Source organism: Aeromonas sp. 2HA2 (assembly GCF_029237345.1).
In the GTDB taxonomy this organism is placed as follows: domain Bacteria; phylum Pseudomonadota; class Gammaproteobacteria; order Enterobacterales; family Aeromonadaceae; genus Aeromonas; species Aeromonas salmonicida.
The window spans coordinates 173,015-230,312 of sequence record NZ_JAACGB010000006.1 but is presented as its reverse complement, the minus strand read 5'-3'; the positions used below and the strand labels follow the sequence as shown (position 1 = coordinate 230,312).

51 protein-coding genes and 3 tRNA genes (2 of these 54 cut by a window edge) are annotated in these 57,298 nt (G+C 59.2%); 14 read left to right on the top strand and 40 right to left on the bottom strand.

Annotation, left to right across the window (positions count from 1 at the left end):
* The 12 genes from rpoC to GWQ29_RS10805 all read right to left on the bottom strand — a co-directional run.
* A protein-coding gene (gene rpoC, locus GWQ29_RS10860; protein WP_005318570.1) for a DNA-directed RNA polymerase subunit beta' crosses the window boundary here: on the bottom strand, window positions 1-2,681 show its 5' portion. It extends 1,624 nt beyond the left edge of the window; 2,681 of the gene's 4,305 nt are visible here — the first part of the coding sequence; the start codon lies at window positions 2,679-2,681; its stop codon lies off the left edge, out of view.
* A gap of 91 nt (window positions 2,682-2,772) precedes the next feature.
* A complete protein-coding gene (gene rpoB / locus GWQ29_RS10855) occupies window positions 2,773-6,801 on the bottom strand; it encodes a DNA-directed RNA polymerase subunit beta (RefSeq protein ID WP_005318568.1) in 4,029 nt (1,342 codons plus the stop codon).
* A 222-nt stretch (window positions 6,802-7,023) separates the two neighbouring features.
* A complete protein-coding gene (rplL, locus tag GWQ29_RS10850) occupies window positions 7,024-7,386 on the bottom strand; it encodes a 50S ribosomal protein L7/L12 (protein WP_005318565.1) in 363 nt (120 codons plus the stop codon).
* Between the two features lie 51 nt (window positions 7,387-7,437).
* Entirely contained in the window at window positions 7,438-7,938 is a 501-nt protein-coding gene (gene rplJ / locus GWQ29_RS10845) for a 50S ribosomal protein L10 (protein ID WP_005318563.1), read from the bottom strand.
* A gap of 256 nt (window positions 7,939-8,194) precedes the next feature.
* Window positions 8,195-8,896 (bottom strand): 50S ribosomal protein L1, encoded by a 702-nt coding sequence (gene rplA / locus GWQ29_RS10840; protein ID WP_005318560.1) that lies wholly within the window; start codon window positions 8,894-8,896, stop codon window positions 8,195-8,197.
* A 4-nt stretch (window positions 8,897-8,900) separates the two neighbouring features.
* Window positions 8,901-9,329, bottom strand: a complete 429-nt coding sequence (rplK, locus tag GWQ29_RS10835) for a 50S ribosomal protein L11 (protein WP_005318556.1) — start codon at window positions 9,327-9,329, stop codon at window positions 8,901-8,903.
* A gap of 133 nt (window positions 9,330-9,462) precedes the next feature.
* A complete protein-coding gene (gene nusG, locus GWQ29_RS10830) occupies window positions 9,463-10,014 on the bottom strand; it encodes a transcription termination/antitermination protein NusG (RefSeq protein ID WP_005318554.1) in 552 nt (183 codons plus the stop codon).
* Between the two features lie 9 nt (window positions 10,015-10,023).
* Window positions 10,024-10,395, bottom strand: coding sequence for a preprotein translocase subunit SecE (gene secE, locus GWQ29_RS10825; RefSeq protein ID WP_005318552.1), 372 nt, complete (start codon window positions 10,393-10,395; stop codon window positions 10,024-10,026).
* Window positions 10,396-10,455: 60 nt separating this feature from the next.
* A tRNA-Trp gene (locus tag GWQ29_RS10820) sits at window positions 10,456-10,532 on the bottom strand.
* Between the two features lie 53 nt (window positions 10,533-10,585).
* The gene (gene tuf, locus GWQ29_RS10815; RefSeq protein ID WP_033135315.1) at window positions 10,586-11,770 is read right to left on the bottom strand and encodes an elongation factor Tu; all 1,185 of its coding nucleotides are present in this window, start codon (window positions 11,768-11,770) and stop codon (window positions 10,586-10,588) included.
* Window positions 11,771-11,942: 172 nt separating this feature from the next.
* Window positions 11,943-12,017: transfer RNA gene (locus tag GWQ29_RS10810), tRNA-Gly, on the bottom strand.
* A 38-nt stretch (window positions 12,018-12,055) separates the two neighbouring features.
* Window positions 12,056-12,140: transfer RNA gene (locus GWQ29_RS10805), tRNA-Tyr, on the bottom strand.
* 261 nt (window positions 12,141-12,401) lie between these two features.
* Between GWQ29_RS10805 and coaA the strand changes: the two genes are divergently transcribed.
* Window positions 12,402-13,340, top strand: coding sequence for a type I pantothenate kinase (gene coaA, locus GWQ29_RS10800; RefSeq protein WP_011898271.1), 939 nt, complete (start codon window positions 12,402-12,404; stop codon window positions 13,338-13,340).
* Between the two features lie 80 nt (window positions 13,341-13,420).
* Here coaA and birA read toward each other — a convergent pair whose 3' ends face one another.
* Together birA and murB are read right to left on the bottom strand one after the other, a co-directional pair.
* Complete coding sequence (birA, locus tag GWQ29_RS10795; RefSeq protein WP_021139866.1) at window positions 13,421-14,386, bottom strand: bifunctional biotin--[acetyl-CoA-carboxylase] ligase/biotin operon repressor BirA; 966 nt, start codon at window positions 14,384-14,386, stop codon at window positions 13,421-13,423.
* On the bottom strand, window positions 14,383-15,420 hold the full coding sequence (gene murB / locus GWQ29_RS10790) for a UDP-N-acetylmuramate dehydrogenase (protein ID WP_275919406.1): 1,038 nt from the start codon (window positions 15,418-15,420) through the stop codon (window positions 14,383-14,385). The genes birA and murB overlap by 4 nt, the downstream gene beginning before the upstream one ends.
* Before the next feature lie 127 nt (window positions 15,421-15,547).
* On the opposite strand from murB, the gene GWQ29_RS10785 reads away from it, so the two are divergent.
* Together GWQ29_RS10785 and GWQ29_RS10780 are read left to right on the top strand one after the other, a co-directional pair.
* Window positions 15,548-16,201, top strand: a complete 654-nt coding sequence (locus tag GWQ29_RS10785) for a TrkA family potassium uptake protein (protein ID WP_021139864.1) — start codon at window positions 15,548-15,550, stop codon at window positions 16,199-16,201.
* The gene (locus GWQ29_RS10780) at window positions 16,198-17,553 is read left to right on the top strand and encodes a TrkH family potassium uptake protein (protein WP_275909174.1); all 1,356 of its coding nucleotides are present in this window, start codon (window positions 16,198-16,200) and stop codon (window positions 17,551-17,553) included. The genes GWQ29_RS10785 and GWQ29_RS10780 overlap by 4 nt, the downstream gene beginning before the upstream one ends.
* An 80-nt stretch (window positions 17,554-17,633) precedes the next feature.
* Here the strand turns inward: GWQ29_RS10780 and GWQ29_RS10775 are convergent, their stop codons facing one another.
* On the bottom strand, window positions 17,634-19,604 hold the full coding sequence (locus GWQ29_RS10775) for a DNA topoisomerase III (RefSeq protein WP_275919405.1): 1,971 nt from the start codon (window positions 19,602-19,604) through the stop codon (window positions 17,634-17,636).
* A 366-nt stretch (window positions 19,605-19,970) separates the two neighbouring features.
* Between GWQ29_RS10775 and GWQ29_RS10770 the strand changes: the two genes are divergently transcribed.
* Together GWQ29_RS10770 and torA are read left to right on the top strand one after the other, a co-directional pair.
* Window positions 19,971-21,101, top strand: coding sequence for a NapC/NirT family cytochrome c (locus GWQ29_RS10770; protein WP_275919404.1), 1,131 nt, complete (start codon window positions 19,971-19,973; stop codon window positions 21,099-21,101).
* Between the two features lie 22 nt (window positions 21,102-21,123).
* Window positions 21,124-23,604, top strand: a complete 2,481-nt coding sequence (torA, locus tag GWQ29_RS10765; protein ID WP_275919403.1) for a trimethylamine-N-oxide reductase TorA — start codon at window positions 21,124-21,126, stop codon at window positions 23,602-23,604.
* 151 nt (window positions 23,605-23,755) lie between these two features.
* Here the strand turns inward: torA and GWQ29_RS10760 are convergent, their stop codons facing one another.
* The 4 genes from GWQ29_RS10760 to GWQ29_RS10745 form a co-directional block, all read right to left on the bottom strand.
* The gene (locus GWQ29_RS10760; RefSeq protein WP_219597991.1) at window positions 23,756-24,217 is read right to left on the bottom strand and encodes a hypothetical protein; all 462 of its coding nucleotides are present in this window, start codon (window positions 24,215-24,217) and stop codon (window positions 23,756-23,758) included.
* 124 nt (window positions 24,218-24,341) lie between these two features.
* Window positions 24,342-25,691 carry a sensor histidine kinase gene (locus GWQ29_RS10755; RefSeq protein ID WP_021139858.1) on the bottom strand — a complete coding sequence of 450 codons (1,350 nt, stop codon included), beginning with the start codon at window positions 25,689-25,691 and terminating at the stop codon, window positions 24,342-24,344.
* Window positions 25,692-25,728: 37 nt separating this feature from the next.
* A complete protein-coding gene (locus GWQ29_RS10750) occupies window positions 25,729-26,385 on the bottom strand; it encodes a response regulator transcription factor (RefSeq protein ID WP_005318517.1) in 657 nt (218 codons plus the stop codon).
* 106 nt (window positions 26,386-26,491) lie between these two features.
* Complete coding sequence (locus GWQ29_RS10745; protein WP_275919402.1) at window positions 26,492-26,824, bottom strand: hypothetical protein; 333 nt, start codon at window positions 26,822-26,824, stop codon at window positions 26,492-26,494.
* A gap of 63 nt (window positions 26,825-26,887) precedes the next feature.
* On the opposite strand from GWQ29_RS10745, the gene GWQ29_RS10740 reads away from it, so the two are divergent.
* On the top strand, window positions 26,888-27,136 hold the full coding sequence (locus tag GWQ29_RS10740; protein WP_275919401.1) for a PepSY domain-containing protein: 249 nt from the start codon (window positions 26,888-26,890) through the stop codon (window positions 27,134-27,136).
* A gap of 47 nt (window positions 27,137-27,183) precedes the next feature.
* On the opposite strand, the gene GWQ29_RS10735 is transcribed toward GWQ29_RS10740, so the two are convergent.
* The gene (locus GWQ29_RS10735; RefSeq protein WP_058395094.1) at window positions 27,184-27,816 is read right to left on the bottom strand and encodes a protein-methionine-sulfoxide reductase heme-binding subunit MsrQ; all 633 of its coding nucleotides are present in this window, start codon (window positions 27,814-27,816) and stop codon (window positions 27,184-27,186) included.
* A gap of 73 nt (window positions 27,817-27,889) precedes the next feature.
* Entirely contained in the window at window positions 27,890-28,894 is a 1,005-nt protein-coding gene (msrP, locus tag GWQ29_RS10730) for a protein-methionine-sulfoxide reductase catalytic subunit MsrP (protein ID WP_275919400.1), read from the bottom strand.
* Window positions 28,895-29,266: 372 nt separating this feature from the next.
* Here msrP and GWQ29_RS10725 point away from each other — a divergent pair, with 372 nt between their 5' ends.
* Window positions 29,267-29,749, top strand: coding sequence for a DUF1097 domain-containing protein (locus GWQ29_RS10725; protein WP_021139854.1), 483 nt, complete (start codon window positions 29,267-29,269; stop codon window positions 29,747-29,749).
* A 55-nt stretch (window positions 29,750-29,804) separates the two neighbouring features.
* On the opposite strand, the gene GWQ29_RS10720 is transcribed toward GWQ29_RS10725, so the two are convergent.
* The 4 genes from GWQ29_RS10720 to GWQ29_RS10705 all read right to left on the bottom strand — a co-directional run bounded on the left by GWQ29_RS10720 (window position 29,805) and on the right by GWQ29_RS10705 (window position 33,203).
* Complete coding sequence (locus GWQ29_RS10720) at window positions 29,805-31,085, bottom strand: sigma 54-interacting transcriptional regulator (RefSeq protein ID WP_275919399.1); 1,281 nt, start codon at window positions 31,083-31,085, stop codon at window positions 29,805-29,807.
* On the bottom strand, window positions 31,082-31,597 hold the full coding sequence (locus GWQ29_RS10715) for a hypothetical protein (RefSeq protein WP_058395097.1): 516 nt from the start codon (window positions 31,595-31,597) through the stop codon (window positions 31,082-31,084). Before GWQ29_RS10715 ends, GWQ29_RS10720 begins: the two co-directional genes overlap by 4 nt.
* Before the next feature lie 8 nt (window positions 31,598-31,605).
* Window positions 31,606-33,006, bottom strand: a complete 1,401-nt coding sequence (locus GWQ29_RS10710; RefSeq protein ID WP_169046978.1) for an ATP-binding protein — start codon at window positions 33,004-33,006, stop codon at window positions 31,606-31,608.
* Window positions 33,007-33,110: 104 nt separating this feature from the next.
* On the bottom strand, window positions 33,111-33,203 hold the full coding sequence (locus tag GWQ29_RS10705; protein WP_096071838.1) for a YnhF family membrane protein: 93 nt from the start codon (window positions 33,201-33,203) through the stop codon (window positions 33,111-33,113).
* A gap of 126 nt (window positions 33,204-33,329) precedes the next feature.
* On the opposite strand from GWQ29_RS10705, the gene GWQ29_RS10700 reads away from it, so the two are divergent.
* A complete protein-coding gene (locus GWQ29_RS10700; protein ID WP_059113720.1) occupies window positions 33,330-33,890 on the top strand; it encodes a 2-amino-4-hydroxy-6-hydroxymethyldihydropteridine diphosphokinase in 561 nt (186 codons plus the stop codon).
* Here the strand turns inward: GWQ29_RS10700 and GWQ29_RS10695 are convergent.
* Window positions 33,816-34,520 carry an SDR family oxidoreductase gene (locus GWQ29_RS10695; protein ID WP_111588569.1) on the bottom strand — a complete coding sequence of 235 codons (705 nt, stop codon included), beginning with the start codon at window positions 34,518-34,520 and terminating at the stop codon, window positions 33,816-33,818. The genes GWQ29_RS10700 and GWQ29_RS10695 overlap by 75 nt on opposite strands.
* Window positions 34,521-34,661: 141 nt before the next feature.
* On the opposite strand from GWQ29_RS10695, the gene GWQ29_RS10690 reads away from it, so the two are divergent.
* On the top strand, window positions 34,662-35,066 hold the full coding sequence (locus GWQ29_RS10690) for a CBS domain-containing protein (protein WP_059113722.1): 405 nt from the start codon (window positions 34,662-34,664) through the stop codon (window positions 35,064-35,066).
* Here GWQ29_RS10690 and GWQ29_RS10685 read toward each other — a convergent pair.
* Window positions 35,063-35,599 carry a DUF2301 domain-containing membrane protein gene (locus tag GWQ29_RS10685; RefSeq protein ID WP_265422535.1) on the bottom strand — a complete coding sequence of 179 codons (537 nt, stop codon included), beginning with the start codon at window positions 35,597-35,599 and terminating at the stop codon, window positions 35,063-35,065. The two genes, GWQ29_RS10690 and GWQ29_RS10685, sit on opposite strands and share 4 nt — an antisense overlap.
* An 85-nt stretch (window positions 35,600-35,684) precedes the next feature.
* Here GWQ29_RS10685 and GWQ29_RS10680 point away from each other — a divergent pair, with 85 nt between their 5' ends.
* Entirely contained in the window at window positions 35,685-36,449 is a 765-nt protein-coding gene (locus GWQ29_RS10680) for a transporter substrate-binding domain-containing protein (RefSeq protein ID WP_275909165.1), read from the top strand.
* A gap of 21 nt (window positions 36,450-36,470) precedes the next feature.
* On the opposite strand, the gene asnC is transcribed toward GWQ29_RS10680, so the two are convergent.
* Entirely contained in the window at window positions 36,471-36,932 is a 462-nt protein-coding gene (gene asnC, locus GWQ29_RS10675; RefSeq protein WP_005318482.1) for a transcriptional regulator AsnC, read from the bottom strand.
* A 153-nt stretch (window positions 36,933-37,085) separates the two neighbouring features.
* Between asnC and asnA the strand changes: the two genes are divergently transcribed.
* On the top strand, window positions 37,086-38,078 hold the full coding sequence (asnA, locus tag GWQ29_RS10670) for an aspartate--ammonia ligase (protein WP_275919398.1): 993 nt from the start codon (window positions 37,086-37,088) through the stop codon (window positions 38,076-38,078).
* A gap of 297 nt (window positions 38,079-38,375) precedes the next feature.
* On the opposite strand, the gene clpB is transcribed toward asnA, so the two are convergent.
* The 3 genes from clpB to rluD form a co-directional block, all read right to left on the bottom strand.
* Window positions 38,376-40,949 carry an ATP-dependent chaperone ClpB gene (gene clpB / locus GWQ29_RS10665; protein WP_219598000.1) on the bottom strand — a complete coding sequence of 858 codons (2,574 nt, stop codon included), beginning with the start codon at window positions 40,947-40,949 and terminating at the stop codon, window positions 38,376-38,378.
* Between the two features lie 171 nt (window positions 40,950-41,120).
* Window positions 41,121-41,870, bottom strand: a complete 750-nt coding sequence (gene pgeF, locus GWQ29_RS10660) for a peptidoglycan editing factor PgeF (protein WP_275919397.1) — start codon at window positions 41,868-41,870, stop codon at window positions 41,121-41,123.
* A 135-nt stretch (window positions 41,871-42,005) separates the two neighbouring features.
* Entirely contained in the window at window positions 42,006-42,986 is a 981-nt protein-coding gene (gene rluD / locus GWQ29_RS10655; RefSeq protein ID WP_275919396.1) for a 23S rRNA pseudouridine(1911/1915/1917) synthase RluD, read from the bottom strand.
* A 117-nt stretch (window positions 42,987-43,103) separates the two neighbouring features.
* Between rluD and GWQ29_RS10650 the strand changes: the two genes are divergently transcribed.
* A complete protein-coding gene (locus tag GWQ29_RS10650; protein ID WP_169046982.1) occupies window positions 43,104-43,859 on the top strand; it encodes an outer membrane protein assembly factor BamD in 756 nt (251 codons plus the stop codon).
* A gap of 218 nt (window positions 43,860-44,077) precedes the next feature.
* Here the strand turns inward: GWQ29_RS10650 and GWQ29_RS10645 are convergent, their stop codons facing one another.
* The 8 genes from GWQ29_RS10645 to yqhD form a co-directional block, all read right to left on the bottom strand.
* Complete coding sequence (locus GWQ29_RS10645; RefSeq protein WP_275919395.1) at window positions 44,078-45,406, bottom strand: CoA-disulfide reductase; 1,329 nt, start codon at window positions 45,404-45,406, stop codon at window positions 44,078-44,080.
* An 86-nt stretch (window positions 45,407-45,492) separates the two neighbouring features.
* A complete protein-coding gene (locus tag GWQ29_RS10640; RefSeq protein WP_096118909.1) occupies window positions 45,493-46,893 on the bottom strand; it encodes an L-cystine transporter in 1,401 nt (466 codons plus the stop codon).
* 239 nt (window positions 46,894-47,132) lie between these two features.
* Window positions 47,133-48,440: an L-serine ammonia-lyase, iron-sulfur-dependent, subunit alpha gene (locus GWQ29_RS10635; RefSeq protein WP_275919394.1), complete on the bottom strand. Its 1,308-nt coding sequence runs from the start codon at window positions 48,438-48,440 to the stop codon at window positions 47,133-47,135.
* Window positions 48,441-48,464: 24 nt separating this feature from the next.
* Window positions 48,465-49,133: a PAS domain-containing protein gene (locus GWQ29_RS10630; protein ID WP_021139839.1), complete on the bottom strand. Its 669-nt coding sequence runs from the start codon at window positions 49,131-49,133 to the stop codon at window positions 48,465-48,467.
* Window positions 49,134-49,315: 182 nt separating this feature from the next.
* Complete coding sequence (locus GWQ29_RS10625) at window positions 49,316-50,068, bottom strand: transporter substrate-binding domain-containing protein (RefSeq protein ID WP_275919393.1); 753 nt, start codon at window positions 50,066-50,068, stop codon at window positions 49,316-49,318.
* A gap of 96 nt (window positions 50,069-50,164) precedes the next feature.
* A complete protein-coding gene (gene pntB, locus GWQ29_RS10620) occupies window positions 50,165-51,649 on the bottom strand; it encodes a Re/Si-specific NAD(P)(+) transhydrogenase subunit beta (protein ID WP_059111821.1) in 1,485 nt (494 codons plus the stop codon).
* Between the two features lie 11 nt (window positions 51,650-51,660).
* Window positions 51,661-53,184, bottom strand: coding sequence for a Re/Si-specific NAD(P)(+) transhydrogenase subunit alpha (locus GWQ29_RS10615; protein WP_275919392.1), 1,524 nt, complete (start codon window positions 53,182-53,184; stop codon window positions 51,661-51,663).
* 507 nt (window positions 53,185-53,691) lie between these two features.
* On the bottom strand, window positions 53,692-54,855 hold the full coding sequence (gene yqhD / locus GWQ29_RS10610) for an alcohol dehydrogenase (protein WP_275919391.1): 1,164 nt from the start codon (window positions 54,853-54,855) through the stop codon (window positions 53,692-53,694).
* 145 nt (window positions 54,856-55,000) lie between these two features.
* Here yqhD and GWQ29_RS10605 point away from each other — a divergent pair, with 145 nt between their 5' ends.
* The gene (locus GWQ29_RS10605; protein WP_275919390.1) at window positions 55,001-55,903 is read left to right on the top strand and encodes an AraC family transcriptional regulator; all 903 of its coding nucleotides are present in this window, start codon (window positions 55,001-55,003) and stop codon (window positions 55,901-55,903) included.
* A gap of 14 nt (window positions 55,904-55,917) precedes the next feature.
* Entirely contained in the window at window positions 55,918-56,430 is a 513-nt protein-coding gene (locus GWQ29_RS10600) for a lipocalin family protein (protein WP_275919389.1), read from the top strand.
* Window positions 56,431-56,499: 69 nt separating this feature from the next.
* On the opposite strand, the gene GWQ29_RS10595 is transcribed toward GWQ29_RS10600, so the two are convergent.
* On the bottom strand, window positions 56,500-57,298 hold the end of the coding sequence (locus tag GWQ29_RS10595; protein ID WP_275919388.1) for a methyl-accepting chemotaxis protein. The gene runs 1,091 nt beyond the window's last position; only the last 799 of its 1,890 coding nucleotides appear in the window; the start codon falls outside the window, past its right edge; it ends in the stop codon at window positions 56,500-56,502.

Genomic DNA, 57,298 nt, shown 5'->3' with positions numbered 1-57,298 from the left:
TGCTCGTCGAGCAGGGTGTTGCGCGCTACCAGAATTTCGTCTTCAGTACCCGGCTTGATCACGTCATCGGCAACCACACGGCCCAGCACGCGCTCACGCAGCGGCTCGACCACGTCACCACCTTCGATCAGCGGAGTCATCCACAGACCTTCAACAGTGCCGCAATCGTCCTCGGTGATCACCATGTCTTGTGCCACGTCAACCAGACGACGAGTCAGGTAACCGGAGTTAGCCGTCTTCAGTGCGGTATCCGCCAGACCCTTACGGGCACCGTGAGTGGAGATAAAGTACTGCAGTACGTTCAGACCTTCGCGGAAGTTAGCCACGATAGGGGTCTCGATGATGGAGCCATCCGGCTTGGCCATCAGGCCACGCATACCAGCCAGCTGACGGATCTGGGCTGCGGAACCCCGCGCACCAGAGTCGGCCATCATAAAGATGCTGTTGAACGACGCTTGCTCTTCTTCTTCACCCAGAGAGTTGACATCACGCTCTTTGGACAAGTTCTCCATCATGGCCTTGGAGACGCGCTCGTTGGCGCTGGCCCAGATATCGATAACCTTGTTGTAGCGTTCGCCCGCGGTCACCAGACCGGACAGGAACTGGTCCTGGATCTCGGCAACTTCGGCTTCGGCAGCGGCGATGATGTCTTTCTTGGCATCCGGGATGACCATGTCATCGATACCAACGGACGCACCGGACAGGGCCGCATAATGGAAACCGGTATACATCAGCTGGTCAGCGAAGATAACGGTGTCCTTCAGACCCTGCTTGCGGTAGCAGGTGTTCAGCAGACGGGAGATGAGCTTTTTACCCAACGCCTTGTTGGAAACACTCTTGATCCAGTTCTGCGGATTGGCATCCAGATCGGCCTGCTCTGCAGCAGTCAGCACCTTGGGCTCATCGATCAGGGCATATTCCATGCCTTTCGGCAGGATCAGGCTCAGGATCGCACGACCAACAGTGGTGTTCTTCAGCTCGGTACGCTCTACCAGCGAATCATCTGCCTGACGGAGATATTCGGTGATACGTACTTTGACGCGAGCATGCAGATCAGCCAGACCGGCGCGATATACCTTCTCGGCCTCTTTCGGGCCGGCCAGCACCATACCTTCGCCCTTGGCGTTGATACGGGCACGGGTCATGTAGTACAGACCCAAGACCACGTCCTGGGAAGGAACAATGATCGGCTCACCGGAGGCAGGCGACAGGATGTTGTTGGTAGACATCATCAGCGCACGCGCTTCCAGCTGGGCTTCCAGGGTCAGCGGTACGTGGACCGCCATCTGGTCACCATCGAAGTCCGCGTTATAGGCGGCACAAACGAGTGGGTGCAGCTGGATAGCCTTGCCTTCGATCAGGGTCGGTTCAAACGCCTGGATACCCAGACGGTGCAGGGTCGGTGCACGGTTCAGCAGAACCGGGTGTTCGCGGATCACTTCGTCCAGGATATCCCAAACGACAGCTTCTTCACGCTCCACCATCTTCTTGGCGGCCTTGATGGTAGTCGCCAGACCGCGGGATTCCAGCTTGCCATAGATGAACGGCTTGAACAGTTCCAGCGCCATCTTCTTCGGCAGACCGCACTGATGCAGACGCAGGGTCGGACCTACGGTGATAACGGAACGACCGGAGTAGTCGACGCGCTTGCCCAGCAGGTTTTGACGGAAACGACCTTGCTTACCCTTGATCATATCGGCCAAGGATTTCAGCGGACGCTTGTTGGAACCTGTGATGGCACGACCACGACGGCCGTTGTCCAGCAGGGCATCCACGGACTCTTGCAGCATGCGCTTTTCGTTGCGCACTATGATGTCCGGTGCAGCCAGGTCCAGCAGACGCTTCAAGCGGTTGTTACGGTTGATCACGCGACGATACAGATCGTTCAGATCGGAAGTCGCGAAACGGCCGCCGTCCAGCGGTACCAGCGGACGCAGGTCCGGCGGCAACACAGGCAGCACTGTCATGATCATCCACTCCGGCTTGTTGCCGGACTGCAGGAAGGCTTCCATCAGCTTCAGACGCTTGGTGGTCTTCTTGCGCTTGGTTTCGGAGTTGGTCTGATCCAGCTCCTCACGCATGGTCTTGACTTCACCTTCCAGATCGATGGCACGCAGCAATGCCAGGATTGCTTCGGCACCCATCTTGGCGTCAAATTCGTCGCCCCACTCTTCCAGTGCGTCCAGATAGTTCTCTTCGGAGAGCATCTGGCTGCGCTCGAGGTTGGTCATGCCGGGTTCGATCACTACATAGGATTCGAAATAGAGCACGCGCTCGATGTCACGCAGGGTCATGTCCAGCAGCAGACCGATACGGGACGGCAGGGACTTCAGGAACCAGATGTGGGCAGTCGGGCTGGCCAGCTCGATATGGCCCATACGCTCGCGACGGACCTTGGTCTGGGTCACTTCTACGCCACACTTCTCGCAGATCACACCACGGTGTTTCAGGCGCTTGTACTTGCCGCACAGACACTCGTAGTCCTTCACCGGTCCGAAGATACGGGCACAGAACAGACCATCACGTTCCGGCTTGAAAGTCCGGTAGTTGATGGTCTCAGGCTTTTTGACCTCACCGAATGACCAGGAGCGGATCATGTCAGGAGAGGCCAGACCGATCTTAATACTGTCAAACTCTTCGGTCTTGGTCTGAGCCTTCAAAAACTTGAGTAAGTCTTTCACGTGTTTCCCCTGTCAGGAGTCTAACCTCGGCGCCCCTACTGCCAAAGCAGCGGGGCGCCCACGTCAATTCTCGAACAATAAGAGCGAGCTCTTACTCTTCGTCCAGCTCGATGTTGATACCCAGAGAGCGGATTTCCTTCAACAGTACGTTGAAGGATTCGGGCATGCCCGGCTCCATACGGTGGTCGCCATCCACGATGTTTTTGTACATCTTGGTACGGCCATTCACATCGTCAGACTTGACGGTCAGCATTTCCTGCAGGGTATATGCCGCACCGTAAGCCTCCAGGGCCCACACTTCCATCTCACCGAAACGCTGACCACCGAACTGCGCCTTACCACCCAGCGGTTGCTGGGTAACCAGGCTGTAAGAACCGGTAGAACGCGCATGCATCTTGTCATCGACCAAGTGGTTCAGCTTCAGCATGTACATGTAACCCACGGTGACCTTACGCTCGAAGACGTTGCCGGTACGACCGTCGAACAGGGAGATCTGACCGGATTCCGGCAGATCGGCCAGCTTCAGCAAGGCTTTGATTTCGTGCTCTTTGGCACCATCAAAGACAGGTGTAGCGACCGGCAGACCCTTGCGCAGGTTACCCACCAGGGTACGTACGTCGTCGTCAGACAGCTCGGCGATGTCCACTTGCTTGGTGTCCTTCTCGCCCAGGTCATAGACCTGTTGCAGGAAGTCACGCATCTCGTGCAACGCGCGCTGCTCCTTGATCATGCGGTCGATCTTCTCGCCGATACCCTTGGCAGCAAGGCCCAGGTGTACTTCGAGGATCTGACCGATGTTCATACGGGACGGTACGCCCAAGGGGTTCAGTACGATGTCGACCGGACGGCCGTATTCGTCATGAGGCATATCCTCGACCGGGCAGATCTTGGAGATAACACCCTTGTTACCGTGACGGCCCGCCATCTTGTCACCCGGTTGGATGCGACGCTTGACTGCCAGGTAAACCTTGACGATTTTCAGTACGCCCGGCGCCAGATCATCACCCTGGATAATCTTGCGACGCTTGTTCTCGAACTTCTTGTCGAAGTCGGCTTTCAGCTCGATGTGCTGTTCGGCGATCTGTTCCAGCTCGATCTGCTTGGCTTCATCTTCGATGGCCAATTCAAACCACTTGGTACGATCCAGCTTGTTCAGACGATCTTCGCTGTAACCGGCGGCCAGCAGCAGGTTGCGGGAGCGGCCGAAAATGCCGTCTTCCAGGATCTTGAACTCTTCGGTCAAGTCCTTCTTCGCTTCCTTCAGCTGCATCTCTTCGATTTCTTTGGCGCGCTTGTCTTTTTCCACGCCATCGCGGGTAAAGACTTGCACGTCAACCACGGTACCGTACACGCCATTCGGCACACGCAGGGAGGAGTCCTTCACATCGGAGGCCTTCTCACCGAAGATGGCGCGCAGCAGCTTCTCTTCCGGCGTCAGCTGGGTTTCACCTTTCGGTGTTACCTTGCCAACCAGAATGTCGCCGCCCTTCACTTCGGCACCCACGTAGACGATACCGGACTCGTCCAGCTTGGACAGTGCGGCTTCACCCACGTTCGGGATGTCGGCAGTGATCTCTTCCGGACCCAGCTTGGTGTCACGGGAGATACAGGCCAGTTCCTGGATATGGATGGTGGTCAGGCGATCTTCCTGAACAACACGCTCATTCACCAGAATCGAGTCTTCAAAGTTGTAACCATTCCATGGCATGAACGCGACGCGCAGGTTTTGGCCCAGCGCCAGTTCGCCCAGATCGGTAGACGGGCCGTCAGCAACCACGTCACCGGCCATGACCGGCTCACCCAACATCACGCAAGGACGCTGGTTGATACAGGTGTTCTGGTTGGAACGGGTGTACTTGGTCAGGCTGTAGATGTCGATGCCGGCTTCGCCTGGCAGCAACTCATCTTCGTTGACCTTGATAACGATACGGGAGGCATCGACATAGTCGATCATGCCGCCACGCTTGGCCACTACGGTTACACCGGAGTCAACGGCCACGGCGCGTTCCATACCGGTACCTACCAGCGGCTTGTCAGCACGCAGAGTCGGTACGGCCTGACGTTGCATGTTCGAACCCATCAGGGCTCGGTTAGCATCATCGTGTTCCAGGAAGGGGATCAGAGCGGCTGCCACAGATACGATCTGCTGCGGGCTCACATCCATATACTGGATCTGGTCGGCGTTCATAAAGGTGGATTCACCTTTGTGGCGGCACGGGATCAATTCATCTTTCAGACGGCCATCTTCGGTGGTCGCGGCGTTAGCCTGTGCGATCACGTACTTGCCTTCTTCAATAGCAGACAGATAGTCCACTTCGTCGGTGATCACACCGTCAATGACTTTACGGTACGGTGTCTCGAGGAAACCATACTCGTTGGTACGAGAGTACACGGACAGAGAGTTGATCAGACCGATGTTCGGACCTTCAGGAGTCTCGATAGGGCACAGACGACCGTAGTGAGTCGGGTGCACATCTCGAACTTCAAAACCGGCACGCTCACGGGTCAAACCGCCCGGGCCCAGCGCAGAGATACGGCGCTTGTGGGTGACTTCGGACAGCGGGTTGTTTTGGTCCATGAACTGAGACAGCTGGCTGGAACCAAAGAACTCTTTGACTGCGGCGGAGATCGGCTTGGCGTTGATCAGATCCTGCGGCATCAGAGTGTCCAGGTCGCCCAGGGAGAGACGCTCCTTGACCGCACGCTCGACACGCACCAGACCGACACGGAACTGGTTTTCAGCCATTTCACCGACAGAACGGATACGACGGTTACCCAAGTGGTCGATATCGTCCACTTCGTCATTGCCGTTACGGATGTCGATCAGGCGCTTCATGACTTCGACGATGTCGTCTTTGGTCAGAGTGCCAGCGCCGGTCTCATCTTCACGGGACAGACGACGGTTGAACTTCATCCGACCTACGGTAGACAGGTCGTAACGCTCGGAAGAGAAGAACAGGTTCTCGAACAGCTGTTCTGCTGCTTCACGGGTGGGCGGCTCGCCCGGACGCATCATGCGATAAATTTCGACCAGGGCTTCCAAACGGCTGGAGCTGGAGTCGATACGCAGGGTCTCGGACATGTAGGCACCGTGATCCAGTTCGTTGGTGAACAGAACCTCGAAGTGCTTGAAGCCGGCTTGGGACAGGTTGGCAACCGCTTCCAGGCTCAATGCCTGGTTGGCAGTCACAACCATTTCGCCAGTTTGCGGATGCGTGTAGTTCTTGGCAGCAACTTTGCCAACAACATACTCAACCGGTACCTCAATCTGGGTAACGGCATCTTTCTCCAACTGACGGATGTGACGCGCAGTCACACGACGACCGGTCTCAACCACCACGGCGCCATTGGCCACGATGTCAAAGGTCGCAGTTTCACCACGCAGGCGCTCCGGCACCAGATCCATCATCAACTTGCCATCTTTTACTTCAAAACCTATGGTCTCGAAGAAGTTGGCCAGGATTTCTTCGGAACTGAAGTCCAGGGCGCGCAGAATAATGGAAGCCGGCAATTTACGACGACGGTCGATACGGACAAACAGGTTGTCTTTTGCATCGAACTCGAAGTCCAGCCAGGAACCACGGTAGGGGATAACGCGGGCGTTATACAGCACCTTACCGGATGAATGAGTTTTGCCTTTATCGTGGTCGAAGAAGACGCCCGGGCTACGATGCAGCTGGGAGACGATTACCCGCTCGGTACCATTGATAACAAAGGTGCCGTTCTCGGTCATGAGCGGAATTTCGCCCATGTATACTTCTTGTTCCTTGATGTCTTTGACGGTGCCGGCAGCTGCTTCACGATCGTATAGAACCATACGAAGCTTGACACGCAGCGGCGCGGAGTAGGTCACTCCACGGATCTGGCATTCTTTTACGTCAAATACCGGCTCACCCAGGCGATAGCTGACATACTGAAGCTCAGCACTACCGGAGTAACTGGTGATCGGGAAAACGCTACGGAAAGCGGCCTCTAGGCCATATTCACCTTCCGGGTCAGCCTCGATGAACTGCTTGAAGGAGTCCAGCTGAATGGACAACAGATAAGGCGTGTCCAGTACCTGGTCTCGCTTACCGAAGTCCTTACGAATGCGTTTTTTTTCGGTATAAGAGTAAACCATAGGGTTCCTCAGCTCGCTGATAAGTGACCCACTCTGTCCCGCGGGACAGCTCTGTCTCAACACCGTTTTGTGTTGGCCCGGACGATGATACGGTCCGGATTGCTGGTGCACCGAGAGTCGTAAACGGTGTGAAATGCTCTCAGTCTACAGCGCAAAAAGGCTGGTGAACAAATATTCACCAGCCCTAGCCTGTTTTATCAGGCTAATCTACATAAATGCAGATTATTTGATCTCAACAGAAGCACCAGCTTCTTCAAGCTGCTTCTTCAGAGTTTCAGCTTCATCTTTGGAGATGGCTTCTTTCAGGTTGGCAGGAGCGGCTTCTACCAGGTCCTTGGCTTCTTTCAGGCCCAGACCGGTAGCGGCACGAACGGCCTTGATGACGGCAACTTTGTTGGCGCCAGCAGCAGTCAGAACTACGTCGAACTCGGTTTTCTCTTCTACTGCTTCTGCAGCCGGACCGGCAGCAACAGCAACAGCGGCAGAAACACCGAACTTCTCTTCCATAGCTTCGATCAGCTCAACAACTTCCATTACGGACATGGAAGCAACGGCTTCGATGATTTGGTCTTTAGTGATAGACATGACAAAAATTCCTGATGTTGAATAAACTCAAACAGCCTAAATAGGCGAGAATCAAGCAGCAGCTTGTTTCTGATCACGCACAGCAGCGATGGTACGAACCAGCTTGCCAGCAGAGGCTTCTTTCATAGTCGCCATCAACTTCGCAATTGCTTCGTCGTAAGTCGGCAGCGTGGCCAGACGATCAATTTGTGCTGCGGCGATAAACTCACCGTTAAAAGCGCCGGCCTTGATTTCGAACTTTTGGTTCGCTTTGGCAAACTCTTTGAACAGACGAGCAGCAGCGCCCGGGTGTTCGTTGGAGAAAGCAATCAAGGTAGGACCAGTCAATACGTCGTTCAGGCACGCGAATTCGGTACCTTCAACCGCACGACGCAGCAGGGTGTTACGCACAACGCGCATGTACACACCGGCTTCACGAGCGGTTTTACGCAGGACGGTCATCTTGTCTACAGTGACGCCGCGAGAATCGGCTACAACTGCGGACAGGGCGCCTTTGGCAGCTTCGTTGACTTCAGCAACAATTGCCTTTTTGTCTTCGAGTCCCAATGCCATTGGCTTAACTCCTGGATTGAATCTGAGTCTCATGACTCAGTACTGACACATCCCCCCTACCTTCACAACAGAGGGGAACGATGCGGTAGCAGGATTCCAGAAGAGAAAGAATCTTTCTCGCTGGGTTTCCGGCACCGTCTACGCAGGAAGGATTAAGGCTTTGCAGCCTCCTGCGGTCTTGGACGGAGGTCGAAGCCCCCAACCAATCAAGGCGCAAAATTATAGATTAAATTTTGCGCCTTGTAAAATCCATCAATTAGCCCTGAGCTTCCAGAGAAGCTTGGTCTACGGCAACACCGGCACCCATGGTGGTGGAGATGCTGACTTTCTTGATGAAGATACCTTTGGCGGAAGACGGCTTGGCCTTTTTCAGGGCAACCAGCAGTGATTCCAAGTTTTCTTTCAGCTGAACTTCGTCGAAAGAAACCTTACCCAGAGTGGTATGGATGATACCATTCTTGTCATTACGGTAACGAACCTGACCGGCTTTGGCATTCTTCACAGCTTCAGCAACGTTCGGGGTTACAGTACCGACTTTCGGGTTCGGCATCAGGCCACGCGGGCCCAGGATTTGACCCAGTTGACCAACAACACGCATGGCATCCGGGGATGCGATCACGACGTCGAAGTTCATCTCGCCTTTCTTGACCAGATCGGCCAGGTCATCCATACCAACCAGTTCAGCACCGGCAGCTTTGGCAGCTTCGGCGTTGGCACCCTGGGTGAATACGGCAACACGTACATCACGACCGGTACCGTGCGGCAGTACAGTAGCACCACGAACGTTTTGGTCAGATTTACGAGCATCGATACCCAGGTTGACAGCAACGTCAACGCTTTCAACGAACTTGGCGGTAGCCAGTTCTTTCAGCAGGGCAATGGCTTCGTTGATGGAGTACTCTTTGGTACCGTCAACTTTTTCGCGAATAACGCGCATACGCTTGGAAAGTTTTGCCATTGTCTTAATCCTCCACTACCAGGCCCATGGAACGAGCGGAGCCTGCGATGCAACGTACTTTTGCATCCAGATCGGCACCGGTCATATCCGGCTCTTTGGTCTTGGCGATTTCTTGCAGCTGGGCAACAGTCACCTTACCAACCTTGTCTTTGTTCGGCTTGGCTGAACCAGACTGGATACCGGCAGCTTTCTTCAACAGGAAGGCAGCAGGCGGAGTCTTGGTTTCGAAGGTGAAGGAACGGTCGCTGTAAACGGTGATCACGACCGGAGTCGGTGAGCCTTTTTCCAGCTTCTCTGTACGAGCGTTGAACGCCTTACAGAATTCCATGATGTTAACACCGTGCTGACCCAGAGCAGGACCAACGGGAGGGCTGGGGTTAGCACTGCCAGCCTTAACTTGCAGCTTGATATAAGCTGTGACTTTCTTAGCCATTAGAAAAATACCTCAGAAATGGGTTCTAGCGCCTCGGAGACATGCTCCTGCAAACGGCTCCCCAACTAATAAAGGGGCAGCGAATTATAGTGACATTCGCTGCCCCTGACAACCGTTAACGTACAGAGTTTAATCAGCCCTTTTCGACCTGACCAAAATCCAGTTCTACCGGCGTTGAGCGACCGAAGATCAAAACAGAGACCTTCACGCGGCTCTTCTCGTAGTCCACCTCTTCAACGGTACCGTTGAAGTCGGCGAACGGACCATCGGCAACCCGCACCATTTCACCCGGTTCAAACAGGGTTTTCGGACGCGGCTTGTCGTGGGCATCTTGCAGGCGGTTCAGGATCGCATCGGCTTCCTTATCAGAGATAGGAGCCGGGCGATCAGAGGTGCCACCAATGAAGCCCATCACACGCGGTACGTTACGCACCAAGTGCCATGTGGTTTCATCCATGAGCATCTGAACCAGCACGTAGCCCGGGAAAAATTTGCGCTCACTCTTGCGCTTCTGGCCAGCACGCATCTCGACCACTTCTTCAGTCGGGACCAGTACTTCACCGAACATGTCTTCCATGCCATGCATCTTGATATGTTCGCGCAGGGATTTAGCTACCCGACCTTCATAGCCGGAGAATGCCTGCACGACATACCATCTCATACGTTGTTCACGTTGTTCAGTCATGGCTTATCCTTACACTCCGGTAATCAAGTTGACCAACCAGACCAAGGCACCGTCCAGCATGAACAGCAACAGCCCCATCACGGCAGTCACCGCCAGCACAATCAGGGTTGTCTGAATGGCTTCCTGACGGGTCGGCCATACGACCTTGCGGACTTCCAGGCGAGACTCACGGGCAAATGCCAGTGTCGCCTTTCCCTTGGTGGTTTGCAGGGCTACTGCACCAGCAGCAGCAATGACAACGACCACACCCAGGGCGCGGACGGCAGCGACAACATCGTTGAGCAGGTAATTACCCACTACAGCGGCCGCCAGGATGATGAAAACCAGGCCCCAAAGCAGGGTATCCTTGCTTCCGCCCTGGCTCTCAGAACTAACACTCATACAACCCACCTGTATCTGACGTAACCAAAGACACAAAAGCCCCGTACGAGACGAGGTATATGGCAGGGGCGGCAGGACTCGAACCCGCAACCATCGGTTTTGGAGACCGCTGTTCTACCAATTCGAACTACGCCCCTACATAAGAAAGCCCCTATTATAGGGGCTTTGCTTTATTTATGTAAGCCAAAGATTAAGCAATCACGCTGGCTACAACACCGGCACCTACAGTACGACCACCTTCACGGATAGCGAAACGCAGGCCGTCGTCCATTGCGATCGGTGCAATCAGGGTAACAACCATTTTGATGTTGTCGCCTGGCATTACCATCTCTACGCCTTCCGGCAGTTCGATGGTACCGGTCACGTCGGTTGTACGGAAGTAGAACTGCGGACGGTAGCCTTTGAAGAACGGGGTATGACGACCACCTTCTTCTTTGGACAGTACGTACACTTCAGATTCAAACTTGGTGTGCGGCTTGATGGAGCCCGGCTTGGCCAGTACCTGACCGCGCTCTACGTCTTCACGCTTGACGCCACGCAGCAGCGCGCCGATGTTCTCGCCTGCACGACCTTCGTCCAGCAGCTTGCGGAACATTTCAACACCGGTACAGGTGGTAGAAACGGTATCTTTGATACCCACGATTTCTACGGTCTCACCGACTTTAACAATACCGCGCTCTACACGACCGGTTACTACGGTACCACGGCCAGCGATGGAGAATACGTCTTCGATAGGCATCAGGAACGGCAGGTCAATTGCGCGCTCCGGCTCCGGGATATAGGTATCCAGGTGGCCAGCCAGCTCGATGATTTTCTCTTCCCATGCCGCGTCGCCTTCCAGCGCTTTCAGCGCGGAACCACGAACTACCGGCAGGTCATCACCCGGGAAGTCATACTCGGTCAGCAGTTCACGAACTTCCATCTCGACCAGTTCGAGCAGCTCTTCGTCATCTACCATGTCGCACTTGTTCATGAACACGATCATGTACGGGATACCAACCTGGCGACCCAGCAAGATGTGCTCACGAGTTTGCGGCATCGGGCCGTCGGTCGCGGCTACTACCAGGATCGCGCCGTCCATCTGGGCAGCACCGGTGATCATGTTTTTAACGTAGTCGGCGTGACCCGGACAATCTACGTGCGCGTAGTGGCGGGTAGCGGTATCGTATTCTACGTGGGAGGTGTTGATGGTGATACCACGCTCACGCTCTTCCGGTGCCTTGTCGATCTGGTCGAAGGCGAAAGCTTTACCACCGAAGTGCTTGGCCAGCACGTTGGTGATGGCTGCAGTCAGGGTGGTTTTACCGTGGTCAACGTGGCCGATGGTACCCACGTTAACGTGCGGTTTGTTACGCTCAAATTTTTCTTTAGACATGATCGTCCCTCTAAACTAACGCTGAGTACGCGGTGGCAAGCTAACCACAGAACAGTTTATATGATGGATTTGAATCTGGTGGGGAAGAGAGGCTGGTGCTGACAGGCAGATTCGACGGCCGACTTCACCCGAGGGTGTAGCTCTTGGTATCGCCTGAGCCATATCAGCATCTTGGAGCGGGCAGCGGGAATCGAACCCGCATCATCAGCTTGGAAGGCTGAGGTAATAGCCATTATACGATGCCCGCATTTCTCTAACCCAAAGAACTCAAACCGCAGAGAAATATGGTGGAGGGAGAAGGATTCGAACCTTCGAAGGCAGAGCCGTCAGATTTACAGTCTGATCCCTTTGGCCGCTCGGGAACCCCTCCGGTGCATAAATGCCACAACGGTAATTCTGCTTGCACCCGTTGTTTTATCGCTTTTGCCGGGCAAATAGACGACAGACATCCAAGCGTCGCGCATTTTATTGTAAGGATTTTGGGGATGCAACCATTGCGCCTTGCAAAATGTGCATTATTGCCGGGAAGTATGCAAAAAAGGACTCACTCCCTGCTCGGATCCGCAGCATAGCTTGTCGCTCCCCACCCCTTGGTGTATGGTCGCCCTGCCCAAGAAACAGTGATGACACCATGACGACAGAGCATAACCCCTATTTGCAATTCACCCGCGAACAATGGGCGTTATTGCGCGATGCGGTCCCCCTGACCCTGACCGAACACGATCTGCAGACCCTGCGCGGTATCAATGAAAAGGTGTCATTGCAGGAGGTGGAAGAGATCTACCTGCCCCTCTCTCGCCTGCTCAATCTCTACGTCAAGGCCAAGCAGCGCCGCAGCCGGGTGCTGGAACAGTTCCTCGGCCAGTCCCGCGGCAAGGGCACTTACATCATCAGCATCGCCGGTAGCGTGGCGGGGGGAAAGAGCACCACGGCCCGTATCATGCAGGCGCTGCTGGAGCGCTGGCCGGAGCATCCTCGGGTAGAGCTGGTCACCACGGATGGCTTCCTTTATCCCAACAAGGTGCTGGAAGAGCGTGGCCTGATGCGCCGCAAGGGCTTTCCGGAGTCCTACGACATCCGCCATCTGGTGGAGTTTGTCGCCAATATCCGCGCCGGCCATGAGAAGGTAGAGGCGCCAGTCTACTCCCACCTCATCTACGACATCATTCCGGATGAGAAGAAGGTGGTGGAACAGCCGGATATCCTGATCCTGGAAGGGCTAAATGTGCTGCAAAGCGGCATGGACTATCCACAGGAACCCCATAGAGTATTCGTGTCAGATTTTGTCGATTTCTCCATCTATGTGGATGCCGAAACCGAATTGCTGCGCACCTGGTATGTCGAGCGCTTCCTCAAGTTTCGCAGCGGTGCCTTCTCGGATCCGGACTCCTACTTCCACCACTACGCCAAGTTGGCGGAGAGTGAAGCCAGCAAGATCGCCAACACCATATGGCAAGATATCAACTATCTCAATTTGCAGGAAAACATCCTGCCGACCCGGGAGCGGGCCAATCTGATCCTGACCAAAGGTCATGAGCATGCCATCGAGCAGATCAAACTGCGCAAGTGATGGCGGGTGAGCACAGTACATGAACGAAGAGGGGGCCTGCAGGCCCCCTCTTCCATTGGTGTCTCTGGCACACCGGGATATCAGTCGCCCCGTCGCAGGGAAATCTCTCCCCCCAGATAGAACTTGATCCCCTCGCTCGTCTCCAGTCGCAGGGCGCCGCGATCATCGATGCCACGGGCGATGCCCCGGATCTCCTGCTCCCCCATCAAGAGGCGCACCGGCCGACCGGCAAAGTGATCGAGCCGGTTCCAGTCATCGACAAAGTGCGACAACCCCTGCTGCTCGAAGGTCAACATGGCCTGTTGCAGGTGGCCGAGCATGCGGGCGGCCAGCAGATTGCGATCCACCAGTTCCGGTTGGATGTGGCGAAGCTCGGACCAGGCCTGATCGATCCGCTCCCCCTCACGGGCTGGCATCGCCAGGTTGAGGCCCACCCCGATCACCAGGTTGCAGCTGGCGCCGGCGCTGCCGCTCATCTCCACCAGAATGCCAGCCAGCTTGCGGCCCTGATAATAGAGATCGTTCGGCCACTTGAGCTCGACCCCCGGATAACCCAGGGATTCCAACGCCTGCACCACGGCCACTCCGACCGCCAGACTCAGGCCCATGGCCGCCGCCATGCCCTGCTCGAGTCGCCAATACATGCTCAGGATCAGCTGGCAACCGAAGGGGGAAACCCAGGGCTTGCCACGGCGACCACGACCGGCAGTCTGGCACTCGGCCAGACAACTCTCGCCGGACTGCAGCTGGTTGACCCGCTCCAGCAGATACTGATTGGTGGAGTCGATCACCGGGAAGCAGTGCACCGGCGCCATGGGGGCCAGCGCCTGCAACTGCGCCTGATCGTACAGCGCCATTGGCACCGCCAGCCGATAACCCTTGCCGGTCAGACTGAACAGGTCAAGCCCCAGCTCCTTGAGCGCTGCCATGTGCTTGCCCACTGCTGCACGGCTGATGCCGAGCTGCTCGCCGAGCTGCTCGCCGGAGTGAAACTGGCCATCGCTGAGCAGGGTGATCAGCGTCTGCCTGATGGGAGTAAGCGTCATGCCAGTACCTCATCGAGCCAAGTCTCACCGGTCAGCCCCATGAAGCGCACTTCGTGCTCCAGCACCACCCCGAATTTCTGCTCCACGCTGTCACGCACATGGGCCGCCAGAGCGATGAGCTCCATGGCGCTGGCCCCCCCCAGATTGACCAGCACCAACGCCTGTTCCTGGTGGACGGCTGCGCGGCCGATGGCAAAACCCTTGAGACCGCACTGATCGATGAGCCAGCCAGCCGCCAGCTTGGCCTGCCCTTCCCCGGCCGGGTAGCAGGGCATCTGCGGATATTGCTGCTTGAGCGTGTCGGCCAGCGTCGTCGTTACCACGGGGTTCTTGAAGAAACTGCCCGCATTGCCGAGCAGGTTGGGATCCGGCAGCTTGGCCATCCGGGTGGCGCAGACGGTATCGAAGATGGCCTGCGCCGTGGGCGTGTCACCGAGCGCCGCCAGCGGGCCATAACCCAGCATGGGCGTCCAGGCCTTGGGCAGACGCAGACCGACGGCGGTAATGAAGTGAGAATCCTGACAGGCGTGCTTGAAGATGCTGTCACGGTAGCCGAAATGACAATCGGCGGCCTTGATCCGCTCCACCTGACCGCTCTGCCAGTTGAATGCCTCCACATAGGCACAGAAACGAGCCAGCTCGACCCCGTAAGCACCGATATTCTGCACCGGCGCGGCGCCGACTGTGCCCGGGATCAGCGCCAGATTCTCCAGACCATACCATCCCTGTTGCAGGGCATGACACACCAGTTGATGCCAGTCCTCACCGGCGGCCACATGCAACAGCCAGTGATCCCCCTCATCCTGCAGTGCGATACCCTTCAGCCGGTTGAGTACCACCAGGCCAGCGAAATCATTGCAAAACAATATATTGCTGCCACCACCCAACACCAGGCGGGGCAATTCTGCCAGTTCAGGACTGGCCAGGATCTGCGGCAGGTCATCAAGATTGTCTACCTCCGCCAGCCAGAGGCAGTGGGCATCGAGGGCCAGGGTGTTGAGCGTCAACAAGGAGGCGTGGGGGGTGAGTTTCATCTGCGTGTCCCGACAATAGCAAGCGGGCAGTCTACCTTATATTCCCGCCGGACGAAAAATCCCGCCCTCTTTTCGGACTCGATCTGCTGGAGTAGAGTATCCGGTTCCGACTCCCGAGGAAGTACTCATGAACAACCAATTTGCCGTCATCGGACTGGGGCTGTTTGGCAGCGCCCTGTGCGAAGAGCTGCAACGGCAGGATGCCGAGGTGCTGGCGATTGATATCGACGAAAGCAAGACCCGCCAGATAGCCACTCTGTGCAGCCATGTCATCGTCGCCGATGCGACCGATGAGGCTACCGTGGCAGAGCTGGGGCTGGCCAACTTCGACATCGTTTTTGTCGCCATCGGTGACAACCTCGAGACCAGTATTCTCACCACGCTCGTCCTGAAAGAGGCGGGCGTGAAGAAGGTGTGGGTCAAGGCCCGTGACAAGTTTCACGCCAAAATCCTGCATAAAGTCGGGGCCGACAAGGTGATCAATCCGGAGTGGGATATGGGCCGACGGGTCGCCCAGAGCATGCTGGACAACCGGTTGTTCGACTATCTGGAGCTGGGCCACGACATGGTGCTGACCGAAGTCGTTATCGGTCTGCAGCAAAATGCCCGCAATCTCGGTGACTTGCATCTGCTGCAACAGAACGACTTCCAGCTGCTCGCCATCAAGCGAGGCGATGTGCTGCATAACGTGCTGACCGGCAAGATGGAGCTGCAACTGGGCGACATACTGATCATGGCGGGCAACAAACACGCCATCGACCACTGGCTGGAAACCCTGTGATCAATTGGCGCAGCAGCTACGCCTTCGCCCTGCATCGGGATGACAACTCCCGCTGGAGCGAAGCCAAGCTGATCCTGGGCAGCTTTCTGGTCATCCTGCTGATCGGCACCATTTTTCTGGTGCAACCCTCCAGCCACAATGGCGAGGTGACCTTCGTCAACGCCCTGTTCACCGCCACCTCGGCCATCAGCGTGACCGGGCTCGGTGTGGTGGATACAGGTACCGCCTTCACGCTGCAGGGACAGATCTTCCTGTTGATATTGATGGAGATTGGCGGTCTGGGTCAGATGACAATGACACTGCTGCTGATCGCCATGTTCAGCAAACGGGTCGGCCTGCGCCAGCAGGTGCTGGCCAAGGAGGCGCTGGGACAGGAGGGCTCGGTCAACATAGTGGGGCTGGTCAGACGCATAGTGCTGTTCGCCTTTATCGCCCAGCTGATCGGCACCGCTGTCATGGCCATCCGCTGGGTGCCCGATATGGGCTGGGAACGCGGTCTTTATGTCAGCTTCTTCCATGCAGTTTCCGCCTTCAACAACGCCGGTTTTTCACTGTTTCCCAACAGCCTGATGGATTATCGGGATGATCCCCTGATCTCGCTGACGATTGCGCTCTTGCTGATCCTGGGAGGCATAGGCTTTACCGTCATCGTCGATCTGGTACGCAACCGCCGCTGGCGCAAACTGAAGCTGCACAGCAAGCTGATGCTGGTGATGACCCCTGCCCTGCTGCTGCTGGGCACCCTGATGTTCTGGCTGCTGGAGCGCAACAATCCGGGCACCCTTGGCAGCGCCTCCCTTGGGGGGCAATGGCTGGCAGCCTTCTTTCAGTCGGCCAGTGCGCGGACCGCGGGCTTCAACAGCATCGACACCGGGCAGATGGTCCCTGCCGCCCTGCTGTTCATGATGATGTTGATGTTTATCGGGGCCGGTACCACCTCTACCGGTGGTGGTATCAAGGTGACTACCTTTGCGGTGGTGCTGCTGGCGACCAGGGCCTTCCTGAGCAAGCGGCCCCACGTCACCGCCTTTGGCCGCACCCTCTCACCCCAGATAGTGACCCGCTCGCTGGCCATCATCATGGTCAGCACCATGGTGCTGATGCTGGCGATGTTCCTGCTGATGGTGACCGAGGATCTGCCGTTCGACAAAATCATGTTCGAGACCGTCTCTGCGTTCGCCACTGTGGGGCTTTCTACCGGCATTACTGCCTCTTTGAGCGAGCCGGGAAAGCTTATCCTGGTACTGGTGATGATCTGTGGTCGTCTCGGCCCGCTGACCCTGGCCTTCATGCTGGCTCGCCCGAGCGAAACCCGCATCAAGTATCCGGAAGAGAGCGTCTATACTGGCTAGTCCAGGTGCAAAATAGAAAAAGGGGCCAAGGGCCCCTTTTTCTATTTTGCTTATCCAGCCTGGTATTGCGGCGCAGCGACTCAGGTCGCCTTGCTCCTGGCCGGGCGCTTGCCGGCACTCTTGCGAGGAGTGCCAGTGGTGCCTGCACTGCTCTTGCGACGGGGAAAACGGGGCTTGCCGGCCCCCGGCGCCGCCTTGGGCAGGGCGCTGAAGCTGGCGCCGGAATCCTGCCTGGCCCCCTCGATCAAGGTGTTCAACTGCTCCGTCAGTGGCCCCATAAATTGCTGATAGCTGGCGTGCCGCTCGGCAATCTGGCCCAGGCTCTGCTCCCACAGGGCCGTCATGTCCGGCGTGGTAGCGGTGGCGGGCAGCGCCAGGATCAGTGCCCGTCCAGTGGGCGTGCCCTTGATACTCTTGCCCTGGCGCACCAGAAAACGACGCCTGAACAGCAGGTCTATGATGCCGGCCCGGGTCGCCTCTGTACCCAGGCCATCGGTCTCGCGCAGGGTCTTGCGGATCTCGGGATCCTGCACGTAGCGGGCTATGCCGGTCATGGCGGCCAGCAAGGTGGCATCGGTGAACGACTTGGGCGCCTGGGTCATCTTCTCCAGCAGCTCGCCGCGCTCGCACAGCAATTGCTCCCCCTCTTTCAGGGCGGGCAGGGTACCGGCTTTCTCTTCGTCGTCATCTTCTTCCACCCCCAGCAGCGCCTTCCAGCCCGCCTTGAGGATCCGCCGCGCCTTGGCCTGGAACAGGCCACCCGCGATACGCAGCAGCACCTTGCTGTCGTTGTACTCGAACGGTGGGTAGAACTGCAGCAGGTATTGGCGCGCCACCAGACCGTAGATTTTGGCCTCATCGCCGCTGAGACTGCCCTCGTTGCCACGCTTCTCGGTGGGGATGATGGCGTGGTGGGCATCCACCTTGCTGTCATTCCACGCCTTGCTGCGGATCTTGCCGTCCGCCTCGCTCACCGCCCTGGCGAATGCCGGCGCAGTAGCAGCGATGGCCTCCCGCACCTGGGCGGCCCGGTTGAAGTGATCGCTGGGCAGGTGACGGCTGTCGGATCGGGGATAAGTGATGAGCTTGTGGCGCTCGTAGAGCCCCTGACACACATCCAGCACTCGCTTGGCATCCATGCCAAAGCGCTTGGCAGCATCGATCTGCAAACTGGAGAGGTTGTAGGGCAGCGGTGCTGCCTGCTTGCGGGCCTGTTCCTCTACCTCTTCTACCGATGCTGGTTGGCCATTGATGCGACTGACCACTTTCTCCGCCAGCGCCCGGTTGAGCACCCGCCCCTCCTCATCCTGCCAGGGCAGGCAGGCCTCGGAGGGCAGCCACTTGGCACTGAAGCGCTCGTTGCCCTCGGTTACCAGATGGGCCAGCACCTCATAGAAGGGCTTGGGTACGAAGGCCTCTATCTCCAGATCCCGCCGCACCACCAACCCCAGCAGCGGGGTCTGTACCCGACCGACCGACAGCAGTTCGCTGCAACCGCCCTTGCGACCGAGCAGAGTGTAAGCCCGGGTCATGTTGATGCCATAGAGCCAATCGGCACGGCTGCGGGCCAGTGCCGATACCGCCAGCGGCACGAACTCCTTGTTGTCTCTGAGCTTGTCGAGGGCGCGGCGCACCGCCGGCGGGTTGAGATCACTGATAAGGCAGCGCTGCACCGGTCTGGTCTTGGGGTAACCGAGAAAGTCGATCACCTCGTCCACCAGCAGTTGCCCTTCCCTGTCCGGGTCACCGGCATTCACCACGCAGTCGGCCAGCTTGATCAGCCGCTTGATGACGGTTAGCTGGGTCTTGGTCTTGGGCTTGGCCACCAGCTGCCACTGGGCGGGGATGATGGGCAGTTGCTCCATGCACCACTGCTTGAAGGCGGCGTCGTAGGCATCGGGCTCGGCCTGCTCCAGCAGGTGGCCGATGCACCAGGTCACCACATCCCCCTGGGCAGTTTCGATGAAACCGTCCCCCTTCTTGTGGGGCTTGGGCAACACATCGGCAATGGCTCGGCCAAGACTGGGCTTCTCGGCGATAAAGAGTCGCATGGTAAACACACCTGAACACTGTATATGCGAACAGTATATACCGAGCCTTTTGCAAAGCCCAAGCCTGGCCATCCGCGGGTTCGGTGATCACGAGCACGCAGTCGGTCAGAGGTGCGACTCGGGATAAAGCGGGCGACTACCCTTCAAGATGCTAATGCGGGCCATGTAATGAAACCTGACCCGAACGAGTTCGAATGGGATAAGAAAAGCATGGATATTAAATTAAATTCAATTAAATGATAAAATACAAAATAATTAATGCATTTAAGATGACATTGCAAAATAAAAATCATGATAGAGGTCAATCCCCTGCCTCTCTCTAGCTACTACTATATTGGTAATATTTGATCGTAGGAAAATGCCGCCATGCTTGGAAAATTATTGAGAAAGACCTGGTTCTGGCTCCTGCTGCTCGGAGCCCTGCTGGGCGTCGCGGCATTGGGTGTCACCATGACAGTGATGCATAAAACCAGTTCTACCGAGTTTTGCGTCTCCTGCCACTCCATGCAAACCCCGCTGGCCGAGTATCAGGGCAGCGTCCACTTCCAGAACGTGAAGGGCATCCGGGCCGAGTGTGCAGACTGTCACATCCCCAATGAACCCAGCGCCTATCTGTGGACCAAGATCCGCGCCGTGAAGGATATCTATCACGAGGCGATCGGCACCCTGGACACCCCTGAGAAATACGAGTCGCACAAGCTGCGCATGGCCCAGTCGGTGTGGGACGAGCTCAAAGCCAATGACTCTGCCACCTGCCGCAGCTGCCACAGCTACGCCGCCATGGACATTCTGGCCCAACGCCCCAATGCCCGGGCCGAGCACCCGGTCGCCATCAAGGAAGGCCAGACCTGCATCGACTGCCACCGCGGTGTCGCCCACATCATGCCTGACATGAGCGAGCTGGCTGCCGCCGGTGCGAGCGAGCTGGCCCAGGCTGCCGCCCAGACTCCGGCCAACGTCACCACCCGTTACGCCATCGCCACGGCGCCGCTGTTCCTCGATGCCGCCGCCAAGACAGATGAAGGCACCCTGATGCCCTCCACCAGGGTGGAAGTACTGGCCAACGAAAATGGCCGTGCCCAGGTGCAGATCGAAGGCTGGCAACAGGACGGCGTGAGCGAAGTCTTCTACGCCGCTCCCGGCAAGCGGATCCTGAGCGTACTGGTCGGCGATGCCGCCAAAAAATCCCTGGTCACCGGCCAGAGCGAAACCGACAGCGCCACCAACCTAACCTGGCATCAGGTCAAACTGACCGCCTGGGTGGATCAGACCCAGCTCATTGGCGATCAGGGCAAGCTGTGGCAATACGCCTCCACCCTGATGTCCAACAGCTGCACCGGCTGCCACGGCCTCACGGCGCTGGATCACTTCAATGCCAACCAGTGGATCGGCGTCATCAAGGGGATGGAATCCCGTACCTCCCTGACCCCGGAACAGGCTCGCATGTTGACCCAATACGTCCAGAAACATGCCAGTGACATGAGCGCGGCGCACTAAGGCTGGCACAGAGGAAATCGTCATGACTTTTTTTACCGATAAGAACACCAATCTGTCCCGCCGCAACCTGCTCAAGGGGCTCGGCGCCTGCGCGGCCTTGCCGCTGCTCGCCGGCATCTTTCCGAAGAGTGCTCTGGCCCGGGCCATCAGCACGGCGCTGGAGCAGTTCCCGACTCTGGTCCCGGCCCAGAAGGGCATACTGACCGGCGCCCACTGGGGGGCCTTCGAAGCCATAGTCGAAGATGGTCGCATGGTGCGCGTCCAGCCGGTAGCCGATGATCCGGCGCCAAACGACCTCATCGACATGGCGCCCTACCAGGTCCATGCCAAGAACCGCATCAAGTACCCCATGGTGCGCAAGAGCTGGCTGGAGCATGGCCCTGGCGCCAGACCCGAGCTGCGCGGCGCCGACGAATGGGTGCGGGTGAGCTGGGACAAGGCCATCGAACTGGTCGCCGGCGAGATTGGCCGGGTACAGAGCGACTTCGGCCCGCAGGCGATCCACGCCGGTTCCTACGGCTGGAAGAGCGTCGGCATGTTCCACAACAGCCGTACCCTGCTGCACCGCCTGATGAACCTGGCCGGTGGCTTCACCGGTTATGCCGGTGACTACTCCGCCGGCGCCGCCCAGGTGATCATGTCCCACGTCATGGGCTCCATCGAGGTGTATGAGCAGCAGACCGCCTGGCCGAACGTGATCGAACACGCCGAACTGGTGGTGCTGTGGGGCGTCAACGCCCAGGTGACCCTGAAGAACAGCTGGAACATGCCGGACCACGAGGGTCAGGCCGGCTTCCAGGCACTGAAGGATAAGGGCACCCGCATCATCAGCATCGATCCCGTCTACAACGAGACCGCCAAGCTGGCCGGGGCCGAGTGGATTGCACCGAACGCCTATACCGACGTGGCCATGATGCTGGGGGTGGCCCACACCCTGTATACCGAGCAGAAGCACGATCAGGCCTTCCTCGATCGCTACACCAGCGGTTTCGACAAGTTCCTCACCTACCTGCTGGGCAAGGACGACGGTCAGCCGAAGAGCGCCGAGTGGGCGAGCAGCATCTGCGGCGTCGAGGCCAAGGTGATTCGCCAGCTGGCTCTCGACATGGCGGCCAAGCGCACCATGATCATGGCCGGCTGGGGCATGCAGCGACAGCACCACGGCGAGCAGCCAAACTGGATGCTGGTCACCCTGGCCGCCATGCTGGGCCAGATCGGCCTGCCGGGCGGCGGTTACGGCTTCAGCTACCACTACTCTTCCGGTGGCAGCCCCACCGCCAAGGGCGGCATACTGGCGGGTATCTCGGCCGGCAACGCGCCCAAGAACAGTCCGGCCCCGATCCCGGTGGCCCGCATCGCCGACTGTCTCGCCAACCCGGGCAAGACCATCGACTTCAACGGTCGTCAGGTGACTTATCCGGACATCAAGCTGGTCTATGTGGCGGGTGGCAACCCCTTCCACCACCATCAGGACACCAACAACCTGCTCAAGGCATGGCGCAAGCCGCAGACCGTGATCGTTCACGAACCCTACTGGACCGCCACCGCCAAGCACGCAGACATAGTGCTGCCGGCCACCACCAGCTATGAGCGCAACGATCTGGAGATGGGGGGCGATTACTCCCAACGCTACGTGTTCCCCATGCACCAGTGCGTACCGCCCCAGCACGAGTCACGCAACGACTTCGACATCTTCAGCGCCATTGCCGCCAAGCTGGGCCTGCTGGAAGCCTACACCGAAGGCAAGGACGAGATGCTGTGGCTCAAGCAGATGTATGACGGCATGGCCGCCCAGGCCCGTGGCGCGCGGGTGGCGCTGCCGCCATTCAACATGTTCTGGGAGTCCAACAACTACATCCGCTTCCCCATTCCGGAGGCGAATCGCCAGTGGATCCGTCACGCCGATTTTCGCGAGAATCCCTTGCTCAACCCGCTCGGCACCCCGTCCGGCAAGATCGAGATCTTCTCCAACACCATCGCCAGCATGGGGTATGCCGACTGCGCCGGTCATCCTAAATGGTATGAGCCCAAGGAGTGGGTGAAGAGCGAGTCTGCCAGCCGTTATCCGCTGTCGCTCAACACCTCGCACCCGACCCAGCGCCTGCACTCACAGCTGGACAACACGCCGCTGCGAGACAAGTTCGCCATCGCCGATCGGGAGGCCATCCTGATCCACCCGAATGATGCCAAGGCCCGTGGTATTCAGGATGGGGATCTGGTGCGTGCCTTCAACGATCGCGGCCAGATCCTGGTGGGCGCCCTGGTGTCGAAAGACATACGTCCGGGCGTGGTGCGCATCTGTGAAGGGGCCTGGTTCGACCCGGCCAAACCGGGTGAGGCGGGGGCCATCTGCAAGAACGGCAACGTCAACTGCCTGACCTTCGACGAAGGCACCTCCAGCCTGGCGCAAGGCAACTGCGGCCACATGGCCCAGCTGCAGATCGAGAAATACAGGGGCCCGGCACTGGCCAATACCGCCCACGCGGTCCCGGCCAACGGCTGAGTCCACACTCGACCAACAAAAACGGCGCCATCAGGCGCCGTTTTTTATTGCTGTCAATTTACTGTGGCAGTGAAGACTCAGAAGCTCTTTTACTGCATGCGCGCTTTCGCACATGCCACCCGCTCTGCTGCCAGAGTTTGGACAAAGTGGCTCAGAAGTCGCCTTCTTGCATATACTCTTCCGCGCACTCCACCAGCTGGGGCCAGAGCTCTTCCGGTACCCAGGCATCCGGGTCATCTTCATCGCCGTCGTATTGGGTCCAGAAATAGCGGCGCAGGCCGGCGGCGAAGTCATCGCTGACTTCGGCCAGCTCGGAGAGCGGCCCCAGCCAGGCGATACGGCGCAGGCCGGAGGCGAGATCGTTGAGCGCATCCACCAACGCACGATCGTCGCTGATCTGCTCCACCAGCAGAGTGAAGCGCTCGCGGGCGCTGGCAACTTCGTCTTCGTCCAGCTCACCTACATCGGCCAGCAGATCGATGAAATCTTCCAGCAGGAATGCGATCAGGCTATCTCTGTCCTCGAACCACTGGAGCTGAGCCCCCTTGATCCCCAGTACAGAGGAATCGAACGAGTCATCAAGATGACATAGTGCCCATGGATCGTCTGTCATTGCTACCCTTCCTCAGGCTTGAACAAGTGTCTTATCTTATGCTTGGCCCGCTCCCCGTGCCACCTTGAGCGATAGCAGGAAACGGACCACCCCAATTTCATTCGCCCCATAATGGGCTTGATCCCTAGCTCTCTACCCTGGCCACCTTGGGCAGTGACAGAGACGCAGCCAGACCACCCAACTCCGCCCGACCCATGATGAGGTTGCCTCGATAGGCCTCGGCCAGATCGGAGACTATGTTGAGGCCGAGCCCCGAGCCCGGCACCTTCTCGTCGAGCCGTACCCCGCGCAACACCGCCTTGGCGATCTGATCCTCGCTCATGCCGGGGCCGTCATCCTCGATGCGCAGGGTGATCCAGCCCCCCAGCTCGGCGCTGGAAATACGCAGCTGACCGGCCGACCACTTGTAGGCGTTCTCCAGCAGGTTGCCCACCATCTCGTCGAAGTCCTGCTCCTCCACCCCGACCGCCAGATTGGCCGGCACCTGCAGATCCACCTCCTTGCCCGGATAGAGACGGGAGAAGGCACGGCAGATGTACTCCACCCGTGCCCGCACCGGAGTCGACACCCCTAGGATCTTGGCGGCGCCGGTCACCCGCGCCTTGCCGAGGTGATAGTCGATGTGGCGCTGGATCTGGTCGAGCTGCTCGCCGATGGCGGCCTGATCCTCGGGTGACAGCTGGGCCACCTGATTGCGCATTATGCTGAGCGGCGTCTTGAGGGCGTGAGCCAGATTGCCGGTGTGGGAGCGGGCTCGCTGCAGCAGCTCGCTGTAGTGGTGAAGCAGGCGGTTGATGTCTTCCACCAGCGGCTGTATCTCCAGCGGATAGCGCAGCCGGAATCCCTCCTGATGCCCCTGATGTACTCGTCCCAGTTCGCGGCGCAACAGATGCAGCGGACGCAGACCATAGACGATCTGGAACATGAAGCCCAGCACCAGACCCGTGGCGGCGAAGCCGAGGCCCAGGAACAGGCTGATGCGGGTCTTCTTGAGGGTCTGGGTCAAGGCGCTGCTGTCCTTGGCCATCACCAGGGTAAACGTCCGATCCGACCCGGGCAGCAGCACGGTACGCGTCATGATGAGCAGGGGCTCCTTGTTGGGTCCCCTGCCGACAAACAGATCCGGATCGCCGAACGCCGACTTCAGACCCTGCACCTTGAGGTGCACATCCCACAGGGATCGCGAGCGGCTGACCACCTCATCCCCCAGCTCCAGCTGCCAGTAGTAGCCGGAATAGGGTTGACGAAAGCGGGGGTCGGCCATGGGTTCGGTGACGATGGGCAGGCCGTCTGGCTGGATCTCGAGGCGAGAGAGCAGATCGTAGAGCTGCAGGCGCAGGCCGTCTGCTTCCGCCTCTTGCCAGTAGTTGCGCATCATGGTCTGCAGGCTGAAACCTGTGGCAAACAGGAAGAGACCGCACCAGACCAGCGCTATGACTACCAGTCGCCCCCGCAGGGTCCTGACCAGCCTCATTCACCGTCCCCTGGCAGGGGTTGCATCAAGGCCCGACTCATTCGTTGATCCGGTATCCAAGGCCACGCACAGTCTCAATGAGATCGGCGTGGGTCTTCTTGCGGATCCGGCCGATGAAGACTTCGACGGTATTGGAGTCGCGGTCAAAATCCTGGGCATAGATGTGGTCGATCAGCTCGCTGCGCGACACCACCTTGCCCCTGTGCTGCATCAGGTAACCCAGCACCCGAAATTCGTGGGCGGTGAGCTTGATGGGGGTGCCTTCGTACCACACCTGGGAGGCCGCCATGTCGAGCCGCACCCCGCCGATCTCCAGGATCGAACTGGCATTGCCTGCCGCCCGTCGCACCAGCGCCTGCACCCTGGCTACCAACTCCGCCACCTGGAACGGCTTGGTGAGGTAGTCGTCGGCACCGGCATTGAGCCCCTCAATCTTCTCGTGCAGCTGGCCGCGGGCGGTCAGTACCAGCACAGGGGTATCGATCCCCTTGCTGCGCCACTCCTTCAGCACGCTCAGGCCATCGCGACCCGGCAGGCCGAGATCCAGGATGATGGCGTCATAAGGCTCGGTCTCGCCGAGAAAGCCGGCCTCGTTGCCATCATGGCAGAGGTCGGTCACGAAACCGGACAGACGCAGCTGTTCGGCCAGCTGGCCCGCCAGGGTCTTCTCATCTTCAACTATCAGAATTCGCATAAATGGGTATCCAAAGCAGGGTTACTCTTGCGTCAACGGAGATGGGAAGGTTGAACAGTGGTGCCGGATTGTCAGTTTGGAGCCCAATCTGGCACCCACCTAAAGGTCAATCTTCCTCTTGCGGCGGGCGTGGCTCGAACAGCCGTTCGAGATGGTGGCCCTTGAGCCACACCATCTCCAGGTTGTCGGCGCGATAGCCGACCTTGATCACGCTGTTCTCGCTGTCGATGAGCTTGAGCTCATACAGCCAGATGCCATCCTCTTCCCCCAGGTCGACGCGCAGCACGCGCACCGGCAGGAGGGAGGCCACCTCCATCACCTCATGAAAGGGCCTGACCCGACCCTCGCTGACAGCTTGTTGCAGCAAGGCCTCGTTCGGCGTGGTCGCCTGCGCCATCACGGGCAGCAGCAACCAAAGCAGAGACAGGGCTCTATTCATGGGTGATTCATCTCCAAAAACCTAACATAATGCCGTTTATAGTCTGCCAGCCATGAATCCGGAATGAATATGATCCCACGCAGTTTCCTGCTGATCCTTTGCCTTTTCTCCACCCTTGGCTGGGCGGCTCAGGCGCGTCTCGACATGCCGGCGCTGGTCAAGTTGTTGTTGGCCCAAGGGTACCACGACATTCGGGAAGTGGAGCTGGAAGGGGATAAATTCGAGGTAGAAACCCTGGATGCCGACGAACAGCGAGTGCAGTTGCTGATCGATGCCTACACGGGCGACATCACCAAAAAAGAGGCCGATTAGGCCTCTTTTGCTATGCGAGTTCTGCGCTGTGATGCCTGAGCGGCAACTCACGCCTCTTTCAGCTTCTGGCGTTGACGCTGACGCCAGGGGCGCAGCAACTTCTCCCGCCGTGGCCATAGCAGAGCACAGGCCAGCAGCAGGTAGATGAGCGGCTCCTGCCAGCCACTCTTCACCGACCACCAGTAGTGCACCGGCACCAGCAGGGCAACGGCATAGATCCAGTTGTGCAACTTCTGCCAGGCCGGCCCCATGACCCGCAGCAGGGCGGGGATAGAGGTCAGACTGAGCGCCGCCAGCAACAAGAGCGCCACTGCCCCCACCAGTATGTAGCTGCGCTTCACCAGCTCACCGCCAATAAGCCCCCAGTCGAATTGCAGATCCAGCCCCAGCCACACCATAAAGTGCAACCCGGCCCAGGCCGCACACCAGAGCCCGAGAGGGCGGCGCAGCTTGATGAGCTGCCCCTGCCGCCAGCGCTTGGCGAGCGGTGACACCAGCAGGGTGATCAGCAAGAGATTGAGCGCCCCCTTGCCGAGATAGTGGGTCAGCCCCTGTACCGGGTCTCCCCCCAGTAATCCGGCTGGCAAGGCATACCCCAGCCAGAGCAGAAAGCCGAGGGACCCCATATGCACCAGCACTCGCAGGCCCTTGATGTGAACCGCTGTCAGTCTCAGTACCATTTTCTTGGATCCATGGCTTGATAAGTGAAGACCACCCCATGGGTGCGGCCCTTGGTATGAGCGGTTGTCAGTCTCAGTACCATTGTCTCAGATCCATTCCCTGATAGAGCGAGGCTACCTCGTCGGCGTAACCGTTGAACATCAGGGTAGGCTGACGCTTGGCACCGAAGATGCCACCCTCCCCTATGAAGCGCTCGCTGGCCTGACTCCAGCGCGGGTGATCCACCTCCGGGTTGACGTTGGCGTAGAAGCCATATTCGTTCGATGCCAGCAGATTCCAGGTGGTCGGTGGCATCTCTTCCACCAGCCGGATGGAAACTATGCTCTTGATGCTCTTGAAGCCGTACTTCCAGGGCACCACCAACCGGATCGGAGCCCCGTTCTGGGCGGGCAGCGTCTTGCCGTAGAGGCCCATCGCCAGGAAGGAGAGCGGGTTCATCGCCTCGTCGATGCGCAGCCCCTCCACATAGGGATAATCTATGCCCCCTCCAAGAGAACGGGATGCCTGCCCCGGCAACTGCTCGGGATCATAGAGGGTCTCGAAGGCCACGAACTTGGCGCGACTGGTGGGCTCGGCACGGCGAATGAGCTCCGCCAGACTGATGCCGCTCCAGGGCAGCACCATGGACCAGGCCTCTACGCAGCGCAGCCGATAGATGCGCTCCTCCAGCTCTGTCTTGTTGATGAGGTCCCACACATCCAGGGTGAAGGGCTTGGCCACCTCCCCCTCTACCCGCAGTTGCCAAGGCTCGGGCTTGAGGTAGTGAGCATTGCGGGCCGGATCCCCCTTGTCGGTACCCAGCTCATAGAAGTTGTTGTGGGTGGTGGCCTTCTCCTCCGGGGTGAGGATCACGCCCTCAGGTCTGGCGGCGGCGCGAATGTTGAGCGGTCTGGTCGATGCGGCAGGTGCAGGTTTGTCGGCGGAGAAGAGGTCGAGCACGCCAGCATGAGCGGGAAACGCCAGAGTGGCGGCCCCCAGCCCCAACCCTTTCAGGATAAGGCGGCGATCCTGATAGACGGCTTCCGGGGTAACATCCTGTTCGGTGGGATGATGAGAAGAGCGACGCTTGATCAACATGGAAAAACTCCCGGGGTTATGAGGGTAACAACCATAAGACCTGCCCCGGCCGAGTTTTATTTCACGAAAATTTACATGAGCTGGTAAAGGGGCAGAGCCTTGGCCATGGTTCCGACCAGAAACAATGCTACGAATACCAGCAGAGGAACGATCACATTTGGCGCCATCAGACTCACTCCATGAGCAGGACAGGGCCCATAACTATGGTGCAGGGTCGAGCACGCCTCCAATGAATTTTTTTCGCGAGCGCAAGCGTATTCCTGAGTTGAAATGAGTGATGAAGATCACACACAATCTCGCCCCTGCTTGCCGCCCCCCCTGCGCGGGGTAGGCTCCCTTTCTTTACGAATTCCACTACTGAAGAGTCACGCCATGAGCCCATTGATCGCCATCGCCATCACGACCGGGATCCTCTCTGCCGTCTGGGGCTGGGTTGCCGTCACACTAGGCCTCATCTCCTGGGTCGGCTTTCTCGGCTGCACCAGCTACTTCGCCTCCAGCGGTGGCTACAAGGCGCTGTTGCAAACCATGCTGTGCAATGGGAGCGGCATGCTGTGGGCATTGCTGCTCATCCACGGGGATGCCTGGTGGGGAGCGGGTATGGCGGGCTATATGATGACGGGGGTGGTTGCGACCCTGATGTGTGTGCAGGCAAAGCAGCAGTGGCTGGGCTACATTCCCGGCACCTTCGCCGGTTGCTGCGCCACCTTCGGTGCCGCGGGGGAGTGGCGCCTGATACTGCCGTCCCTGGTGATAGGCGCACTGTTCGGTTATCTGATGAAAGCGAGCGGGCTCTGGCTATCCCAGAAAACCCAGAAAGCCCAAACCTCTACCGCCGTAGTCGATCCCGCCTGAATGGCACTCACCAGCGAATAATCCTTCGCCGGGACGCAAACCTACACTGCCCGGCTTATCCCTTCGACTTGAAGTTTGCCGCCTCTATGCCGTGCCGATTCAATAACTTGTAGAAATCGGTACGGTTTCTGCCCGCCATGTTGGCCGCCAGGGTCACGTTGCCCTCAGTGGTACGCAACAGACGGATCAGATACTCCTTCTCGAACTCGGCCCGCGCCTCGTTGAACGAGGGGATGCCACCACCGCCGCCACTCAGGGCCGACTCCACCATGGACACCCCAATCACAGGACTGCAACAGAGGCTCGCCAGCTGTTCCACCACGCTGTAGAGCTGACGCACGTTACCGGGCCAGGCGGCGGCCGCCAGCATGGCCAGCGACTCGGGTGAAAAACCCAGGGCCGCACAGTCACTGTGACGACTGCGATATTCGTCCAGCGCCTGTCTGGCCAGCAGCGGAATGTCTTCACTGCGGGCGCTGAGAGGTGGCAAGGTGATGTTGGCCACATTGAGGCGGTAGAAGAGATCTTCCCGAAAACGCCCCTCTTCCATCGCCGTCACCAGATCCTGATGGCTGGAGCTGATGATCCGCACCTCGGGCGTACCCTGACCGTACTCCTGCAACACCTGCAACAGCTTGGCCTGTAGCGATTCCGACAGATCTCCTATCTCGTCGAGAAACAGGGTCGCGCCTTTGGCTTGTTCGAACAGGCCGGACTGACCGTCCTCGCCAAACAGCTGCAGATCCAGCGCAGGCCACGGCAAGGCGGCGCAGTTGATGACGTGCAGCGGCTTGTCACGGCGACTGCTGGCCTGGTGCAGGGCTTGAGTCATCACCCCTTTGCCTGAACCGGACGGCCCCATGATCAGCACGGGCACTTCCATGCCGGCGATGCTGTTGGCCTGGATAAGCAACTGTTCCATCTGCGGATTGCGGGTCAGGATCAGCGATTGCCACTCCTGTTGCTGCTTTGGGCGTGTCAGGCTCAACGCATGCTCTATGGTGGCAAACAGCTCATCCTTGTCGATGGGTTTGGTGAGAAAACTGAACACCCCGGAGCGGGTAGCCTGGATGGCATCGGGAATGGTGCCGTGGGCTGTCATTATGATGACAGGCAACCCCAGCCACTGTGACTGGATGCGCTCGAACAGCGCCAGGCCGTCCATGCCGGCCATGCGCAAGTCGCTCAACACCAGATCGGCCCGTTGCTGGCGCAGTCTGTCCAGCGCCCCTTCGGCGCTGTCGGCGGTATCCACTTCGTAGCCCTGGCTGCGCAGGCGCATGCTCATCAGCTTGAGCAGGCTGACATCGTCGTCAACCAGCAGGATCCGGCTCATGGCAGAGCCTCACCACTGCCGTTGAGCTTGCGTTGATTGAGCTGTTCATCGATGGCGGAGAGCTGTTCAATCTGGCGGCGCAGACGCTGCACCTCCTGACTCTGGTCGTCACGACGGCTGTCACGTACCAGCAGCTCCTCACCCAGCGCAATCCAGCTGCGCAGGAAAGCCTGGGCATCGAGCCCGAGCTCGGGCAGCAAGCTCTTGAGTTTGTCCAGCCCGGCCCGACGGTTTGCCACCGACTCGGAGGGGTGGGTATTGACCATGGCCAGACTGACCCGGCTCTCGACATCGGTCGCACCCTTGAGGCGCTGACGCTCCTGCGCCCGCTGCTGAGCGTGACTGGCCAGCAACCAGTCCGAGTATTGCAGGCGTACCTGCATCTCCTTGTTGGCAAACTCCATGCGCTTGGCGAGGGCGAGATCCGGCGACGCCGCCGGGTCACGCGCTGGCAGCAAAGAACAGCCTGTGAGCAGGCCCATCATCAATACCGGAACAACACATTGTTTCATCTTTTGCTTCACTTCAACGTCAACCGGAAACAGACATCAGCCTGTTCGTCTTCAATCAATACCAATTCACCGCCAAGGCTCATCGCCGACTCGCGGGCGATGGAAAGCCCCATGCCGGAACCTTTCAACAAACCTTGCCGCACTATACTGCCCTGCTCGAATGGCTCGAAGATCCGCTCCCGTTCGGCTACCGGAATGACGGGCCCTTCGTTGGCCACCTCCAGCCAGCCGCCGTTGGCATCCTGCCCGGCGCGGATCCAGATCTGGCCACCCCTGGCGCCATAGCTGACCGCATTGGAAAACAGATTATCGAGGATCAACCGCAAGCGATACGGCTCCGCCTGCAACATGATGGGAGCGGTCGGCAAGTGTACACTGATTTGTTTGGATTCCAGCGCCAGCCGGTACTCTGCTGTCAACTCTGACAACAAGGGCGCCAGCGCCACCGGCGTCAGGGTAAACACCTCCTGCTGGCTGAGGCGGTTGAAATCGAGCAGACGTTCGATCAGGGTCTGCAATCGGCGACTGTTCTCCTCCAGCATCTGGCAGATCTCCTGCTGATCCGGCGTAAGCGGCCCCACCAGCTGCTCGCCAAGCAGGTCCGAGCCTTCCCGCAGCACCGCCAGCGGCGTCTTGAGCTCATGGGAAACATGGCGCAGGAACTGGTATTTCTGCTGTTCCAGCTCCTTGAGCTTGTCGTGCAACCAGTTGATACGCTCCCCCAATACCACCAACTCTGCTGGCCCGTCCACGGGGCGTTTGTCCGGCTCCACACCCGCGCCCAGACTCAAGATCCGCGACTCAATCTGACGCACAGGGTGGATAATCAGATAGGTAAACAACAACACCAGCAGCAGACTGAGCACGGCCACGAAACCGCTGACCCACCAGATCTCTCTCATCAATTCTGCAATCATGGCGCGTACCCGGCTCACATGCTCATCGACCTGACCTCGGGTAATCACTTCAAGCTGCTGATTAATTTGATTAAATTCATCAAATTGCGGGCTAGCCGAGGCGGCTCTGGCCTGAGCCAGATCCTGCAGGCTGTCGAGCCAGGCCAGCACCTGTTCGAGGCCGGTGTAAGCCTCGGCATCCGGGATCGAGCCCTGATGAGCGGCGAGCAGGCTGCGGTAACTGGCAAGCTGCTGCTGGTAACTGGCCAGGATGCGCTCATCCCCCAGTACCGCATAACGGCGAAGAGTACGTTCCAGATCAATGGCCTGGGTTGTGAGCAGGGTCGCCCGGCGGGTATCGCGCACCGCCCGCTCCAGCTCGTCGCTGGTCAACTGGCTCAAGTGTTCGAGGGCCTGACTGTCGTGCCAGATCATGCCGCCCAGCGGCATCAATACCAGGACGAAGCCCATCAATACCACTTGCAGCAAGGAACGTGGGCGTACCTTGGTCATCTTGTGCTGTCTCGATTCATCATGGGTGGGTCAGCATATCTGCACTCCCCCAAAAAGCAAAACCGGCCAGGAGGCCGGTTCATACCGCAAATGAGGGACGGGGTTCACGCCAGACCGACGGATGCCACACAGATAATCAGGATCATTGCCAACGCGCTGGATGCGGTCAACAGTGCCCATTTCAGTTCCACACTCATGCAAACCTCCTTTCTTGCCAACAAGAGCCTGATCACAACAGACAAATGTATGTTAATGCATAGTTAATCCCATAACCGTGAGCCGTGTATACATTTCAGATGAGCCCAACCCAAGGATCGGTGAGCATGTTCTATCTGTGCAGCATTGGATCGAATCTTGATCCCCATATTCACGTCAGTCAGGTGGTTGGCGAACTGCTTGAACACTTTGGCCGCCTGCAGCTGAGTTCGGTGATCCAGACCAAACCGGTGGGAATGCACTCCAGGCACGACTTCCTCAACTGCCTGTTCGTTGCCGAAAGCGGGCTGACAACCCAGCAGTTGAAAACCCTCTTCATCGCCATGGAACTGGCCCATGGCCGTGATCGCAGCGATCCGAACTGCAAGGTGCTCGACCGGCCGCTGGATATCGACATTCTAGCCAGCAGTGCCGCAGACGATTTTGCCGCGACTCGCGTCGATGCCTATCTCAATGAACTGCTGGCCGAACTGTATGGCCAGGGAGAAGTGCATGACCGCAAGGTCACGCTGCCACTGCATACCCGGCTGATGAAGGGCAAGGTGATCGAAGAGCTGCAGGTAGGCTTGACCCCCTTGCGGCTCAGTCAGGGTTCAGATGACCGCCAGGCTGCGGCCGCCATCTACCCGGATGCTGGCCCCCGTCATGTAGTCGTTCCCCATCAGTAGCTGCACCGCCTGCCAGATAGGCTCAAGCCCGCCTTCCCGCGCCAGCGGCGTCTTCGCCAGCACTTGCTGGCGCCACGCGTCGCCATGTTCGTCGAGAAACAGGATAGGGCCCGGCTCTATGGTGTTGACCCGGATGGCAGGCGCCAGTTCGCGGGCAAAGCTCATGGCAAGGGAGTGGGCTCCGGCCTTGGTGGCCACATAGCTGGCAAACTGGGGTGCCGGAGCGTGAATGTAGATATCCGTGATATGGATGATGCTGGCATTGGCATTGCGGGCCAGCTGGGGCGCCAGCGCCCGGTTGAGCCGAAATGGCGCCGCCATGTGTACCCGATAGAACTGATCGAACTGGGCCAGCTGCGCTGCAGCATCTGCCGCCTCTGGTTCGAAGGCCGAGGCGTTGTGGATCACCAAGGCCAGATCCTGCTGTGATGCCAGCACCTCAATGAGCTGGCCGACCTGCTCTTCACAAGCAAAATCCGCCTGCACCAGCGTCACTCCTAGGGCGCGCAGCCGAGCCAGCTCGGGTCGCTCGCTGCGATAGCTTCCAGTTACCTGCCAACCTGCCGCCACCAGCTGTTCACACAGGTAGAAACCGAGTCGACGGCCACAGCCCGTTACCAATGCACGCATAACCTCTCCTTTTGTCATTGCTCACCAGCCACTGGCATACCCGCGACGGCGACACCTATCAATCCCCATGGCACAAACCACTGGCCTTGTCCGCCTCACAGCGCCCATAGTGGCACTACACCCCGCATCTGGAGCCATCATATGCTACATATTCGCGATCACATGAGTCGCCTGACCCACTTCCTCACCCCGCAACTCGGCCTGGCCGAAGCGCTGGATCGGCTGCACCACTCAGGGCTGAGCGGCCTGCCTGTGCTGGATGACCAACAACAGCTGGTCGGGTTTCTCTCCGAACAGGACTGCATTCCCAGTCTGATCACCGGCAGCTACCACTGCGATACCCGCACTCAAGTGGAAGACATGATGAGCCGGACGCCTCTCTCGGTCGACCCGGACGACAGCATTCTGGATCTGGCGCGCCAGATGACCGGGGCAAAACCCAAGATCTATCCGGTGCTGGAGCAGGGCAAAGTGATCGGCATCATCAGCCGCCATCAAGTGATGCAAGCCCTCAATCAGCAGATGAAAGGCTGCCATCAGACCTAAATCTGGTAACGCCCCTTGTCACCGATGTCGAAGTGCAGGGGCATCCGCCACTTTGCCAGACAGAGCAAGCCAAGCAACAGGCCGCACGCCAGGGCAACCGGCGCGGCTGCCCAGCCCAGTTGCGCCCACTCCAGTCCCCACAGCAACGGCAACAACAGGGGCAGCGCCTTGATGCCCGGAATGGCGAAGCAGAACTGCTCCTTGAACGCCAGCCCGGAGAGCGTCGCCAACGACGCTCCCAATACCAGCACCTCGGGCGCTCCGCTGGCACTCAGCACCAGGCCACCCCAGGCAAACACCTGCAAGATGAAACGGATGCGCTTGTCATAGACATGCAGACAGAGTCCGCATACCCCGCAGACCACCACCAGCGCCGTCAACCAGACTGAGGGCGCTAAAAAATCCTGCCCGATCAGTAGGCTGGCCCCTCGACACACCAGCAATAAAGCTGCCAGACTCAAGCCAAGACGATAGAAGCGGACAGATAACCTGTCGATGCCATCCAACTCACTTTCGATTTCAGGATTTGCCATCCGGGGTCGTCTCTGTTGAATATTCGGGCCAATATACTTGAATCATGCCCATGGGCGATTCCCTATTCCGTGCAGGAGATTTGGTTTGCGAAAGTTACCCCTGCTCTGTCTGCTGTTCCCTCTCTGGCTCCAGGCCAAAGAGCTGGTCATAGGCGGCACCCTTGAGCCACCATTGAAGTTTTTGGATGACAAGGCCCAGCCTGGCGGACTCGATGTGGACGTGGTCACCGCCATCTTCAACAAGCTCAAGATCCCCATCAAGATCGAACTGACCGATGCGGGTGCCCGCCTCACCCGCAATGCCGAGACCGGCGTGTATGACCTTGTGATGACCCACTCCTACAAGCCGGAGCGAGAGAGCTACCTGCTCTATCCACAGCAGTCCCATCTGCGCCACAGCTGGCACTTCTTCGTGCGCAAGGCCGATATGCTGAGGATCCGCTACGATACCCTGGAAGACCTCAAACCCTGGCGCATCGGGCTGACCAAGGATTTTGCCTACACTCCCGAACTGGCTGCGGCGCTCAAAGACCCCGCCTATCAGATCCAGGAGATCCCCATCAACCAGCTGCAACTGCGCAAACTGATCGCCGGGCGCATAGATACAGTGCCCATGCCGCTGGTTACCGCCTTCGCCCAGATCAGAGAGGAGGGGCTGGAGGGCAAACTCGATTACCTGCCCAAGCCACTCAAGGCCAGCCCCTACTACACCGCCTGGACCAGGGCCCGGGCCGATGCCGATACACCAGCCATGATGGCAGCCTACGATGCCGAGTTGTTGCGCATGAAGCGGGATGGCCGACTCAAGGCTATCTACGACAAGTACGGCATTCCCTATATCGAACCCTGATCCCGACGGTCAGGCGGCTCGTCAAGGTTTTACATCTCTCAATATCGGGTTCTGCAGCGAAATGAGCGTTTCGGTGGACTGTATCTCGTCTATGGTCTGGATCTTGTGGATCAGCACAGTCTGCAACTCGTCGATGGAGCGGGTCATCACCTTCATGAAGATACTGTAGTGACCCGTGGTGTAGTAGGCCTCCACCACCTCGTCCAGCGCCTGCAACTTGGCCAGTGCAGAGGGGTAATCTTTGGCGCTTTTGAGATTGATCCCGATGAAGCAACAAACGTCGTAACCCAGCTTCTTGGGGTTCACCTGCACCCGCGTGCCCTCGATGATCCCCGCCTGCTTCATCTTCTCCACCCGCACATGGATGGTACCCGGGCTGACCGCCAGCTGTTTGGCCAACTCGGCATAAGGGATCCGCGCATTCTCCATCAGGGCGGTGAGGATGGCCTGATCGAGATTATCGATTCGATAATTTTCCGGCACTTTTTTGCACTCCCGTTGACGATATCTCATTAATTTGCGGTATATTTTGAACAAAAAAATGTGTAAAGTCTATTTCTATTATCGAATATTGAATTTAGTGTTCATTATGTTGAAGAATCGTCACATCCAACGGGTTCTAGACAGGTATTCAGCATGAAACAGCACTACATTCGCAGCCAACAGCAGATCAGCTTCGTCAAAGAGATGTTCTCCCGCCAACTCGCCCAGCAACTGGGCCTGATGGAGGTGCAAGCCCCCATTCTGAGCCGGGTCGGAGATGGTACTCAGGACAACCTGTCAGGCAGCGAGAATGCGGTGCAGGTCAAGGTGAAGACACTCCCCGGCCACAGCTACGAAGTGGTTCACTCCCTTGCCAAGTGGAAGCGCCAGACCCTGGGTCGCTTCGGCTTCGGCCCGGGTGAAGGCATCTACACCCACATGAAGGCGCTGCGCCCGGACGAAGACAAGCTCACCCCCATCCACTCCGTCTACGTGGATCAGTGGGACTGGGAGAAGGTGATGCCGAGCGAGCGCCGCGATCTCGCCTATCTGCAAGAAACCGTGCGCGGCATCTGGGCCGCCATCAAGGCCACCGAGCGTGCCGTCTGCGCCGAACACGAACTGACTCCCTTCCTGCCGGGCGAGATCCAGTTCCTCCACAGCGAAGCGCTGCTGACCCGCTACCCGGATCTCGATGCCAAGGGGCGCGAACGCGCCATCGCCAAGGAGATGGGTGCAGTCTTCCTCATCGGCATCGGCGGCGCCCTCTCCCACGGTGAGCGTCACGATGTGCGCGCTCCGGACTATGACGACTGGAGCAGCCACAGCGAACTGGGTCTGGCGGGTCTGAACGGTGACATTCTGGTGTGGAACCCTGTGCTGGAAGACAGCTTCGAGATCTCCTCCATGGGGATCCGGGTGGACGCAGAGGCCCTGCGCCGCCAGCTCGCCATCACCGGTGATGAAGGTCGCCTGCAATATGACTGGCACCAGGATCTGCTGGCAGAGCGGATGCCACAGACCATAGGGGGCGGCATAGGCCAATCCCGTCTGGCCATGTTGTTGCTGCAAAAAGAGCACATAGGTCAGGTTCAGGTCGGCGTTTGGCCCTCAGAGATGAAGGCCGCCATCCCTGGCATGCTGTAAGCAAGAGGATTCAATGGGTCTGACCCGCATGCTGCGGCGTTCAGGTCAGGCCTGACAGGTGTGTGGCCGCCCGGGATGAGAGAGCGCATCACGGGCATGCTGTAAGGAGAGGATCATTCCGACCCTCTGCGAAACCGGGGCTTGCCCCTGCGACCCGCTCAACCCACGTCAGGTCGCATGACTACATTCCTCCCGGCAATCTTAGGATTGCCGTTTTTTTATTCTCCGATATCACAGCCGACAGATATGACAACGCCAGCCCGAGGGCTGGCGTTGTTGGCATCGACACAGGTCGGTTTACTGGTTCATGGTCAGGCCGTTGCTGTCGGCCCCCAGCAACAGTTTCTTGCCGGGCACGATGCGACCGGAGAGCAGTGCCTGGGCCAGCGGGTTTTCCACCTTGTGCTGGATCGCCCGCTTGAGGGGCCGTGCCCCGTAGACAGGGTCGAACCCGGCGTGCACCAGCTTCTCGAGCAGCGCCTCGCTCACCTCCACCTCGTAACCCTGAGCCTCCAGACGACCCATCAGGCTCTTGAGCTGGATGCGGGCGATGGACTTGATGTGATCCTCGCCGAGCGGATGGAACACCACTGTCTCGTCGATCCGGTTGATGAACTCCGGTCGGAAGCTGCGAGTCAGCACCTCCATCAGCAGGGCCTTCATCTCGTCGTAATCCTTCTCGGAGTGGTGCTCCTGGATCAGATCCGACCCCAGGTTGGAGGTCATGATCACCACAGAGTTGCGGAAATCGACGGTGCGACCCTGACCGTCGGTCAGGCGGCCATCATCGAGCACCTGCAGCAGTATGTTGAACACATCCGGGTGCGCCTTCTCCACTTCGTCGAGCAGGATCACCGAGTAGGGACGGCGGCGTACCGCCTCGGTCAGGTAACCCCCCTCCTCGTAACCCACGTAGCCGGGAGGTGCGCCCACCAGACGGGCCACACTGTGTTTCTCCATGAACTCGGACATGTCGATCCGCACCATGGCATCCTGGGTATCGAACAGGAACTCGGCCAGCGCCTTGCACAGCTCTGTCTTGCCCACCCCGGTCGGCCCGAGGAACAGGAAGGAACCTATGGGCCGGTTCGGATCGGAGAGCCCGGCACGGGAGCGACGAATGGCGTTGGAGACGGCCTCGACCGCTTCCTCCTGACCGATCACCCGGCTGTGCAGCTTCTCTTCCATCCGCAGCAGCTTGTCACGCTCCCCTTCGAGCATGCGTGCCACCGGAATGCCGGTCCAGCGGGCCAGGACGTCCGCTATCTCCACGTCGGTGACCCGGTTGCGCAGCAGGCTGGTCTCCTGCATCTCTGCCTGGGTGGCGAGATCCAGCTGTTTCTCCAGCTCGGGGATGCGGCCGTACTGCAGCTCTGACATCCGCCCCAGGTCGCCAGCGCGGCGTGCCACGTCAAGATCCTGACGGGCCTGTTCCAGCGCCGCCTTGATGTGCTGGGTACCGGCGAGGGCAGCCTTCTCGGCCTTCCACACCTCATCCAGCTCGTTGTATTCCCGATCCTTTTCGCCAATCTCCTTGCTGATGAGATCCAACCGCTTGCGGCTGGCATCGTCATCCTCTTTCATCAACGCCTGTTGCTCCAGTTTCAACTGAATGATGCGTCGCTCAAGCCGGTCGAGAGATTCTGGCTTGGAGTCAATCTGCAGACGAATGCTGGCGGCGGCCTCGTCGATGAGGTCGATGGCCTTGTCCGGCAGCTGGCGATCCGCGATATAGCGATGAGACAGCTGGGCTGCCGCCACAATGGCGGGGTCGGTGATCTGCACATGGTGGTGCAGTTCATAACGCTCTTTCAGGCCGCGCAGTATGGCGATGGTGTCCTCCACGCTCGGCTCTTCCACCAGCACCTTCTGGAAGCGGCGCTCGAGGGCTGCATCCTTCTCTATGTACTGACGGTACTCATCCAGCGTGGTGGCACCGACGCAGTGCAGGTCGCCACGGGCCAGCGCCGGTTTCAGCATATTGCCCGCGTCCATGGCGCCCTCGCCTTTACCGGCGCCGACCATGGTGTGCAGCTCGTCGATGAAGAGGATGACGTTGCCCTCCTCCTTGGCCAGATCGTTGAGTACAGCTTTCAGCCGCTCTTCAAACTCGCCGCGATACTTGGCACCGGCCACCAGGGATCCCATATCCAGCGACAATACCCGCTTGTTCTTGAGCCCTTCCGGCACTTCACCGTTGATGATGCGCTGGGCCAGCCCTTCGACAATGGCGGTCTTGCCGACGCCGGGGGCACCGATCAGCACAGGGTTGTTCTTGGTCCGGCGTTGCAGCACCTGTATGGTACGGCGGATCTCTTCGTCGCGACCGATCACGGGATCCAGCTTGCCGAGTTCGGCCCGCTCCGTGAGGTCTATGGTGTATTTCTCCAGCGCCTGGCGATTCTCCTCGGCGTTGGCATCATCGATCTTTCTGCCGCCACGCACCTTGTCGATGGCAGCTTCGAGTTTCTCTTTGGTCAGCCCCTGGGCACGCAGCAGCTCACCCAGGTTGCCCTTCTCGTCGAGGGCCGCGAGCACGAACAGCTCGGAAGAGATGAACTGATCCTTGCGCTGCTGGGCCAGCTTGTCACAGACGTTGAGCAGGCGACCGAGGCCGCTGGAGAGCTGAACGTCGCCCTCCACGCCACTCACCTTGGGCAGTCGATCCAGCTCAATCCCCAGGCGTGAGCGCAGGGTATTGATGTCCATCCCGGTCAGGGTGAGCAGTGGACGAATGGAGCCGCCATCCTGATTGACCAGCGCAGTCATCAGATGGACGGGTTCGATAAATTGGTGATCACGACCCAGTGCAAGAGACTGGGCATCGGAAATAGCAATCTGAAATTTGCTGGTAAGACGATCGAGGCGCATTGCACTCCCCCTTCAAGGCAGACGCCGCTTGCGCGGCAAACAACATAACTTTCTGACAAGAAAGATGAGGCCCGTACGGGTTATTTCAAGGGCAAGAGCTGGTTATTTTTTCTGCAAGGCGGGGATGGGCTGGATCCCGGCCCTTTTCCGGAGAAAAGCGCCGGGCACAGGCTATTGTGCCAACCAGACAAGCGATGCCATGCGGCCCGTCTGGCCATCGCGGCGATACGAGTAAAACCGCTCGCCATCGCCGAAGGTGCAGAACTCGCCACCGTAAACGGCGCTCACACCGGCACGGGCCAGCCGCAGCCTGGCCAGCAAGTAGATATCCGCCAGCCATTTCCCCTCGTTGGATGAAGGTACGAATGCAGCTTCTGCTTCGGCCTGCTGCGCCATAAAGGCGTCGCGCACTTCGCCCCCCACTTCGAAGGACCCGGGGCCTATGGCGGGGCCAAGCCAGGCGAGGATATCGGCAGGATGGCACCCCATGGCCTGCATGCTGGCTTCCAGCACGCCACCCTGCTCATTGCCCAACAATCCGCGCCAACCGGCATGGGCGGCCGCCACGACAGTGCCGGCCCTGTCACAGAACAACACCGGCAGGCAATCGGCTGTCATCACGATGCAGGCCAACCCCGCCTCATGGGCACAGGCCGCATCGGCATCCGGCACGACATCATACTGCTTGCTGACCTGATGCACTGCGATGCCATGCACCTGATTGAGCCAGTTGAGGGGCCCGGGGATCTGTACCGCCTGCTGCAGGCGGGCCCGATTGGCCTCAACCCGCGCCACTTCATCACCCACATGGGCTCCCAGGTTGAGACCGGCGAAGACACCCTGGCTCACACCGCCATCCCGGGTGGTCGACAGCGCTCTGACACGAGCCGGTGCCGGCCAGTCGGGTTCGATCCATTTCATCTGTGGCTCCTCTCACATTTCTACATATAAAAACGGGGCTCCTTCGCTGTTGCCAGTCAAGGAGCCCCGTTCCAGGCATGCTTCAAGGCCGGGCAACGGCAGAAACCGTCGCGGACAGCCTTGTTCATCAGCTCATCAGTTCCAGACCAAATCATCCGGATTGGCGAGGGTATCGGCCCGCATCACGTCCATCAGATCCAGCATGTCCTGCGGCGTGGGCGAGTGCCACTGCATCACTTCCCCCGTGATGGGGTGAGCCAGTTGCAGCATGGTGGCATGCAGCGCCTGACGGTTGAAGTTACGCAATGCCTGGGTCAGCTCGGGGGTCGCGTTGCGCAGCGGGCGCAGACGGCCACCGTAGGCGGGATCCCCTACCAGCGGATGCTTGATGTGAGACATGTGTACGCGGATTTGGTGAGTTCGACCGGTTTCCAGTCGCAGACGCAGACGGGTGTGGCCACGGAACTTCTCATGTACCCGATAGTGGGTCACGGAAGGACGGCCATTGGGCACCACGGCCATATGGGTACGCTGGGTCGGGTGACGACCTATGGGGGCATCTACCGTGCCACCTGCGGTCATGTGACCGATGGCGATGGCTTCGTACTCACGGGTGATCTGGCGTGCCTGCAGCGCTTCCACCAGATGGGTCTGGGCCGGTACCGTCTTGGCCACCACCATCAGACCTGTGGTGTCTTTGTCCAGACGGTGCACGATACCGGCACGAGGCACCTCGGCGATGTCGGGATAACGGTGCAGCAGGGCGTTGAGAATGGTGCCATCCGGCGTGCCTGCGCCCGGGTGAACCACCAGACCGGCCGGTTTGTCGATCACCAGAATGTGTTCATCTTCGTAGACGATGTTGAGTGCTATGTCCTGGGCATCCCAGCGGGTGTCATCTTCCAGCTCGACATCTACATGCACCTGTTGCCCGGCAAGTACCTTCTCGCGCGGCGTGTTCGCAACCTGACCATCCAGGGTCACTCTGTCCTGTAAAATCCACTCCTTGATGCGGGTTCGGGAGTAGTCTGGAAACAATTCGGCCAGGGCCTGGTCGAGTCGCTGCCCGAATTGGTGATCCTGAAATTCGCCTGTCAGTTCAATATGCTGGCTCATGTATGGTCTCTTGAGCGGGGGGTATCAATTCGAAATAATCCGGGTATTCTAGCTTTTCTTTTAGCCAAGCATAACGGATACTTTGCCAATTTCGTGGAAATGGACCGGATGTTGTTGATGGGAAAGAAGTCTCACCTGCTGATGTCACTCGCCTTGGTCGCTACCTTGATCACAGGCTGTTCCAGCACAAAACCCAAGGTACCCGACGAACCGCCGGAGACCCTGTACCAGAAAGCACGCCTCAAGCTGGATGCCGGTAACTATGTGAATGCTATCGAGTTACTGGAAGCTTTGGACTCGCGCTATCCTTTCGGCGCCTACTCCAACCAGGTTCAGCTTGACCTGATTTACGCCTATTACAAACAGGACGATACCGCTCAGGCGATCGCCAATATCGACCGTTTTATCCGCCTCAATCCGGCGCATAAAAATATCGATTATGTGTTCTATATGCGCGGTCTGACCAACATGGCCGGCGATTACAACTTCTTCCAGGACTTCCTGGGCATCAATCGGGACGATAAAGACCCCTCTTATGCCCGTCAGGCCTTCCAGGACTTCAAGACACTGTTGCAGAATTATCCCAACAGCGTCTATGCCGCCGATGCCCGTGCCCGCATGATCGGCCTGAAGAAGCGCCTTGCCCGCTACGACTTGAGCGTGGCCGAGTACTACGTGAAGCGTGATGCTCTGATCGCCGCAGCCAACCGTGCCAAGCTGATTGTCGAGACCTATCCCGACACGGCGGAAACCGAAAAGGCGCTGGAGATCATGGTCGAGTCTTACGACACGCTGAAGATGCCGACCCTGGCCCAGCATGCCCGCGAAGTGCTGGCCAAGAACTACCCGGATAACCGCCTCGGCCGCGGCTGAGTGAAACGGCTAGACAGGTAGCAAAAAAAACCGATGCCCAAGCATCGGTTTTTTTATGTCTGCAATTTACCTGCAGAGTGCAACTGGCATGACAGCGCCGTATACGCGCCGCCATCTTCAGTCAGCTACTTGGCCACATTGCCCGCCACATTGAGCACGTCTCAGGTGCGGGAGGAGAGATACGGCGCATATATGCAGTGTCGTCATACCCTCGCTTTTTATTTTGCGACGTTGCCCGCCACGTTGAGCACGTCCCAGGTGCGGGAGAAAGGCGGCGCATAGGCAAAGTCCAGCATGCCGAGCTGCTCGGTAGTGACCCCCATTGTGATGGCGACCGCCAGCGCGTCGATGCGGTGTACCGCCCCCTTGCGACCCAGGATCTGGCCACCCAGCAGGCGCTTGCTGCCCGCCTCGTAGACCAGCTTGACGTGAATATCGGACTGGCCTGGGCAGTAGTTGGTGTGACACTTGTCCTTGATGACGACGGTGCGGTAATCGATGCCCATCGCCTGGGCTTCTTGCTCAGAGAGACCAGTGCGACCCGCCTCCAGCCCCAGCACCTTGAGCGCCGCAGAGCCTAGCGTGCCCGGGAACACCTGCTCGGCCCCGGCCAGGTTCTCGCCCACCATGCGCCCCAGCTTGTTGGCTATGGTGGCGAGCGGTACATAGACCTGCTGCTGCTTGACGCTGTGCCAGACACTGGCACAGTCGCCAGCCGACCAGACGTTGGCCAGCGAGGTGCGGCCCTGCCTGTCCACCTCGATGGCACCATTGGCCAGCCGCTTGATGCCGGTGTCGGCCAGGAACTCGGTGTTGGGCTTGACCCCTGTGCAGACCACCACTATATCGGCCTCATACTCTCCCTTGTCGGTACGCACGCCGGTCACCCTGCCATCCCCCAGCAAAGCCTCGACTCGCTCACCCAGATGGACACAGACCCCTTGCTCGCGCAGCTCGGTTTCGATGTGCCGGGTGATTTCACTGTCGAAGGCATCCGGGATGACCCGATCCGCCAGTTCGATGAGGCGCACTTCTTTACCCTGATGCACCAGCGCCTCAACCACTTCCAGTCCGATAAAGCCGGAGCCGATCACCAGAGCCCGGGTACTACGCTTGTCCTGCACAGCCGCCTTCAGCGCCAGACCGTCGGCCATGCGGCGCAGGCCGAACACCCCTTGCTGCTGCAGGCCGGGAATGGGGGGCATCACTTCACGGGCACCGGTGGCGACCATCAGACGATCGTATGTGTCGGTGAAGACATCCCCCTGGTGCTCCACTTGCACAGTACGAGCGCTGGCATCGAGCGACAGCACCCTATGGCCCGTCTTGACCTCGATCCCCTTGGCAGCGAACTGCTCGGAGGTGAACTCGGCCATGTATCCCGGCGCCTGAAACTCGTCGCCGACAAAATAGGGCAGGCCGCAGGCACCGAAGGAGATCACCTCGGACGCCTCATACACCACAATTTCAGCATCCTTGGCCAGACGACGGGCCTTGGCCGCCGCACTCATACCGGCGGCTTCGCCACCTATGATCAGGATTCTCATACTTTCTCCTTTCAATGGCAGAGGGAGGGCATGCCCTCCCTCTGGTCTATCGATGGGCAGGGCTGGCCCCTGCCCTGGCAAGCGGGTCAGATGGTGGACTCTTCGCCGTCCAGACACACTTCATGCTCGCTGTTGAACACCTGCATGTCTGTCTCGCCCAGCAAGCGGCTGGTGACAGTGCCCGCAGTGATGGAACCGGAGACGTTCAGGGCGGTGCGGCCCATGTCGATCAGCGGCTCGATGGAGATGAGCAGGCCCGCCAGTGCCACCGGGAAGTCCAGAGCTGAGAGCACGATCAAGGCGGCGAACGTCGCACCACCACCTATCCCGGCCACCCCGAAGGAGCTGACCGTGATGATGGCGATCAGCGTCATGATGAAGCCGGGATCCATGGGATTGACCCCCACTGTGGGAGCTATCATCACCGCCAGCATGGCCGGATAGATGCCTGCGCAGCCGTTCTGGCCGATGGTGGAGCCGAAGGAGGCGGCGAAGTTGGCGATCCCCTCTGGAATGCCGAGCGCCTTGGTCTGGGTCTGCACGTTCATCGGGATCGAGCCCGCACTGGTGCGAGAGGTAAAGGCAAACGCCAGTACCGGCATGATCTTCTTGAGAAAACGCAGCGGATTGATCCCCACCAGACCCACCAGCAGCAGATGCACGGCGAACATGATGGCAATGGCGCCGTAAGAAGCCATGACGAAGTTGAGCAGGTTGAGGATGTCGGCATAGTTGGAGCCGGAGACCACCTTGGCCATCAGCGCCAGCACGCCATAGGGGGTGAGGCGCAGTACCAGAGTCACCATCCGCATCACTATGACGTGGGCCACCTCCATGAAGCGACCGAAGCTGGCGAAGATCTCGGGTTTCTTGCGGGCTATGCCGGTGGCGGACAGACCGATGAAGATGGAGAAGATCACCACGGCTATGGTGGAGGTCTTGCGCGAACCTGTCATGTCGAGGAAGGGGTTGGCCGGAATGAATTCCAGCACCATCTTGGCAAAGGACATGCTTTCGACGCTGCCGAGGGTGGTCTGCAATGCCGCGCCCCTGGCGGTCTCGGCGGCACCGGCGGTGAGTCCTTCAGCCGTCAGACCAAACAGGTTGGACATCAGTATGCCTGCGCCGGCAGCAAGCATGGTGGTGAAGATCAGCACCCCTATGGTCATGGCGCTGATCTTGCCAAGGGCAGTGCCGCCATTGAGCTTGAGGATGGCCCCTATGATGGAGACCATGATGAGCGGCGTGATGATCATCTGCAGCAGCTTCACATAGCCACTGCCGACGATATCCAAATAGTCGATGGTCTGGCCTATGACCCCTGCACCAGCCCCGTAGAGCAGTTGCAAGGCGGCACCAAACAGTATGCCCAGCCCCAGACCCGCAAACACCCGACGGGTGAAGCTCACATGTTTTTGCTGCAAGCGATAGAGAAACAGCAGCAAGATGGCCGCAATGGCCAGATTACCTATAACGCTAAGAGTCATGACGATATTCCCCAAAATAATCGGGCCGGGCCCGAGGTGTACGGACGAGTGCCCGGTACGCACACTCCTCCCTGAAACTCGCCGCATCGTGGCGGCACGTCCCCCGGTGCAACCGGGGTGACGCAAAATTGGGAAGTGCCGGGCAGACACCTCCCTGACATCGACCGTATCGGACTCCCCGTGGCCGGAGTGGCGTCAGCAGACGGAAAAACAGAGGGTGGCCTGCGCCACCCCTTGCATCATTGGGCCTTGCCTTGTTGCTTGGCCCGCATGATGTTGATGATCTCGATATCGGTATCCAGCATCCCCAGTTTGGAGAGGCGACCCAGGTTGGCGATGGTTTCGTCCACGTCGTCGGAGACGATGCCTTCGCTTTGGGGCACGTGCAGATTGTTGATGGCCATCAGCGATGATTTGACTGCCGCCGAGGTGGAGGTAGAGACCTTCATGGAGCAGGCACTGCCCGCGCCGTCGCAAATGATACCGGAAACGTCGCCGATCATGTTGTTGATGCAGTGACTAATTTGCTCGAGTTGCCCCCCCAGCAGCCAGGTAATGGCGGCTCCCGAGCCCATGGCGGCGGTACTGGCGGCGCACAGCGCCGACAGCTTGTTCTGATGGGTCTTGATGTAGATGGCCACCAGATGGCTCATCACCAGCGCCCGGGTCAGTTGCTCGGCACTCGCCTTGAGGAAGCGGGCGGCGGCAACCACCGGCATGGTGGCGGCTATGCCCTGGTTGCCGGAGCCCGAATTGGACATGGCAGGCAGCATGGCACCGTCCATCCGTGCATCGGAGGCCGCCGAGGAGAGCCGCATGGCAAGCGTCATCAGATCGTCCGAGAGCAGCTTGCGCTCCACCTGCTCGGTCAGGATCTTGCCGATGCGCAGGCCGTAGCCCTGCAGCCCTTCATCCGCCAGCGCCTGGTTCATGGTGGCGGCGGCACCGATGAAGTTGATCTCCGCCAGCGGCACCTCCAACGCAAACGCCACGATTTCGCGCAGTGTCATGGCGGGCTTGTCAGACTTGGCGGGCTGGATCTGCACGCCCGGGGCACTGTTTTGCTCCATCAGCACTTCACCATCCAGCTCCATCAAGACGATGCGGGTGTGATCGGTGCAGATCACCACACGGGCACTGTGACCCTCCACCTCGGCCAGTACCTCGGCGTAGAGCACATCCGGCACATCCTTCACGTCCACCTTGATGATGGGCAACAGCGCCTTGGCCTCTTCCACCTGGGCCGGGGTCAGGGTATTGAGCACTTCCAGCCCTGCATCCGGGTTGCCCCCCGTGAACCCGACGGCGGCGGCCACCGGCAGACCTATCATGCCGGTACCCGGCACGCCGACCCCCATGCCGTTCTTGAACAGGTTGCCGCTGACCCAGACGCTGACACGGGTCGGCGTTTGTCCCAGCAGCTTGCGGCAGTTGGCAGCAGCCAGCGCCACCGACATGGGCTCGGTGCAGCCTAGGGCCGGCACCACTTCACGCTTGAGCAGGGTAATAAAGTCGATCCATTGTGCTTTCATTGCTGTGTTTCTCATGTTCTGGCGCCCACGATCGGGCTGTTATTGTTCGTTCAGATCCGCTTTGCGGTTGCGGATATGCAGATAGACGGTATGACGGGAGATGCCGAGCATCTCGGCCACCAGCTGGGCGGCATCCTTGATCTCGAAGATGCCCATGTCGTAGAGCCGGTGCACGATCGCTTTGTTGCGTACGCTGCTGCCGAGGCTCGCATCCTGATCCACCTTGTGAATCACCTGGGCAACCAGATCGTCAACCGAGCTGGCAAAGGTCTCGTTGTTGAGGGGCGCTGGCGCAGCGGGCAGCGAGAAGGTATCGAGCAGGGCCCCGAGCGGCGTCTCCAGGCTGAAGTTCACGCACAGCATGCCGATGGGTTTGCCCTCCCGGTTGCTGATGGTGATGGAGGAAGACTTGAGCAGCCCCCCCTCCCGGGTGCGGGAAAAGTAGCTGCTCCACTGGCTGCCTGCGGCGCTCTGCAATTTGTTGAGGGCAAAGTCGGTGACAGGTGCCCCCTCTTCCCGGCCTGTGATGTGGCCGTTGGCGATCTTGATGACGGAAGCGTGCAGGCTGTCAAAAGCGTGCAGCACCACTTCACAACCCGGGCCGAACAGGGCGGAGAGCGCCTCCACGGCAGGTTCGAAGCTGGCGATCAGGTGGCGCTCTTCATCGGTCAACGCACTGGTTTGGCGTAATGGGGTGGCCTGCATCATAGGAGTCATCCAGTCAACTTGGGGTAACGCTAAAGCAATCAGACTCAAATAAAGTTGAGCCATATCGCTTTTTGCGCAGGCATTATGCCCAAGTGGCGGCAAAGTGCCACAGATTGTGAACGAGAGCACAACAAAAGGACCCGCCTGGTGACACGACTCAACAAACGGGACTTGGCCGTACCTCAGAGCCCGTAGCGGGCTAGCAGGGCCTGATACTCGGGGGTCTGCTTGAAGGCTTTGAGGGCGTGGGAAAACTGATAGGCCAGGCGCTCGTGGCCGGGTTTATGGGTGAAGGCGAGAAAGTTGCGGTTGTTGTCGGTCACCGTCTTGATGCTATGGCCCACCAGATCCTGCAACCCCTGCCCCTTGAGCAGATGCAACCCCACCCTCTGGTTCATCACAACAGCATCGAGCCGCCCCGCCATCATCAGGTGCAGCTGCTTGATCATGTTGCTCTCACCGGTCATGGGTACCCGGGTGAACAGGGCCGAGGTCAGGAAGGGTTCTCCATAGGCGTAATCGGACTGAATACCAATGCGCAGCCCCTTGAGGCTCTTCAGGCCCTGGTAGTCGACGGGTTTGCTGAAGGGGAAGAAGATCACTTCACCGCTCTGGGAGAGGGGTTCATCAGGATAGTGCAGCCACTCCAGTCGCCGCTCTTCGAAGAAGGCATCGACGATGGCATCCCCGTTCTGGAATCTTGCCTCCTGCAGCACCCGTTTCCAGGGCAGCACCTTGACTGTGGTGCGATAGCCCATTTTTGTGAGTACTTTGCGCGCCAGCTCCAGATCGGCACCCCCCAGGCTGCCGTCGTCCAGCCGCATCACATAGGGCGGCCACAACTCGGTCAACAGAGTCAGGCTCGGCTGTTCGTTCGCCTGTACCGTCCATCCCCACCAGAGGCAGAGCAGGATCCATCCTTTACGCCACATCATGCCGTGATCTCCATCCATGCATTGGCTGAGGATATACTAAAAAGTGAGTAATAAAAAAGGAGGCCGAAGCCTCCTGTTGTCTCTCCTGGCCGACGCTTACAGCGCTTTCAGGATGGCCTCGACGCTGGCCTTGGCATCACCAAACAGCATCTGGGTGTTCTCTTTGAAGAACAGCGGGTTCTGGACACCGGCATAGCCAGTGTTCATGGAGCGCTTGAAGCCGATGACGTTCTGCGCCTTCCACACTTCCAGCACCGGCATGCCGGCGATCGGGCTGCCCGGATCTTCCATCGCTGCCGGGTTGACGGTGTCGTTGGCACCGATCACCAATACCACATCGGTATCGTTGAAGTCGTCGTTGATCTCGTCCATTTCCAGCACGATATCGTACGGGACCTTGGCTTCCGCCAGCAGCACGTTCATGTGGCCTGGCAGACGACCGGCAACCGGGTGGATACCGAAACGCACCTTGATGCCGCGATCACGCAGCTTCTGGGTGATTTCAGCCACCGGATACTGGGCCTGCGCCACCGCCATGCCGTAGCCCGGGGTAATGATGACGGAGCTGGCGTTCTTCAGCAGATCAGCCACTTCCTCGGCGCTGGTTTCGCGGTATTCGCCCATCTCCTGGTCGGCCGTGGAGGCCACACCGTCGGAGCCAAAGCCACCGGCAATGACGGAGATGAAGGAGCGGTTCATCGCCTTGCACATGATGTAAGAGAGGATGGCACCGGAGGAACCTACCAGGGCACCCACCACGATCAGCAGGTCATTGGAGAGCATGAAGCCCGCCGCTGCCGCCGCCCAACCGGAGTAGGAGTTGAGCATTGAGACCACCACCGGCATGTCGGCGCCACCGATGGAGGCAACCAGATGCCAGCCGAAGGCGAAGGCGATCAGGGTCATAACCAACAGGGCGAATGTAGAACCACCGGCATTGACGAAGTAGACCATCAGCGCCAGAGAGGCCAGCACGGCCAGCAGGTTCAGCTTGTGGCGATGGGGCAACATCAGCGGCTTGGAAGAGATCAGGCCACGCAGTTTGCCAAACGCCACCACGGAACCAGTGAAGGTCACGGCACCGATGAAGACGCCCAGGAACACTTCCACCAGATGGATGTTCAGCATGGCGCCGGAGAGGTGCTCGACCTGGGCGACACTGGCCGCCTGCTCGAACGCCGCCCGGGCAGCAGCCAGCGTCGCATCCAGGTTGGAACCGACGGACACCACCACCTCGGCCGGCGCAGACGGGTGCAAGTCGATGAAGCTGTTGAAGCCCACCAGCACGGCCGCCATGCCCACGAAACTGTGCAGCACGGCTACCAGCTCGGGCATCTCTGTCATCTCGACCTTGAGGGCCAGACGCACGCCGATGGCACCGCCGATCACCATGGCCAGGATGATCCAGTGCACGCCACTGGTTTCCGGGTTGAATACGGTAGCGAGCAGGGCGATGGCCATACCCGCGATACCGAACAGGTTGCCATGCTTGGCCGTTTCTTGCTTCGACAGTCCCGCGAGACTGAGGATGAAGAGCACGGCGGCAACGATATAGGATGCTGTTACCAGTCCTTGAGACACGTTAAACCCCCTTAATCCTTACGGAACATCTTCAGCATGCGCTGGGTGACTGTGAAGCCACCAAAGATGTTGATACTGGCAATCAGCACGGCGACAAACGAGAGCGCGGTGACGAGCGTAGAACCCTGACCAATTTGCAGCAGGGCACCGACCACGATAATGCCGGAGATGGCATTGGTGACCGACATCAGCGGCGTATGCAGGGAGTGGGAGACGTTCCACACCACGTAGTAACCGACCACGCAGGCCAGGATGAATACGGTGAAGTGAGACAGGAAGGCAGCGGGTGCCACGGCCGCCACCCAACCGAAGGCGGCGATGCCAAGGGCACCGAACACGAACTTCTTGTTGGAGGGTTGCTTCGCTTCGGCCTTCTTGATCGGGGCAGTTGCTGGCTTCTGCGGCGCGGCAGAGACGGAGATGGCGGGCGGCGGGAAGGTCACTTCACCGGCCTGGATCACCGTCATGTTGCGCTGGACCACGTCTTCGAAGTCGATGGCAACCTGGCCGTCCTTCTCCTTGCACATCAGCTTCATCAGGTTGACCAGGTTGGTACCGTAAAGCTGGGAGGATTGGGCAGGCAGACGACCCGGCAGGTCGGTGTAACCGATCACCTTGACGCCGTTGGGGGTCACGAACAACTCGGTCGGCTTGGTGTATTCACAGTTGCCACCCGTCGCCGCAGCCAGATCCACGATCACGGAACCCGGCTTCATGCTGTCGACCATCTCCTTGGTGATCAGCTTGGGAGCCGGACGACCCGGGATCAGGGCGGTAGTGATGATGATGTCCACTTCCTTGGCCTGCTGGGCAAACAGCGCCATCTCGGCTGCGATGAACTCATCGGACATGACCTTGGCATAACCATCGCTGGAGGCACCATCTTCGCTGCCGAAGTCCAGCTTGAGGAATTCACCCCCCATGGATTCGATCTGCTCGGCCACTTCCAGACGGGTATCGAACGCACGGACGATGGCGCCGAGGGAACCGGCAGTACCGATGGCAGCCAGACCGGCCACACCGGCACCGATCACCAATACCTTGGCGGGCGGGACTTTACCGGCGGCAGTGATCTGGCCGGTGAAGAAGCGACCAAACTGGTGCGCAGCTTCGACCACGGCGCGATAGCCGCCTATGTTGGCCATGGAGGAGAGGGCATCGAGGGACTGGGCACGGGAGATCCGCGGCACCATGTCCATCGCCATCACATTGATGTTGCGCTCGGACAGCTTCTTGACCAGCTCAGGGTTCTGGGCAGGCCAGATGAAGCTCACCAGGGTGGCACCATCTTTAATTTGTGCGATCTCGGCATCGGTCGGCGCGTTGACCTTGAAGATAAGGTCGGCTTGCCAGACGCTCGGTACCACGCTGGCACCGGCAGCCTCGAAGGCGGCATCATCGAAGCTGGCCAGCTGGCCGGCACCGGCCTCGATGGCGACCTCGAAGCCGAGCTTTTTCAGCTGCTCAACGGTGGCCGGGGTCGCTGCGACCCGGGTCTCACCGGCGAGACTCTCTCTCGGTATTCCAATCTGCATGACTATTCCCTGATGGTTAATAAACAATCGCTGCCCAGTGTCGCATTTCTGGCGAAACAAGACATGACCAAAGTGCAGGTCACGGGCCCTTTGTTATGAAAATCAGTAGGCTTTACCTCAACCTCCTGTCATGGTCAGGCCCCCGCTTCTCAGGCGCGAAGGTGATTAGTATCAAATTTTGGAGTTTTATTACAACCGCAGTCCCGATGGCGCGCGTACAGAATTCAGCCCATCCCGGACCTGGATTTAAAAAAACAAACCAAATTAGCGACTTATACCAGTAAAAAGCACTGGAAAAAGTGATCCAACCAGTCAAAAAAAATGTTTTACCGGCCCTCTATCTTAGCGCTTTTTGTTCTTACGAAATCTGCTCCGATCACAGATATCGGGGCGAAAACAGGAAAAGTAACTGTTTTGTAACAGACAAGGGGCCGGCCACCCGCCAAATGGCAGGCCCCGACCCCTCTGAATTAATCGTTTCGATCCCGACGTTCTGCCCCTGTGCTGTTACCAGGCGGCTTCATAAATATGCTGGCTCTGCACCAGATCGATATCGCCATGCTCGCCAATGGCGGTCATGCCGTGCTCAGCCAGCTTGCCGATCAGGGTGTCGATGCCCAACTCGCTCAGACCATAGTCCCGCAGGCGAGTCTTGACGCCCATCCGCTCGAAGAAGTCACGGGTGGCGGCAATGGCCCCGTCGATACGGTCGCTCTCGCTGCCGCTGCGCAGATCCCACACCCGCTCTGCGTATTGCAGCAACTTGGCATGCTTCTGCTGGCGCTTGGCCTGCAACAGGGTGGGCAGCACCACAGCCAGGGTCTGGGCGTGGTCCAGGCCATGCAGGGCGGTCAACTCGTGACCCAGCATGTGGGTAGCCCAGTCCTGGGGCACACCGGCACCGATCAGACCGTTGAGGGCCATGGTGGCACTCCACATTATGTTGGCGCGCACCTCGTAGTTTTCCGGTTCCACCAGCGCCTTGGGGCCCTCTTCGACAAGGGTCAACAACAGGCCTTCGGCGAAGCGATCCTGCACCTTGGCATTGACCGGGTAGGTGAGGTACTGCTCCAGGATATGGATGAAGGCATCCACCACACCGTTCGCCACCTGACGAGCCGGCAGCGTGTATGTGAGCACGGGATCCAGCACGGCGAAGCGCGGCATCACGAAGGGCGAGAAGAAGTGCACCTTGTCACCCGTGCTGCGGCGGGTCACCACGGCACCCATGTTCATCTCGGAACCGGTGGCCGGCAGGGTCAGCACGGCGCCGAGCGGAATGGCGGAGCGCACCTCGTTACCAACGGTCTCGAGTATGTGCCAGGGATCCCGGGCCTCATCGTAATGGGCAGCGGCGGCGATAAACTTGGTACCATCGAGCACTGAGCCGCCGCCCACGGCGAGCAGGAAGTCGATGCGCTCGGCGCGGGCCAGCGCCACCGCCCCCATCAGGGTCTCGTAAGTGGGGTTGGGCTCGATGCCACCGAATTCAAACAGTGTCATGCCCGCCAGCTCGTCGCGGATCTGGGCCAGCAGGCCGGTACGCACCACACTGCCACCGCCATAGGTGATCAGGATGCGGGCATCGCTCGGAAGCTGTTCACGAAGCTGGGCAACCTGGCCCTTGCCGAACAGGATCTTGGTCGGGGTATGCAGAGTAAAGTTGTTCATCGACATTGCCTTTCTATGTTTCGGGCGGCCAGGCCGCAAAATGTGATTGCATTTTTCTCCAGACCACCTCTACCATCAAGGCAACATCCTGCTTGATTCTTGCCTATTTCTACAAACCCGCCAGAATCACCACAAAAGAGACTCCATGCAGAACCGTTACACCGACCTCGCCGCCAAACTGACCCGTCACGTCATGGCTCCCGGCATCACAGCTTCTCCGGTTGAGCAGGTGAACCTCATCTACACCACCGAGTACCACGGTCGCACCCCAGTGCTCTACCAGCCACGGATGATAGTGATACTGCAGGGACACAAGGTGGGCTATCTGGCGGATCAGGTGTTTCGTTACGATCCCAGCCACTATCTGCTGATGACGCTGCCGCTGCCCTGTGAGTGCGAGTGTTTTGCCTCACCCGAGCAACCGCTTGTCGGTTTCTCCCTCGAGATCAACGTCGCCACCCTGCAGGAGCTGCTGCTGGAACTGGGGGATGCCCTGCCCGCCCCGGCTGTGCAAAAGAGCGGTGTCCACTCAGTCCCCCTGTCCGAAGAAATGTTCTGTGCCGCCGAGCGACTGATCGACCTGATGGACAAGCCCCACCACGCCCGGGTACTGGGACCGCAGACGGTGCGGGAGATGCTCTTCTACGCGCTGCACGAGGGGGGTGGCCCGGCGCTGCAGGCGCTGGCCAACCGTCACAACCATGTGGGCCAGATAGCCAGGGTGCTGCGTATGATAGAGTCGCGCTTCGCCGACAACCTCACCATGGAGGAGCTGGCGCGGGAGGTGAACATGAGCGTCTCCGCCTTTCACCACCACTTCAAGGCGGTCACTTCCACCTCGCCGTTGCAGTACATCAAGTCATTTCGCCTCCACAAGGCGCGGCTCATGATGTTGCACGACGGCATCAAGGCCGGTGCCGCGGCGGCAAAGGTCGGCTACGAGAGCAACTCCCAGTTCAGCCGGGAGTACAAACGCTATTTCGGCAGCACGCCAACCGATCAGGCCTCCCGCTTTCGGGACGGCCAACTTCGTATCATTGAGGGATAAAAGAGGGATAACTTATGCGTTCACTGTTCTGTCTGTTGTGTGGCCTGCTGTTGACGGCCTGTACCGGAATGGCCGATGGCATCCGTCCCGTCACCGGCTTCCAGCTCGACCGCTATCTTGGTACCTGGTATGAGATAGCGCGTCTGGATCACAGCTTCGAACGGGGGCTGGAAGAGGTCAGCGCCAGCTACAGCCTGCGTGACGATGGTGGTGTCAGGGTGATCAATCGGGGCAAGCAGAGCGATGGCAGCTGGCGCGAGGCCGAGGGCAAGGCCTATTTCGTTGACAAGCCGGACGAGGCGCGGCTCAAGGTGAGCTTCTTTGGCCCCTTCTACGGCGGCTACAACGTCATCGATCTTGACTCCGATTACCAGCTCTCCCTGGTGACCAGCTACAACCACGACTATCTCTGGATCCTCTCCCGCTCCCCCAACCCGCCGAAAGCCAAGGTCGATGCCCTGATCGCCAAGGCAAGAGGGCTGGGTTTTGCCACCGACAAGCTCATCTGGGTCAAGCAGCCCGGATAACCTGCGGACATGCAAAAGGGCAGCCCGCGGGCTGCCCTTTTTATTGCTGGCCGGTTATTGCTGGCCGGTTTAGAGCCGGAAGCGGCCTATCTCCTGCTCCAGCCGCTCGGTCAGCGACTTGAGCTCGGCGGCCTGAGCGGCCTCTTCGCCCGCCTGCTCGGCCAGTTCCTGAGAAACGTGGCGTATGTTCTCGGTATTGCGGCTGATCTCGCTGGTGACCGAGGTCTGCTCTTCGGCCGCCGCCGCTATCTGGGTCGCCATGTCGCTGATGGAACCTATGGCCTGGTTGATCAGTGACAGACTCTGGTTGGCGGCTTCCGCATCCTCCACACTGGTGCCCGCCAGCTGGCGACTGGTCTCCATGCCACCGACCGCACGGCGAGTGGTCTGCTGCAGGGTTTCGATCATCTGCTGGATCTCGTCGGTGGAGTCGTGGGTACGCTTGGACAGCACCCGCACCTCGTCCGCCACCACGGCAAAGCCACGGCCCTGTTCGCCGGCCCGTGCCGCCTCGATGGCGGCGTTGAGCGCCAGCAGGTTGGTCTGCTCGGCGATACCGCTGATGGTCGCCAGAATGCCGCTGATCTTCTGGGCATGGGCATCCAGCTCATTGATGATCTGGCTGGCATCGGCCACTTCATCCGCCAGCCCTGTGATGCTGCGCTGGCTCTGGCCAACCTGGGACTGGCCCGCAACGGCGAGCTTGACCGCATCCCCCGAGGTGGTGGCCGCAAACTCGGCGTTACCGGCGATCTCCTGAGTTGCAGAAGCCATCTCGGTCACCGCAGTCGCCACCATGACGATCTCGTCCTGTTGCTGGCGCACCCGCTGGCTGCGAGCCAGGGCGCCGGCCGCCTGAGTACGGGAC

Bases quoted from the DNA above. Each gene is read 5' to 3' on its own strand.
- GWQ29_RS10640 (WP_096118909.1), bottom strand. From the start codon at position 46,893: ATGACTCTTAGCGTTATAGGTAATCTGGCCATTGCGGCCATCTTGCTG.
- GWQ29_RS10725 (WP_021139854.1), top strand. From the start codon at position 29,267: ATGAGCCCATTGATCGCCATCGCCATCACGACCGGGATCCTCTCTGCC.
- GWQ29_RS10760 (WP_219597991.1), bottom strand. From the start codon at position 24,217: ATGACAGACGATCCATGGGCACTATGTCATCTTGATGACTCGTTCGAT.
- murB (WP_275919406.1), bottom strand. From the start codon at position 15,420: ATGAAACTCACCCCCCACGCCTCCTTGTTGACGCTCAACACCCTGGCC.
- GWQ29_RS10770 (WP_275919404.1), top strand. From the start codon at position 19,971: ATGCTTGGAAAATTATTGAGAAAGACCTGGTTCTGGCTCCTGCTGCTC.
- GWQ29_RS10695 (WP_111588569.1), bottom strand. From the start codon at position 34,520: ATGCGTGCATTGGTAACGGGCTGTGGCCGTCGACTCGGTTTCTACCTG.
- GWQ29_RS10750 (WP_005318517.1), bottom strand. From the start codon at position 26,385: ATGCGAATTCTGATAGTTGAAGATGAGAAGACCCTGGCGGGCCAGCTG.
- secE (WP_005318552.1), bottom strand. From the start codon at position 10,395: ATGAGTGTTAGTTCTGAGAGCCAGGGCGGAAGCAAGGATACCCTGCTT.
- GWQ29_RS10735 (WP_058395094.1), bottom strand. From the start codon at position 27,816: ATGGTACTGAGACTGACAGCGGTTCACATCAAGGGCCTGCGAGTGCTG.
- GWQ29_RS10705 (WP_096071838.1), bottom strand. From the start codon at position 33,203: ATGAGTGTGGAACTGAAATGGGCACTGTTGACCGCATCCAGCGCGTTG.
- GWQ29_RS10600 (WP_275919389.1), top strand. From the start codon at position 55,918: ATGCGTTCACTGTTCTGTCTGTTGTGTGGCCTGCTGTTGACGGCCTGT.
- GWQ29_RS10720 (WP_275919399.1), bottom strand. From the start codon at position 31,085: ATGAGCCGGATCCTGCTGGTTGACGACGATGTCAGCCTGCTCAAGCTG.
- GWQ29_RS10715 (WP_058395097.1), bottom strand. From the start codon at position 31,597: ATGAAACAATGTGTTGTTCCGGTATTGATGATGGGCCTGCTCACAGGC.
- rplL (WP_005318565.1), bottom strand. From the start codon at position 7,386: ATGTCTATCACTAAAGACCAAATCATCGAAGCCGTTGCTTCCATGTCC.
- GWQ29_RS10605 (WP_275919390.1), top strand. From the start codon at position 55,001: ATGCAGAACCGTTACACCGACCTCGCCGCCAAACTGACCCGTCACGTC.
- GWQ29_RS10785 (WP_021139864.1), top strand. From the start codon at position 15,548: ATGAACAACCAATTTGCCGTCATCGGACTGGGGCTGTTTGGCAGCGCC.
- GWQ29_RS10755 (WP_021139858.1), bottom strand. From the start codon at position 25,691: ATGAGGCTGGTCAGGACCCTGCGGGGGCGACTGGTAGTCATAGCGCTG.
- GWQ29_RS10685 (WP_265422535.1), bottom strand. From the start codon at position 35,599: ATGGCAAATCCTGAAATCGAAAGTGAGTTGGATGGCATCGACAGGTTA.
- birA (WP_021139866.1), bottom strand. From the start codon at position 14,386: ATGACGCTTACTCCCATCAGGCAGACGCTGATCACCCTGCTCAGCGAT.
- GWQ29_RS10615 (WP_275919392.1), bottom strand. From the start codon at position 53,184: ATGCAGATTGGAATACCGAGAGAGAGTCTCGCCGGTGAGACCCGGGTC.
- GWQ29_RS10710 (WP_169046978.1), bottom strand. From the start codon at position 33,006: ATGACCAAGGTACGCCCACGTTCCTTGCTGCAAGTGGTATTGATGGGC.
- GWQ29_RS10690 (WP_059113722.1), top strand. From the start codon at position 34,662: ATGCTACATATTCGCGATCACATGAGTCGCCTGACCCACTTCCTCACC.
- GWQ29_RS10775 (WP_275919405.1), bottom strand. From the start codon at position 19,604: ATGCGACTCTTTATCGCCGAGAAGCCCAGTCTTGGCCGAGCCATTGCC.
- msrP (WP_275919400.1), bottom strand. From the start codon at position 28,894: ATGTTGATCAAGCGTCGCTCTTCTCATCATCCCACCGAACAGGATGTT.
- rluD (WP_275919396.1), bottom strand. From the start codon at position 42,986: ATGAGCCAGCATATTGAACTGACAGGCGAATTTCAGGATCACCAATTC.
- GWQ29_RS10740 (WP_275919401.1), top strand. From the start codon at position 26,888: ATGAATATGATCCCACGCAGTTTCCTGCTGATCCTTTGCCTTTTCTCC.
- GWQ29_RS10625 (WP_275919393.1), bottom strand. From the start codon at position 50,068: ATGATGTGGCGTAAAGGATGGATCCTGCTCTGCCTCTGGTGGGGATGG.
- GWQ29_RS10635 (WP_275919394.1), bottom strand. From the start codon at position 48,440: ATGAGAAACACAGCAATGAAAGCACAATGGATCGACTTTATTACCCTG.
- GWQ29_RS10645 (WP_275919395.1), bottom strand. From the start codon at position 45,406: ATGAGAATCCTGATCATAGGTGGCGAAGCCGCCGGTATGAGTGCGGCG.
- GWQ29_RS10745 (WP_275919402.1), bottom strand. From the start codon at position 26,824: ATGAATAGAGCCCTGTCTCTGCTTTGGTTGCTGCTGCCCGTGATGGCG.
- GWQ29_RS10700 (WP_059113720.1), top strand. From the start codon at position 33,330: ATGTTCTATCTGTGCAGCATTGGATCGAATCTTGATCCCCATATTCAC.
- rplK (WP_005318556.1), bottom strand. From the start codon at position 9,329: ATGGCTAAGAAAGTCACAGCTTATATCAAGCTGCAAGTTAAGGCTGGC.
- torA (WP_275919403.1), top strand. From the start codon at position 21,124: ATGACTTTTTTTACCGATAAGAACACCAATCTGTCCCGCCGCAACCTG.
- tuf (WP_033135315.1), bottom strand. From the start codon at position 11,770: ATGTCTAAAGAAAAATTTGAGCGTAACAAACCGCACGTTAACGTGGGT.
- clpB (WP_219598000.1), bottom strand. From the start codon at position 40,949: ATGCGCCTCGATCGTCTTACCAGCAAATTTCAGATTGCTATTTCCGAT.
- yqhD (WP_275919391.1), bottom strand. From the start codon at position 54,855: ATGAACAACTTTACTCTGCATACCCCGACCAAGATCCTGTTCGGCAAG.
- rplA (WP_005318560.1), bottom strand. From the start codon at position 8,896: ATGGCAAAACTTTCCAAGCGTATGCGCGTTATTCGCGAAAAAGTTGAC.
- asnA (WP_275919398.1), top strand. From the start codon at position 37,086: ATGAAACAGCACTACATTCGCAGCCAACAGCAGATCAGCTTCGTCAAA.
- coaA (WP_011898271.1), top strand. From the start codon at position 12,402: ATGACGACAGAGCATAACCCCTATTTGCAATTCACCCGCGAACAATGG.
- rpoB (WP_005318568.1), bottom strand. From the start codon at position 6,801: ATGGTTTACTCTTATACCGAAAAAAAACGCATTCGTAAGGACTTCGGT.
- rplJ (WP_005318563.1), bottom strand. From the start codon at position 7,938: ATGGCATTGGGACTCGAAGACAAAAAGGCAATTGTTGCTGAAGTCAAC.
- GWQ29_RS10650 (WP_169046982.1), top strand. From the start codon at position 43,104: ATGGGAAAGAAGTCTCACCTGCTGATGTCACTCGCCTTGGTCGCTACC.
- pgeF (WP_275919397.1), bottom strand. From the start codon at position 41,870: ATGAAATGGATCGAACCCGACTGGCCGGCACCGGCTCGTGTCAGAGCG.
- GWQ29_RS10630 (WP_021139839.1), bottom strand. From the start codon at position 49,133: ATGATGCAGGCCACCCCATTACGCCAAACCAGTGCGTTGACCGATGAA.
- nusG (WP_005318554.1), bottom strand. From the start codon at position 10,014: ATGACTGAACAACGTGAACAACGTATGAGATGGTATGTCGTGCAGGCA.